47 protein-coding genes and 2 pseudogenes (2 of these 49 only partly in view) are annotated in these 57140 nt (G+C 70.7%); 15 read left to right on the plus strand and 34 right to left on the minus strand.

Features of this window, described 5'->3' with window-relative positions:
* Positions 1-1673 carry the 3' portion of a response regulator gene (locus ASF44_RS01485; protein ID WP_056897397.1) on the plus strand. The gene continues 1387 nt to the left of window position 1, outside the view, so only the last 1673 of its 3060 coding nucleotides appear in the window; its start codon lies beyond the left edge, outside the window; the stop codon is at positions 1671-1673.
* Here ASF44_RS01485 and ASF44_RS01490 read toward each other — a convergent pair.
* The 9 genes from ASF44_RS01490 to scpA all read right to left on the minus strand — a co-directional run bounded on the left by ASF44_RS01490 (position 1670) and on the right by scpA (position 12230).
* The gene (locus ASF44_RS01490; protein ID WP_056897398.1) at positions 1670-2149 is read right to left on the minus strand and encodes a VOC family protein; all 480 of its coding nucleotides are present in this window, start codon (positions 2147-2149) and stop codon (positions 1670-1672) included. The genes ASF44_RS01485 and ASF44_RS01490 overlap by 4 nt on opposite strands.
* The gene (gene bioB / locus ASF44_RS01495) at positions 2146-3201 is read right to left on the minus strand and encodes a biotin synthase BioB (protein WP_056897399.1); all 1056 of its coding nucleotides are present in this window, start codon (positions 3199-3201) and stop codon (positions 2146-2148) included. The genes ASF44_RS01490 and bioB overlap by 4 nt, the downstream gene beginning before the upstream one ends.
* A 299-nt stretch (positions 3202-3500) precedes the next feature.
* Positions 3501-5549: an acetyl/propionyl/methylcrotonyl-CoA carboxylase subunit alpha gene (locus tag ASF44_RS01500; protein WP_056897400.1), complete on the minus strand. Its 2049-nt coding sequence runs from the start codon at positions 5547-5549 to the stop codon at positions 3501-3503.
* Between the two features lie 41 nt (positions 5550-5590).
* A complete protein-coding gene (locus tag ASF44_RS01505) occupies positions 5591-6754 on the minus strand; it encodes a hypothetical protein (RefSeq protein ID WP_056897401.1) in 1164 nt (387 codons plus the stop codon).
* Entirely contained in the window at positions 6724-8256 is a 1533-nt protein-coding gene (locus ASF44_RS01510) for an acyl-CoA carboxylase subunit beta (RefSeq protein WP_056897402.1), read from the minus strand. Before ASF44_RS01510 ends, ASF44_RS01505 begins: the two co-directional genes overlap by 31 nt.
* A gap of 26 nt (positions 8257-8282) precedes the next feature.
* Positions 8283-9296, minus strand: a complete 1014-nt coding sequence (gene meaB, locus ASF44_RS01515) for a methylmalonyl Co-A mutase-associated GTPase MeaB (RefSeq protein ID WP_056897403.1) — start codon at positions 9294-9296, stop codon at positions 8283-8285.
* A 2-nt stretch (positions 9297-9298) separates the two neighbouring features.
* Positions 9299-9715, minus strand: a complete 417-nt coding sequence (locus tag ASF44_RS01520) for a type II toxin-antitoxin system VapC family toxin (protein ID WP_156374315.1) — start codon at positions 9713-9715, stop codon at positions 9299-9301.
* Positions 9712-10047 (minus strand): hypothetical protein, encoded by a 336-nt coding sequence (locus ASF44_RS01525; protein WP_156374316.1) that lies wholly within the window; start codon positions 10045-10047, stop codon positions 9712-9714. Before ASF44_RS01525 ends, ASF44_RS01520 begins: the two co-directional genes overlap by 4 nt.
* Positions 10048-10079: 32 nt before the next feature.
* Complete coding sequence (gene scpA, locus ASF44_RS01530) at positions 10080-12230, minus strand: methylmalonyl-CoA mutase (RefSeq protein WP_056897406.1); 2151 nt, start codon at positions 12228-12230, stop codon at positions 10080-10082.
* 116 nt (positions 12231-12346) lie between these two features.
* Here scpA and ASF44_RS01535 point away from each other — a divergent pair, with 116 nt between their 5' ends.
* On the plus strand, positions 12347-13792 hold the full coding sequence (locus tag ASF44_RS01535) for a short-chain fatty acyl-CoA regulator family protein (RefSeq protein ID WP_200930540.1): 1446 nt from the start codon (positions 12347-12349) through the stop codon (positions 13790-13792).
* A 238-nt stretch (positions 13793-14030) separates the two neighbouring features.
* Complete coding sequence (locus tag ASF44_RS01540) at positions 14031-18224, plus strand: PAS domain-containing hybrid sensor histidine kinase/response regulator (RefSeq protein WP_162243773.1); 4194 nt, start codon at positions 14031-14033, stop codon at positions 18222-18224.
* A 16-nt stretch (positions 18225-18240) separates the two neighbouring features.
* On the opposite strand, the gene ASF44_RS01545 is transcribed toward ASF44_RS01540, so the two are convergent.
* Positions 18241-19386 carry an ROK family protein gene (locus tag ASF44_RS01545; RefSeq protein ID WP_156374317.1) on the minus strand — a complete coding sequence of 382 codons (1146 nt, stop codon included), beginning with the start codon at positions 19384-19386 and terminating at the stop codon, positions 18241-18243.
* A gap of 180 nt (positions 19387-19566) precedes the next feature.
* Here ASF44_RS01545 and ASF44_RS01550 point away from each other — a divergent pair, with 180 nt between their 5' ends.
* Entirely contained in the window at positions 19567-21069 is a 1503-nt protein-coding gene (locus ASF44_RS01550; RefSeq protein ID WP_200930541.1) for a glycine betaine ABC transporter substrate-binding protein, read from the plus strand.
* A gap of 130 nt (positions 21070-21199) precedes the next feature.
* Here ASF44_RS01550 and ASF44_RS01555 read toward each other — a convergent pair whose 3' ends face one another.
* From ASF44_RS01555 to ASF44_RS01570, 5 genes and pseudogenes are all read right to left on the minus strand, one after another.
* A complete protein-coding gene (locus ASF44_RS01555) occupies positions 21200-22636 on the minus strand; it encodes an aldehyde dehydrogenase family protein (RefSeq protein ID WP_056897408.1) in 1437 nt (478 codons plus the stop codon).
* A gap of 16 nt (positions 22637-22652) precedes the next feature.
* Positions 22653-22850, minus strand: a pseudogene (gudD, locus tag ASF44_RS32700) (glucarate dehydratase); the annotation flags it as partial.
* 1 nt (position 22851) lies between these two features.
* Positions 22852-24078, minus strand: a pseudogene (locus ASF44_RS01560) (enolase C-terminal domain-like protein); the annotation flags it as partial.
* 4 nt (positions 24079-24082) lie between these two features.
* On the minus strand, positions 24083-25042 hold the full coding sequence (locus tag ASF44_RS01565) for a tripartite tricarboxylate transporter substrate binding protein (protein ID WP_056897409.1): 960 nt from the start codon (positions 25040-25042) through the stop codon (positions 24083-24085).
* Positions 25043-25248: 206 nt separating this feature from the next.
* Positions 25249-26250 carry a LacI family DNA-binding transcriptional regulator gene (locus ASF44_RS01570; RefSeq protein ID WP_235579095.1) on the minus strand — a complete coding sequence of 334 codons (1002 nt, stop codon included), beginning with the start codon at positions 26248-26250 and terminating at the stop codon, positions 25249-25251.
* Positions 26251-26320: 70 nt separating this feature from the next.
* Here ASF44_RS01570 and ASF44_RS01575 point away from each other — a divergent pair, with 70 nt between their 5' ends.
* The 4 genes from ASF44_RS01575 (at position 26321) to ASF44_RS01590 (ending at position 29723) form a co-directional block, all read left to right on the plus strand.
* Positions 26321-27316 carry an ATP-binding cassette domain-containing protein gene (locus tag ASF44_RS01575; protein ID WP_056897410.1) on the plus strand — a complete coding sequence of 332 codons (996 nt, stop codon included), beginning with the start codon at positions 26321-26323 and terminating at the stop codon, positions 27314-27316.
* Positions 27317-27400: 84 nt separating this feature from the next.
* Entirely contained in the window at positions 27401-28219 is an 819-nt protein-coding gene (locus ASF44_RS01580) for an ABC-2 family transporter protein (protein ID WP_056897411.1), read from the plus strand.
* An 87-nt stretch (positions 28220-28306) separates the two neighbouring features.
* Positions 28307-29110, plus strand: coding sequence for an ABC transporter permease (locus ASF44_RS01585; protein ID WP_056897412.1), 804 nt, complete (start codon positions 28307-28309; stop codon positions 29108-29110).
* Between the two features lie 49 nt (positions 29111-29159).
* Positions 29160-29723, plus strand: a complete 564-nt coding sequence (locus tag ASF44_RS01590) for a cytochrome b (RefSeq protein ID WP_056897413.1) — start codon at positions 29160-29162, stop codon at positions 29721-29723.
* Between the two features lie 3 nt (positions 29724-29726).
* On the opposite strand, the gene ASF44_RS01595 is transcribed toward ASF44_RS01590, so the two are convergent.
* From ASF44_RS01595 to ASF44_RS33210, 7 genes are all read right to left on the minus strand, one after another.
* Positions 29727-31115, minus strand: a complete 1389-nt coding sequence (locus ASF44_RS01595) for an aspartate aminotransferase family protein (protein WP_056897414.1) — start codon at positions 31113-31115, stop codon at positions 29727-29729.
* Positions 31116-31159: 44 nt separating this feature from the next.
* On the minus strand, positions 31160-32524 hold the full coding sequence (locus ASF44_RS01600) for a glutamine synthetase family protein (protein ID WP_056897415.1): 1365 nt from the start codon (positions 32522-32524) through the stop codon (positions 31160-31162).
* Positions 32525-32582: 58 nt separating this feature from the next.
* On the minus strand, positions 32583-33395 hold the full coding sequence (locus ASF44_RS01605) for a gamma-glutamyl-gamma-aminobutyrate hydrolase family protein (protein ID WP_235579096.1): 813 nt from the start codon (positions 33393-33395) through the stop codon (positions 32583-32585).
* Between the two features lie 97 nt (positions 33396-33492).
* A complete protein-coding gene (locus ASF44_RS01610; RefSeq protein WP_056897416.1) occupies positions 33493-34260 on the minus strand; it encodes a class II glutamine amidotransferase in 768 nt (255 codons plus the stop codon).
* 3 nt (positions 34261-34263) lie between these two features.
* On the minus strand, positions 34264-35730 hold the full coding sequence (locus ASF44_RS01615; protein ID WP_056897417.1) for an MFS transporter: 1467 nt from the start codon (positions 35728-35730) through the stop codon (positions 34264-34266).
* Between the two features lie 25 nt (positions 35731-35755).
* Entirely contained in the window at positions 35756-35944 is a 189-nt protein-coding gene (locus tag ASF44_RS01620) for a 4-oxalocrotonate tautomerase (protein ID WP_056897418.1), read from the minus strand.
* 36 nt (positions 35945-35980) lie between these two features.
* Positions 35981-36397, minus strand: a complete 417-nt coding sequence (locus ASF44_RS33210; protein ID WP_369820887.1) for a cysteine-rich CWC family protein — start codon at positions 36395-36397, stop codon at positions 35981-35983.
* Here ASF44_RS33210 and ASF44_RS01630 point away from each other — a divergent pair.
* Positions 36306-36656, plus strand: a complete 351-nt coding sequence (locus ASF44_RS01630; protein ID WP_056897420.1) for a DUF1304 domain-containing protein — start codon at positions 36306-36308, stop codon at positions 36654-36656. The genes ASF44_RS33210 and ASF44_RS01630 overlap by 92 nt on opposite strands.
* Before the next feature lie 13 nt (positions 36657-36669).
* Here the strand turns inward: ASF44_RS01630 and ASF44_RS01635 are convergent, their stop codons facing one another.
* Positions 36670-37788, minus strand: coding sequence for an AI-2E family transporter (locus ASF44_RS01635; protein WP_056897421.1), 1119 nt, complete (start codon positions 37786-37788; stop codon positions 36670-36672).
* Between the two features lie 152 nt (positions 37789-37940).
* On the minus strand, positions 37941-40136 hold the full coding sequence (locus ASF44_RS01640) for a malate synthase G (protein WP_056897422.1): 2196 nt from the start codon (positions 40134-40136) through the stop codon (positions 37941-37943).
* A gap of 221 nt (positions 40137-40357) precedes the next feature.
* On the opposite strand from ASF44_RS01640, the gene ASF44_RS01645 reads away from it, so the two are divergent.
* Together ASF44_RS01645 and ASF44_RS01650 are read left to right on the plus strand one after the other, a co-directional pair.
* Positions 40358-41515 (plus strand): serine hydrolase, encoded by a 1158-nt coding sequence (locus ASF44_RS01645; protein ID WP_235579097.1) that lies wholly within the window; start codon positions 40358-40360, stop codon positions 41513-41515.
* Positions 41516-41526: 11 nt separating this feature from the next.
* Entirely contained in the window at positions 41527-42057 is a 531-nt protein-coding gene (locus ASF44_RS01650) for a DUF3016 domain-containing protein (RefSeq protein ID WP_056897423.1), read from the plus strand.
* On the opposite strand, the gene ASF44_RS01655 is transcribed toward ASF44_RS01650, so the two are convergent.
* The 6 genes from ASF44_RS01655 to ASF44_RS01680 form a co-directional block, all read right to left on the minus strand.
* A complete protein-coding gene (locus ASF44_RS01655) occupies positions 42035-43267 on the minus strand; it encodes a CoA transferase (protein ID WP_056897424.1) in 1233 nt (410 codons plus the stop codon). The two genes, ASF44_RS01650 and ASF44_RS01655, sit on opposite strands and share 23 nt — an antisense overlap.
* 67 nt (positions 43268-43334) lie before the next feature.
* A complete protein-coding gene (locus ASF44_RS01660; RefSeq protein WP_056897425.1) occupies positions 43335-44531 on the minus strand; it encodes an acetyl-CoA C-acetyltransferase in 1197 nt (398 codons plus the stop codon).
* A gap of 4 nt (positions 44532-44535) precedes the next feature.
* Positions 44536-45324 (minus strand): enoyl-CoA hydratase/isomerase family protein, encoded by a 789-nt coding sequence (locus tag ASF44_RS01665; protein WP_235579098.1) that lies wholly within the window; start codon positions 45322-45324, stop codon positions 44536-44538.
* A 7-nt stretch (positions 45325-45331) separates the two neighbouring features.
* Positions 45332-46081, minus strand: a complete 750-nt coding sequence (locus ASF44_RS01670; protein ID WP_056897427.1) for an SDR family NAD(P)-dependent oxidoreductase — start codon at positions 46079-46081, stop codon at positions 45332-45334.
* 2 nt (positions 46082-46083) lie between these two features.
* Positions 46084-48195 (minus strand): acetate--CoA ligase family protein, encoded by a 2112-nt coding sequence (locus ASF44_RS01675; RefSeq protein ID WP_056897428.1) that lies wholly within the window; start codon positions 48193-48195, stop codon positions 46084-46086.
* Positions 48196-48197: 2 nt separating this feature from the next.
* Positions 48198-49178 (minus strand): tripartite tricarboxylate transporter substrate binding protein, encoded by a 981-nt coding sequence (locus ASF44_RS01680; protein WP_056897429.1) that lies wholly within the window; start codon positions 49176-49178, stop codon positions 48198-48200.
* 119 nt (positions 49179-49297) lie between these two features.
* Between ASF44_RS01680 and ASF44_RS01685 the strand changes: the two genes are divergently transcribed.
* Positions 49298-50203 (plus strand): LysR family transcriptional regulator, encoded by a 906-nt coding sequence (locus ASF44_RS01685; protein WP_056897430.1) that lies wholly within the window; start codon positions 49298-49300, stop codon positions 50201-50203.
* A gap of 286 nt (positions 50204-50489) precedes the next feature.
* Here ASF44_RS01685 and ASF44_RS01690 read toward each other — a convergent pair whose 3' ends face one another.
* The 3 genes from ASF44_RS01690 to ASF44_RS01700 form a co-directional block, all read right to left on the minus strand.
* Positions 50490-51362: a MaoC family dehydratase N-terminal domain-containing protein gene (locus ASF44_RS01690; protein WP_056897431.1), complete on the minus strand. Its 873-nt coding sequence runs from the start codon at positions 51360-51362 to the stop codon at positions 50490-50492.
* Positions 51363-51397: 35 nt separating this feature from the next.
* Positions 51398-52210 carry a gamma-glutamyl-gamma-aminobutyrate hydrolase family protein gene (locus ASF44_RS01695; protein ID WP_156374320.1) on the minus strand — a complete coding sequence of 271 codons (813 nt, stop codon included), beginning with the start codon at positions 52208-52210 and terminating at the stop codon, positions 51398-51400.
* A gap of 90 nt (positions 52211-52300) precedes the next feature.
* Positions 52301-54109 (minus strand): S8 family peptidase, encoded by a 1809-nt coding sequence (locus tag ASF44_RS01700; protein ID WP_082524457.1) that lies wholly within the window; start codon positions 54107-54109, stop codon positions 52301-52303.
* Between the two features lie 126 nt (positions 54110-54235).
* On the opposite strand from ASF44_RS01700, the gene ASF44_RS01705 reads away from it, so the two are divergent.
* Complete coding sequence (locus ASF44_RS01705; protein ID WP_056897433.1) at positions 54236-54709, plus strand: peptidylprolyl isomerase; 474 nt, start codon at positions 54236-54238, stop codon at positions 54707-54709.
* An 8-nt stretch (positions 54710-54717) separates the two neighbouring features.
* Here the strand turns inward: ASF44_RS01705 and ASF44_RS01710 are convergent, their stop codons facing one another.
* Positions 54718-55341, minus strand: coding sequence for a phosphatase PAP2 family protein (locus ASF44_RS01710; protein ID WP_056897434.1), 624 nt, complete (start codon positions 55339-55341; stop codon positions 54718-54720).
* Positions 55342-55433: 92 nt separating this feature from the next.
* Between ASF44_RS01710 and ASF44_RS01715 the strand changes: the two genes are divergently transcribed.
* The gene (locus ASF44_RS01715; protein ID WP_056897435.1) at positions 55434-55871 is read left to right on the plus strand and encodes a VOC family protein; all 438 of its coding nucleotides are present in this window, start codon (positions 55434-55436) and stop codon (positions 55869-55871) included.
* Positions 55872-55922: 51 nt separating this feature from the next.
* A protein-coding gene (locus ASF44_RS01720) for a nitrate/nitrite transporter (protein ID WP_056897436.1) crosses the window boundary here: on the plus strand, positions 55923-57140 show its 5' portion. Its footprint extends 24 nt past the window's final position; the window shows 1218 of its 1242 coding nt (coding positions 1-1218); its start codon is at positions 55923-55925; its stop codon lies beyond the right edge, outside the window.

Below are 57140 nucleotides of genomic sequence, written 5' to 3' on the forward strand. Positions count from 1 at the left end.
TGGCGATTTCCAAGCGGCTGGCCGAGCTCATGGGCGGCGAGGTCGGCGTGGACAGCCGCGAGGGCCACGGCAGCACCTTCTGGTTCACCGCACGCCTGCTGCCCGGCCAGCAGGCCGACGCGCCGCGGCTGCCGGCCCCGGACCTGCGCGGGCGCCACGTGCTGGTGGTGGACGACAGCCCGTCCGCGCGCGAGATCCTGGGCACCATGCTCGCGCAGATGCACTGCAGCGTGGCGCTGGCTGCGGGCGGCGCCGAGGCGCTGGCCATGGCGCACGCCGCACAGCAGGCCGGCCGGCCGTTCGAGGTGGCCTTCCTCGACTGGCGCATGCCGGACATGGACGGCATCGCGCTGGCCGGCAAGCTGGCCCTGCTGCCATCGCCGCCCGCCCCCGTGATCGTGACGGCGCACGGCCGCGAGGAGGTGCTGCAGGACGCACAGCGCGCGGGCGTGGAGCTGCTGCTGGTCAAGCCGGTCAATCCCTCGCTGCTGTTCGAGACCGCGATGCGCGCGCTGTCGGTGGCCATGCCGGCCGCCGCACCCGTACCGCGCGCGGCCCTGCAGGCCGACGCACCGCACCTGGCGCGCCTGCGCGGCGCGCTGGTGCTGCTGGTGGACGACAACGACCTCAACCGCCAGATCGGCACCGAGCTGCTGCAAGCCGTGGGCATCCAGGTCGAGGTGGCCGAGGACGGCCAGCAGGCCCTGGACCGGCTTGCCGCCAAGGCCTACGACTTGGTGCTGATGGACATGCAGATGCCGGTCATGGACGGGCTGCAAGCGACACGCGCGATCCGCCAGCAAGCGCGCTGGCAAGCGCTGCCGGTGCTGGCGATGACGGCCAATGCCATGGCCATCGACCGCCAGCGCTGCCTGGACGCCGGCATGAACGGCCACATCGCCAAGCCGATCGACCCGGACGAGCTGTATGCCCAGCTGCTGCAGTGGCTGCCCGGGGGCACGCGCGCCGCGCCACCTGGCCCGGTCGCACCCGCTGCGCCCACCGCGCCCCCCGCCCCCGAGCCGCCGCAGGACGCCGCACCGGCCACCGACGACGCGCTGCTGCGCATCCCCGGCCTGGACGCCGCCGCCGGCCTGCGCCGCGTACTGCAGCAGCGCAGCACCTACGAGGGCCTGTTGCAACGCTTCGCCGATGGCCAGGCCCAGGCCGTCGCCGCGGCGCGCGCCGCACTGGCGGCGGGCGACCGCCCGCAGGCGCAGCGCCTGCTGCACACGCTCAAGGGAACGGCGGCCACCATCGGTGCCGGCCCCCTGGCGCAGGCCGCACAGGCCGCCGAGACCATGCTGGGCCAGCCGCCGCAGGATGCGGCCGCGCAAGATCGCCTGCTGGCCGCCTGCGAGGCGCTCTGCGGCCCGCTGGTGGACGCGCTGCGCCAGGTGCTGGCTGCGACCGCGACGACGCCTGCCACGGCGGCGCAACCCACGGCCCAGGCGGTCGACTGGACCACCGTGCGCCCGGTGGCCGAACGGCTGCAGGCCCTGCTGGAACAGGACGATGCCGATGCCATGGACCTGTTCCAGCGCAACGCCGCCATGCTGCGCCCGGCGCTGGCCGGACACCACGACGGCATCGCCCGCGCGATCGGGGATTTCGACTTCGGCCGCGCCGCGCAGCTGCTGCGCGATGCGCTGCCCGCCGCCGTGCGGACCTAGGCCGGCAACGCCAGCGCGGCCGCCACCTCGGGCGGTGCCTGCACGAGTTCGATCAGCACGCCCTCGCCCGCGATCGGGAAGGCCTCGTTGGCCTTGGGGTGCAAAAAGCAGATGTCGTAGCCGGCCGCGCCCTTGCGGATGCCGCCGGGCGCAAAGCGCACGCCCTGCGCGGTGAGCCACTCCACGGCCTTGGGCAGGTCGTCGATCCACAGGCCCACATGGTTCAGCGGCGTGGTGTGCACGGCCGGCTTCTTCTCGGGGTCCAGCGGCTGCATGAGGTCGACCTCGACCTTGTAGGGCCCGCTGCCGATGGCGCAGATGTCCTCGTCCACGTTCTCGCTCTCGCTGCGGAAGTTGCCCGTGACCGTGAGGCCCAGCATCTCGACCCACAGCTTTTGCAGCCGCTGCTTGTCGGGGCCGCCGATGGCGATCTGCTGGATGCCCAGCACGCGGAAGGGGCGTTGGTTCGTGCTCATGTGTGTTCGTCCTGTTCGATGGAAATGGAGCGGGTGGCGTAGCCCAGCTTGTCCAGCAGCCGGCGGTCGGCATCCGCATCGGGGTTGCCGGTCACGAGCAGCTTGTCGCCGTAGAAGATGGAGTTGGCGCCCGCCAGGAAGCACAGCGCCTGCACCGGCTCGCCCAGCTGCTGGCGGCCGGCCGACAGGCGCACGCGCGCGGTCGGCATTGTGATGCGCGCGACCGCGATCACGCGCACGAAGTCCAGCGGATCGATGGGCGGCGCATCGGCCAGCGGCGTGCCGGGCACGCGCACCAGGCTGTTGATGGGCACCGACTCAGGGTACGGGTCGAGGTTGGCCAACTGCGCGATCAGGCCGGCGCGGTGCACGGGCGTCTCGCCCATCCCCACGATGCCGCCGCAGCACACTTTGACGCCGGCCGCGCGCACATGGGCCAGCGTGTCGAGCCGGTCCTGGTAGCTGCGCGTGTCGACGACGTCGGCGTAGTACTCGGGCGCGGTGTCCAGGTTGTGGTTGTAGTAATCCAATCCCGCGTCGCGCAGGGCCACGGCCTGGTGCTTCTCCAGCATGCCCAGCGTGGCGCAGGACTGCAGGCCCAGGTCCTTCACGGTGCGCACGAGTTCGGCCACCTTCTCGATGTCGCGGTCCTTGGGCGCGCGCCAGGCCGCGCCCATGCAAAAGCGCGTGGCGCCCGCGTCCTTGGCGGCCTGGGCCGCGTGGCGGACCTGGTCGACCGACATGAGCTTTTGCGCCTGCACGCCCGTGTCGAACTCGGCCGATTGCGGGCAGTAGCCGCAGTTCTCGGGGCAGCCGCCGGTCTTGACCGACAGCAGCGTGGCCAATTCGATGTCGCCCGCCGGCCAGTGCGCGCGGTGCACGGTCTGCGCGCGGAACAGCAGCTCGTCGAACGGCAGCTCCAGCAGGGCCTGCACGTCCTCCACGCGCCAGCGCTGCGGCGCCGCGGGTGCCGGCCGGCGCAGCGGCGCGAAATGCAGGGGCTGCGCGTGCGCGACCGGGGCGGGTGGGGTCAACAGGGATTCTTGAGGCATCGCGTCCTTCCTGGGTTCAACGGATCTGCGGCGATTGTGGGAGGCCCCCGCTGCGTCTGGAAAGCTTCCCGCCGCAGAAAGTCGGCCCCTTTTTCGCGTTGCCAACTTCGCCCAAATCCACGCGTGCAATGGCCGACGATGCGCGGCGTTGCACCCACGTTCGCAGAACTTGGGCAAGGCCATTTCGGCACTGCGCCAAGACCGGCCGATCTGCGCCGAACGTGCGGCGAACCGCTCCAAAACCGCGGCCCGGGCTGCCGGACGATGGGCGCACTTGCAATGCGCCCACCGGCCCGGCCTCAGGCGAACTCGACGATGGGCTGGTCCACCGCCAGGCTCTCACCCTTGGCGGCCAGCACCTTGCCGACCACGCCATCGGCAGCGGCGAACAGCACGTTCTCCATCTTCATGGCCTCGATCACGGCCACGCGCTCGCCGGCCTGCACCTTCTGGCCAGGCTGCACGGCCACCTCGACCAGCAGGCCCGGCATCGGCGAGAGCACGAAGCGGCTCATGTCCGGCGGCGCCTTGTAGGGCATCAACGTGAACAGCTCGGCCGCGCGCGGGGACAGTACCAGCGCATCGAGCTGGGTGCCGTTGTGCTGCACGCGGATCGCCAGCGGGTTCTTGGGGATGCCGCGCTCCACCTGGGCGCTGAAGGGCTGGCCGTTGCTGGTGCCCGCCAGCCGGATCGCGCCGAGCCGGCCGTCGCTGGCCAGCGCATAACTGCGCGAGCCCACCTCCACGGTGCTGCTGCCGGTCTGGCCCTGGTAGCTGGTCACGCGCACGGGCGTGGCCTTGTGGTGGCCGTCCGCGCCCAGCGCCACGACCACGAAGTCCTGGCCGACCTTGAGGCCGTGGCCGGCCATCTGGCCGCTGATGCCGCTGGCGCGGCCCAGGTAGCGCCGCTTGGCGAAGGCGGCCAGCGCGAGCAGGAACTCGGGTTCGTCGTGCGGCACGTCCTCGGCATGGAAGCCATGGCCGTAGTGCTCGGCGATGAAGCCCGTGTTGAAGTCGCCGGCGACGAACTTGGGATGCGCCAGCAGCGCCGCCTGGAACGGGATGTTGCTGCTGATGCCGCGGATGATGAAGCCGTTCAGCGCCTCGCGCATCTTGGCGATCGCCTCGTTGCGGTCGCGCCCGTGCACGATGAGCTTGGCGATCATCGAGTCGTAGTACATCGGGATCTCGCCGCCGTCCTGCACGCCGGTGTCCACGCGCACGCCTTGCAGGTGCTCGGTGTCGGCCGAGAACATGGTCTCCTGGGGCGGCGCGAAGCGCACCAGCCGGCCGGTGGACGGCAGGAAGTTGCGGAACGGGTCCTCGGCGTTGATGCGGCACTCGATGGCCCAGCCGTCGCGCTTCACATCGGCCTGCGCCAGCGGCAGCTTCTCGCCGGCCGCCACGCGGATCATGAGTTCCACGAGGTCCAGGCCGGTGATGCACTCGGTCACCGGGTGCTCCACCTGCAGCCGCGTGTTCATCTCCAGGAAGTAGAAGTCCTGGTTCTTGCCGACCACGAACTCCACCGTGCCAGCGCTCTGGTACTTCACAGCCTTGGCCAGTTGCACGGCCTGCTCGCCCATGGCCTTGCGCGTGGCATCCGAGATGAAAGGCGACGGCGCCTCCTCGATGACCTTCTGGTGGCGGCGCTGGATCGAGCATTCGCGCTCGTTCAGGTAGATCACGTTGCCGTGGGCATCGCCCAGCACCTGGATCTCGATGTGGCGCGGCTGCTCGACGAACTTCTCGATGAAGATGCGGTCGTCGCCGAAGCTGTTGCGGGCCTCGTTCTGGCAGGCCGTGAAGCCCTCCAGCGCCTCCTTGTCGTTGAAGGCCACGCGCAGGCCCTTGCCACCACCGCCGGCGCTGGCCTTGATCATGACCGGATAGCCGATGTCCTTGGCGATCTGCACGGCGCGCTCGGCCGATTCGATGGCGTTGTTCCAGCCCGGGATGGTGTTGACCTTCGCCTCGTTGGCCAGCTTCTTGGAGGCGATCTTGTCGCCCATGGCCGCGATGGAGTAGTGCTTGGGGCCGATGAAGGCGATGCCCTCTTCTTCCACGCGCTTGGCGAAGGCCTCGTTCTCCGACAGGAAGCCGTAGCCCGGGTGCACGGCCTCGGCGCCGGTCTGCTTGCAGGCGGCGATGATCTTGTCGGCCAGCAGGTAGCTCTCGCGCGAGGGCGCAGGCCCCAGGCGCACGGCTTCGTCGGCCAGCTCGACGTGGCGCGCATCCTTGTCGGCGTCGGAGTAGACGGCGACGGTCTTGATGCCCATCTTCTTGGCCGTCTTGATGACGCGGCAGGCGATCTCGCCGCGGTTCGCAATCAGGATCTTCTTGAACATGCGGGTTCCTCTTTGGTGTTCGTTGTCTTCAAGCAGGCACGTCAGGGGGTCTGGCCGTCCTGCAGCGCGGTGGGCAGGCGCAGCCAGTCGCTGCAGCGCGGCTGGGCGCAGGCTTCGCTGCCGACCAGCTGCAGCTGCGCCGCGCCCTTGAAGGCGTCATCGGTGGTCACGCGGCCCAGCACGCGCACGGCCAGCACGCGCATGCCGGCGGCCCACTGGGCCACGCCATCGCCATCGAGCACCGCACGCGCATAGCCCCAGTCGGGGCCACGCAGTTGCAGCAGGGCGCGCGTGGGGCTGACCACCTCGTCCAGCTGCGCCATCGTCACCACCACGCGCCCGGCGTGGCGGAACGGGTTCTGGGCGATGTCGCCCAGGCTGGCCCAGGCCTCGGCCTGGTGCGCCTGGAAGAAGCCGCGCAGGCGCTGCTGGGTGGCCTGGCGTTCGGCCTGGTCCTGCGTGCGCTGCTCCTGCTGGCGTTGCTGCGAGGCGGCCTGGTTGCTGTAGCGCGCCAGCGGTGTGCCGGCGGCCAGCGGCACCGAGGCATCGGCCAGCACGCCGCTGGCGTTGCCCCAGCGGTCGGCCTGCAGCTCGGCCGTGGGCACGGCGCGCACGCTCAGGTGCGTGCGCTCCCCGCCGGGCCGGCCGGGCTCACGCAGGCTGTCGCCGCAGCGCTGCTTGAGCTTGTCGGCGGCCGCGAGCAGCAGGGCCTGGGCCACGGTGTCGGACTGCAGCGCGTTCGCCGGGGCGTTGACCACCCACAGCGTGCGGGGCTTGCAGGGGTCGGGGTAATTGGTCAGGTCGGCCGCGGCCTCCACCTGCAGGCGCGGTGCGGGCACGCCCTCCTGCGCGGGCAACGGGCCCAGGTCGAACAGCGCGTTTTCTTCGCCCCACGCGCGCGCGCTGAGCCCCTTGGCGGGTGCCGGCAGGTAGACGCCTGCACTGAACGCGCCCTCCCACACCACGCGGTTCTGCGGCGACAGGCGCAGCGTCCAGACCGCGCGCCCCGCGCCTTCGGCGAGCCCGGCCTTGCAGGCACCGCTGTAGGCGAACTGGTAGTCGCTGCTCGCCAGATAGCGCGGCGCCACCACGGCACAGCCGCTGCCGGGGTCCTTGTGCTGCGCAGCCTGGGCCGACGCCGCCAACCACAGGCCGGCCAGCGCCAGGCTCCATTTCAGAGCGGAATGTTGCCGTGCTTGCGCCACGGGTTCTCCAGCTTCTTGTCCTTGAGCATCGTGAGCGAGCGGCAGATGCGCTTGCGCGTCTCGTGCGGCAGGATCACGTCGTCGATGAAGCCACGCGCGCTGGCCACGAAGGGGTTGGCGAAGCGGGCCTTGTACTCGGCCTCGCGCGCGGCCAGCTTCACGGGGTCGCTCTTGTCTTCGCGGAAGATGATCTCCACCGCGCCCTTGGCGCCCATCACCGCGATCTCGGCGTTGGGCCAGGCGAAGTTCACGTCGCCGCGCAGGTGCTTGGAGCTCATCACATCGTAGGCGCCGCCGTAGGCCTTGCGCGTGATGACGGTGATCTTGGGCACCGTGCACTCGGCATACGCGTAGAGCAGCTTGGCGCCGTGCTTGATGATGCCGCCGTACTCCTGGCTGGTGCCGGGCATGAAGCCGGGCACGTCGACGAAGGTGACGACGGGGATGTTGAAGGCGTCGCAGAAGCGCACGAAGCGCGCAGCCTTGATGGAGCTCTTGATGTCCAGGCAGCCGGCCAGCACCAGCGGCTGGTTGGCCACGATGCCGACCGTCTGGCCTTCCATGCGCGCAAAGCCGACCACGATGTTCTTGGCGTACTCGGGCTGGATCTCGAAGAAGTCGCCGTCGTCCACGGTCTTCGTGATCAGCTCCTTCATGTCGTAGGGCTTGTTCGGGTTCTCGGGAACCAGCGTGTCCAGGCTCAGGTCCTGGCGGTCGGCCGGGTCGTTGCTGGGCCGCACGGGCGGCTTCTCGCGGTTGTTGAGCGGCAGGTAGTTGTACAGGCGGCGCAGCATCATGAGCGCCTCCACGTCGTTCTCGAAGGCCAGGTCGGCCACGCCCGAGCGCGTGGTGTGCGTGATGCCGCCGCCCAGTTCCTCGGCCGTGACCTCTTCGTGCGTGACGGTCTTCACCACCTCGGGGCCGGTCACGAACATGTAGCTCGAGTCCTTGACCATGAAGATGAAGTCGGTCATGGCTGGCGAGTACACGGCGCCGCCGGCGCAGGGGCCCATGATCATGCTGATCTGCGGCACCACGCCCGAGGCCATCACGTTGCGCTGGAACACGTCGGCATACCCGCCGAGCGAGGCCACGCCTTCCTGGATGCGGGCGCCGCCCGAATCGTTGAGGCCGATGACCGGGGCGCCGACCTTCATGGCCTGGTCCATCACCTTGCAGATCTTCTCGGCATGGGCCTCGGACAGCGCGCCGCCGAACACGGTGAAATCCTGGCTGAACACGAACACCAGCCGGCCGCTGATCATCCCGTAGCCCGTGACCACGCCGTCGCCCGGGATCTTGTTGTCGGCCATGCCGAAGTCCACCGAGCGGTGCTCGACGAACATGTCCCACTCTTCGAAGGTGCCATCGTCCAGCAGCAGCTCGATGCGTTCGCGCGCGGTCAGTTTGCCCTTCTTGTGCTGGGCGTCGATGCGCTTTTGCCCACCACCCAGGTGCGCCTGCGCGCGCTTCTTTTCCAGTTGTTCCAGGATGTCCTGCATGTCACTCCTCTAGCGGTTGTGTCTCTTCAAATCGGTACCGATGCGCTGGCCAGCAATTGGCGCGCGGCGGTGGATGCGGCGATGCGGCCTTCGGTGACGGCCTGCACCATGGCGGGCAGTTGCCCGCGCACGGCGGGGTGGGCGCGAAAGGCCTGCTTGAGGCCGGTCTCGATGCGTTCCCACATCCAGGCCAGGGCCTGCTTCTGGCGACGTGTTTCCAGCCGGCCGTTGGCGGTTTGCAGCGTGCGGAAGTGTTCGACCTTCTCCCAGAAGCGGTCGACGCCCTCGTTGCGCAGGGCACTCAGCTGCATGGCGCGCGGGCGCCACAGGCTTTCGTCGTGGAGCGAATGGCCGGCGTTGCCGTGCATGCCCAGCAGCCGCAGCGACGAGGTGATCTGCGCCTGCGCGCGCGTGGCGGCGTCGGGGTCGATGTCGGCCTTGTTGATGACCACGAGGTCGGCGATCTCCATCACGCCCTTCTTGATGGCCTGCAGTTCGTCGCCCGCGTTGGGCAGCTGCAGCAGCACGAACATGTCGGTCATGCCGGCCACGGCCGTCTCGCTCTGGCCCACGCCCACGGTCTCGACGATGACCACGTCGTAGCCCGCGGCCTCGCAGACCAGCATGGCCTCGCGCGTCTTCTCGGCCACGCCGCCCAGCGTGCCCGACGAGGGGCTGGGCCGGATGTAGGCGCGCTCGTGCACGGAGAGATGTTCCATGCGCGTCTTGTCGCCCAGGATGGAGCCGCCCGAGACGGTGGACGAAGGGTCGATGGTCAGCACCGCGACGCGGTGGCCTTTGGCGATCAGGTACAGGCCCAGGGCCTCGATGAAGGTGCTCTTGCCGACGCCCGGCACGCCCGAGATGCCCAGGCGGAAGGCGCGGCCCGTGTGCGGCAACAGCGCGGTCAGCAGATCGTCGGCCTGCGCGCGGTGGTCGGCACGGGTCGATTCCAGCAGCGTGATGGCCTTGGCGATGGCGCGGCGCTGGGCGGTGCCTTCGCCGCGCAGCAGCGGTTCGGCCCAGGGGATGGCAGGCATGTTCACAGGATCTCGAAGGCACGCCCGTCGGGCAGGCGGTAGCGGGAGAAGTCGCGCACGTCCACGGTCAGGATGGCGATCACACCGCTTTCATGCGCCAGCCAGTAGAGGGATGCGTCGGCGAGGTCCATCCGGGTGCGCGGCGTTTCGGTGTAGCGCTGCATCCAGCCCACCATGTCCAGCAACGCAGAGGCATCGAACGGGAACACCTGCGCGCCACCCAGGCCAAGCCACTTCAGCATCTCCAGCCGCTCGACATCACCCAGCATGTGGCTGGCCTCGACCACACACGGCCAGGTCGTGTACAGATTCAAAGGTCGACTCCTGTCCCCCAGCAACGTCCGGTAATGCAGATGGAAGGCATCACCGTCGTCGAACAGGGAGATCAGGGGGCCGGCATCCAGCAGCACAGGCGTCATGAAGCGGGTGGTTCCTGCTTTGCCTTGGCGGCGAGATAGGCCGCGTAGTCCTGCTGTTGGGCTGTGTGTTGCGCACGCAGCTTCGCGCGCAAGGGATCGCCGCCATGGGCAGGCGCTTCCTCCACTCCGACAGCCGCCTTGCGTGCAGCCTGCTCCACCCGGTAGGGCGCGAACTCTTCCTTGACCTGGTGCAGCAATGCCAAGGGATCGCGCCTCCCCAGCGCGCGCTCCACCGCGTCGATGATGAATTGCGACTTGGTGATGCCCTGGCGCTTGGCCGCCAACTCCAGCTCCTTCTCCATCAGGGGGTCCATGCGAACGGAAACGGCCATGATCAACTCCAGGAGAATACGGTATTACCGAATTACACCACGCTGGCGGTTGCTTTGCGGATCTGCTCCAGCACATCCTTGGCGCTGGCCGGGATCGGCGTGCCGGGGCCGTAGATGCCCTTCACGCCCGCCTCGTACAGCATCTCGTAGTCCTGCCGCGGGATCACGCCACCGACGAACACGATGATGTCGTCCGCACCCTGCTTCCTGAGCTCTTCGATGATGGCCGGCACGAGGGTCTTATGGCCGGCCGCCAGCGTGGAGACGCCCACCGCGTGCACGTCGTTCTCGATGGCCTGGCGCGCGCATTCCTCGGGCGTCTGGAACAGCGGCCCCATGTCCACGTCGAAACCCAGGTCGGCGAAGGCCGTGGCCACCACCTTGGCGCCGCGGTCGTGCCCGTCCTGGCCGAGCTTGGAGATCATCACGCGCGGGCGGCGGCCCTGCTCTTCGGCGAAGGTGTCGATCTCCTTCTTGAGCGCATCCCAGCCTTCGGCCGAGTCGTAGGCCGCAGCGTAGACGCCGGTCACCTTCTGCGTGTCGGCGCGGTGGCGGCCGAAGGACTTCTCCAGCGCGTCACTGATCTCGCCCACGGTGGCGCGCGCACGCACGGCGTCGATGGACAGCGCCAGCAGGTTGCCGGTGTTGCTCTCGGCGGCCGCCGTCAGCGCGTCCAGCGCAGCCTGCACCTGGGCGGCATCGCGCGTGGCGCGGATCTTCTCCAGCCGCGCGATCTGGCCGTCGCGCACCTTCATGTTGTCGATGGACAGGCTGTCGATGGCGTCTTCGGTCTTGAGCTTGTACTTGTTGACGCCGACGATCACGTCCTTGCCCGAGTCGATGCGCGCCTGCTTGTCGGCCGCTGCAGCCTCGATCTTGAGCTTGGCCCAGCCCGAATCCACGGCGCGCGTCATGCCGCCCATGGCCTCGACCTCCTCGATGATCTTCCAGGCGGCATCGGCCATGTCCTGCGTCAGCTTCTCCATCATGTAGCTGCCGGCCCAGGGGTCGATCACGCTCGTGATGTGGGTCTCTTCCTGGATGATGAGCTGCGTGTTGCGCGCGATGCGCGAGCTGAACTCGGTGGGCAGCGCGATGGCTTCGTCCAGCGCGTTGGTGTGCAGGCTCTGCGTGCCGCCGAACACCGCGGCCATGGCCTCGATGGTGGTGCGCACCACGTTGTTGTAGGGGTCCTGCTCCGTGAGGCTCCAACCCGAGGTCTGGCAGTGCGTGCGCAGCATCAGGCTCTTGGGGTTCTTGGGCTCGAAGCCGCTCATGATGCGGTGCCACAGCAGGCGTGCCGCGCGCATCTTGGCCACTTCCAGGTAGAAGTTCATGCCGATGGCCCAGAAGAAGCTCAGCCGGCCCGCGAAGTCGTCCACGTTCAGGCCCTTGGCCAGCGCGGTCTTCACGTACTCCTTGCCGTCGGCCAGCGTGAAGGCCAGCTCCAGCGCCTGGTTGGCGCCGGCTTCCTGCATGTGGTAACCCGAGATCGAGATCGAGTTGAACTTCGGCATGTTCTTGGCCGTGTACTCGATGATGTCGCCGATGATCCGCATGCTCGGCTCGGGCGGGAAGATGTAGGTGTTGCGGACCATGAACTCCTTGAGGATGTCGTTCTGGATGGTTCCGCTCAGCTTGTCCTGGCTCACGCCCTGCTCTTCCGCCGCCACCACGTAGCCCGCCAGCACCGGCAGCACGGCGCCGTTCATGGTCATGGACACGCTGACCTTGTCCAGCGGGATCTGGTCGAACAGGATCTTCATGTCCTCCACCGAATCGATCGCCACGCCGGCCTTGCCCACGTCGCCCGTCACGCGCGGGTGGTCGCTGTCGTAGCCGCGGTGCGTGGCCAGGTCGAAGGCCACGCTCACGCCCTGCCCGCCGGCGGCCAGCGCCTTGCGGTAGAAGGCGTTGGATTCCTCGGCGGTGGAGAAGCCCGCGTACTGGCGGATGGTCCAGGGCCGCACCGCGTACATGGTCGCCTGCGGGCCGCGGATGTACGGGGCGAAACCGGGCAAGGTGTCCGTGTATTGCAAGCCTTGCAGGTCGGCCGCGGTGTAGAGCGGCTTGACGGTGATGCCGTCCGGCGTGCGCCAGTTCAGCGCAGCCAGATCGCCGCCCGGCGCGGATTTGGCGGCCGCCTGTGCCCACTTTTGCAGATCGCCCGGATCCAGTGCCATGTTGCTTGTCCTCTTGTATTGCAGCTACACAATGTTCGCAAAATAGCGGTGTGTTCGCAACAGGTGAAAGTGCAAGCATTGCAAACCCCGCCTGCAATGGTGCAAACTTTGCAAACATGGCCAAAGCATTCATGGGTGTGCATCTGAAGACGCTGCGCGAGCAGCGCGGCCTCACGCAGGCCGCGCTGGCGCAGGCGCTCAAGGTGTCGTCGAGCTACCTGAACCAGATCGAGAACAACCAGCGGCCGCTGACCGTCAACGTGCTGCTGCGCCTGCAATCGGCCTTCGGCATCGACCTGCAGCTGTTCTCCGAGGATGCGCAGACGCGCCAGCTGGCCGAGCTGCGCGCCGTGCTGGCCGAAGGACCGGACGCCGGCAGCGTGCCGCAGGCCGAGGCGCAGATGCTGGCGCAGCAGCTGCCGGCCGTCTCCAAGGCCATCCTGGCCCTGCACAAGCGCGTGCGCTCGGCCGAGGAGCGGCTGGGGCTGATCGCCGAGAGCAGCGACGGCGACCGTTCCGCAGCCTCCACGCCGCTGCAGCCCTACGAGGAGGTGCGCGAATTCTTCTACGCGCGCCACCAGCACCAGGCGCTGCTGGACGAGCGCGCCGAGCAGGTCTACGCCCAGCTGCAGGACGGTTTTCCGCCGCCGCGCACGCCCAGCGCCGGCAACCTGTTCGCCGCGCTGGAGCAGCGGCTGCGCCGCCTGCACGGCATCGCGGTGCGCTGCGAGTCGGGCTCGTCGATGGCCGAGCAGCCGCTGCGCAGCTTCGACCCCGCCAGCCGCACGATCACGCTGGCCGCTGGCCTGAGCGCCGCGCAGCAGGCCTTCCAGCTGGGCGTGCAGCTCGCGTTCTTCGAGATGGGGCCGATGATCGACACCTTCATCCAGGCCAACGAGTTCAGCACCGGCGAGGCGCGCAGCCTGGCGCGCATCGGCTTTGCCAACCACTTCGCCGGCGCGCTGGTGCTGCCCAACCGCATCTTCCAGGAGAGCGCGGAGGAATTGCGCTACGACATCGACCTGCTCAGCGAGCGCTTCGGCGTCGGCTTCGAGACGGTGGGCCACCGGCTCTCCACCATGCGCCACCCGCACGCGCAGAGCATCCCGTTCTTCTTCGTGCGCGTGGACCGGGCGGGCAACATGTCCAAGCGCCAGTCCTCGGCCGATTTCCACTTCTCGCGCACGGGCGGCACCTGCCCGCTGTGGAACGTGTACGAGGCCTTCTCGCAGCCCGGCAAGGTGCTGACCCAGCTGGCGCGCATGCCCGACGGCCGCACCTACCTGTGGATCGCGCGCACCGTGGAGCACCGGCGCGGCGGCTACGGCACGCCGCACCGCATCTTCTCGGTGGCGCTGGGCTGCGACGTGCGCCACGCCAACCGGCTGGTCTACGGCGACGGCCTGGCCGCGGACGCGGCCGACCGCGCCGTGCCGATCGGCTCCGGCTGCAAGGTGTGCGACCGCGAGAACTGCGTGCAGCGCGCCTTCCCGGCCATGGGCCGGCCGCTCAGCATCGACCCGAACGCGCGGCGCTTCGCCCCCTACGCGCCGGCGGGCTGACAGCGGCGCATGGCCGCCGGGCGCGCTGCCCGGCGACAGCCTTCGCATGCGTTGCTGGCCGGACCGCGCCAGCTTTGCGCATGCACGGCCGGCCCCACTGCGGGCGCCAGCAGATTTGCTACAAACGGCGTCCCCCGCGAGCCCTGCGGTCACGGTGCACACCAGCCGTTGAGGCAAGATGTTGCCCGCACCCGGCCAGGGCCACGCGCGCCGACCTCGCCGCCAACGGAGCCATTGCATGCCGCCATCGCCCGCGCCGACACCCGCCGACGCCCCACCTCCCTTGCGGCAGATCCACCTGTGGACCGCCGTGGCGGCGCTGGCCTGGCTGGCGGCGACCCTGCTGGCGGGCCACCTGCTGTCCGGCCGCATCGTCGGCGCCCAGGTCGAGAACCTCGCCGACGGCGCCCGGCTGGACGCCTCGTCCACCGGACGGCTCATCGACCGCATGTTCGTGGAGCTCGGCAGCGTCTCCAACATGGCGGCGCACCAGGTCGACGTGATCGATGTCTCGCGCCGCTTCGTTGTCAACACACCCATCGCAACCGCGCAGACGGCGGCCGAACGGGCGGCCACGCTGTCGCAGGATCCGCTGGTGCGCAACGTGGGCAACTACCTGCGCCGGCTGATCCAGGACCTGGGCTACGACCAGATGTTCGTCGTCAACCGCTCGGGCACCGTGATCGCCAGCGGCGACTGGACCGAGCCCGGCGGCCTGCTGGGCGCCAGCTACGGCGACCGCGATTACTTCTACCAGGTGCTGCTCGAAGGCGTGGGGCGCCGTTTCGACCTGGGCAGCGACGGCCGGCATCCCGGCTTCTACGTGGCCAGCCGCGTGGATGCGAACGACGGCACCTTCGGCGCGGTGGTCGTGCGGCTGGACACCGCCACCATGAACGAGATGCTGGCCGGCCAGCGCGTCGCGGCCATCATCGACGGCGACGGCATGGTGCTGGCCTCATCGCGCGCCGACTTCGTCCTGCACCGCGTCGGCCCGCTGGCCGGTGACGCGGCCCCGGCGCCGGCCGCGCCCGACCCCGGCGCCCCCGCCGCCGGGCCCGCGCTGGCGGCCCTGGCGGTGCAGCGGCCGCCGGACCTGCTGCACGCCAACCACTGGCTGGTGCAGGGCACGCCCTACGTGGTCGAACGCGCCGACCTGTCCGAATCCGGCTACCAGTTGCTCACGCTGAGCGCCCTGGATGCGGTGGCGCCCATGCGCCAGCTGCACCGCATGGTCACCGGCATCCTGGCGGCGCTCGGCCTGCTGCTGATCCTGCTGGCGAGCCGCTCGCTGAGCCAGAAGGCACGGCACCGCCATGCCGCCCTGCAGACCGGGGCCGAGCACACCGCGTTCCTGCAGTCGGTGCTCGACGCCGTGCCCATGCCCATGTTCTACAAGGACGCGCAGGCGCGCTTCCTGGGCATCAACACGGCCTTCCGGCAGGCTTTCGGTGCCGACCCGCAGCAGCTCCTGGGCACGGACGCGCTGGCCCTCGGCGCCATGCCGGACGAACGGGCGCGCCAGCTGCTGCAGGAACAGCTGGCGCTGGTGCAAGGGCGCGGCACCTTCCAGCGCGAGGAGGCGTTGCGCTTCGCCGACGGCACCCTGCACCCCACGCTGTATTCGGCCAGCACCATTGCGCGGCCGGACGGCTCGGCCGCCGGCATGGTCGGGGTGGTCGTCGACATGATGGAGCAGAACAGGACCCGCGAGGCCTTGCAGAAGGCCAGCGCCCAGCTCAACGTGGCGCAGGATGCGGGCGGTATCGGCCTGTTCGACCTGGACCTCGTCACGGACGAGCACTACTGGAGCCCGCAGCTCGAACGCCTGTGGGGCCTGGAAGGATCGAACGAGCGCAGCTTCTGGGACTGGAACAAGCGGCTCATCAAGGAGGACCAGGAGCGCCACGCCAAAAGCTACTTCGACGCCTTGAAAGACCCCACCGCCTTCACCCACCGCGACGAGTGCCGCGTGCTGCTGCCCGATGGCAGCGTGCGCAGCCTGCAGAGCCTGAGCCGCATCGAGCGCGACGCCGAGGGCCGCGCCATCCGCATGACCGGCGCGCTGATGGACGTGACCGCCCTGGTGCGCGCGCGCGACGAAGCCGGCGCCGCCAGCCGCGCCAAGAGCGACTTCCTGGCCAACATGAGCCACGAGATCCGCACGCCGATGAACGCCATCATCGGCATGGCGCACCTGGCCCTGCGCACGGAACTCACGCCGCGCCAGCGCGACTACGTCGCCAAGATCCAGCAGGCGGGCCAGCACCTGCTGGGCATCCTCAACGACATCCTGGACTTCTCCAAGATCGAGGCCGGCAAGCTGGACGTGGAGTCCACGCCCTTCGAGCTGGACGGCATGATGGCCACCGTCTCCGGCGTGGTGGCCGAGAAGGCCACCGCCAAGAACCTCGAACTCGTGTTCGACGTCGCCGCCGATGTGCCGCAGCAACTCATCGGCGACCCGCTGCGCATCGGCCAGATCCTCATCAACTACGTCAACAACGCCGTCAAGTTCACCGAGCAGGGCGAGGTCGGCATCGTGGTGCGCGTCGACAGCCTGCACGGCGCGCAGGCCGACGGCTGCGGCGGCCCCACGGCCGTGCTGCGCTTCGAGGTGCGCGACACCGGCATCGGCCTGTCGGACGAACAGATGGGCCGCCTGTTCCGCAGCTTCGAGCAGGCCGACACCTCCACCACCCGGCGCTACGGCGGCACCGGCCTGGGCCTGGCGATCAGCAAGCAGTTGGCCACGCTGATGGGCGGCGAGGTCGGCGTGCGCAGCGAACCGGGCCAGGGCTCGGTGTTCTGGTTCACGGCGCGGCTGGGCCTGGGCGAGCGCCGCGCCGCCGCAGCCCTGCCGCTGGTCGACCTGCGCGGGCAGCGCGCACTCGTGGTGGACGACAACGAACACGCCGCCGCCGTGCTCGGCGAGATGCTCGAACACATGTCGCTGAAGGTGAGCATCGTGCACTCGGGCGCCGACGCCGTGGCCGCGGCGCGCGAGGCCGCAGACACCGGCCAGCCCTTCGACTTCGCCATGCTCGACTGGCGCATGCCCGGCATGGATGGCCTGCAGACCGCTGCGGCGATCCGCGCGCTGCAGCTGCCGCGCCAGCCCGAGTTCATGATCGTGACGGCCTACGGACGCGAGGAAGTCGTCCAGGGCGCCCAGCACGCCGGCATCGCCCACCTGGTGCTCAAGCCCGTCAGCGCATCGGAGCTGCTGGACACCATGATGCGCGCCAGCCACGGCACCGCCATCGCGGCGCCGGGCCCGGCCGTGGTGGGCCGCAGCGGCGCGCTCGACGCGCTGCGTGGGCTGCGCGGCGCGCGCATCCTGCTGGTCGAGGACAACGACCTCAACCAGCAGGTGGCCGGCGAACTGCTGCGCGATGCGGGCTTCGTCGTCGACATCGCCGACAACGGCCAGCTTGCCATCGACATGGTGCAGGCGCAGGCCGCGCGCACGCCGCCCTACGACCTGGTGCTGATGGACATGCAGATGCCGGTCATGGACGGCGTGACCGCGACGCGCCTGCTGCGCGGGGACCCACGCCACGACGGCATGCCGGTGCTGGCCATGACCGCCAATGCCATGCAGGCCGACCGCGACCGCTGCCTGCAGGCCGGCATGCAGGACTTCATCGCCAAGCCCATCGAGCCCGATGCGATGTGGCTGGCGCTGGCGCGCTGGCTGCGGCCACGCGCCGGCCTGGGCAGCGGCGCCAGCGAGGCCGCCCCGGCACAGGCCCACATGTCGGCGCCAGCGCCGCAGTCAGGGCCGCAGTCAGGGCCGCAGTCCGTGCCAGCGCCCGGGCCGGCCGGCCTGCCCGTGGTGGCGGGGCTGGATGTGGCCGCAGGCCTGCGCCGCGTGCTGGGCAAGCAGGCGCTGTACCGCAGCCTGCTGGAGAAGTTCGCGGCCGGCCAGGCCCAGGCACCCGCGGCGATCGGCCAGGCGCTGCACGACGGCGACCCGGCAACGGCCGAGCGCCTGGCCCACACGCTCAAGGGCGTGGCCGGCAACATCGGTGCGCACGACCTGCAGCAGCACGCCGGTGCGCTGGAACAGGCGCTGCGCGAACGGCAGCCCCGCCCCGCCGTCGACGCCCTGCTGGCCGGCATGACCGCCAGCCTGCATGCGCTGCTCAATGCGCTGGGGCCGCACCTCGCGCCCGCGCCTGCACCGGTGGCGCACCTGGAGGCCGCCGCGCCAGCCACGGCCGTGGCCGATGCCGCGCTGCTGCAGCGCCTGGCGCAGTTGCTGGCACAGGACGATGCCGAGGCGGCCGAACTCCTGGCCGAGCACCACGTGGCCCTGGGCGCGGCGCTCGGGCCGCACCATGCAGCGCTGGCCCGGGCCGTGGCCGCCTACGACTTCGAGGCCGCGCTCGCCGCGCTGCGACAGGCCACGGCCCAGGCCAGCGCATGACGGCGCGCGCGCCCCGTCAGGGCGCGGCCGGCTCCCGCGGCCCCTTGTTCACGTAGCTGGCGTTGCCCAGGCCCGTGCCGATGGTCAGCACGGCCCAGCGCTTCACGTCGCGCATGAAGGGCAGCTCCGACAGGCCCTGCACCACGGCATCGTTGTGCATCAGCACCTGCGTCGCGTCGTGGCCGATCACGGGCAGCTTCTCGCGCAGCGCGGTCGGCAGGTGGAAGGTGTCGGCCGCCCAGTTGCCGGGCAGGTTCTGTGCGCCGCGCGCGATGCTGCCGTCCTCGCGGATCAGGCCCGGGCAGGCGATGCCCACGAACGGCGCGAGCCGGATCCCGTGCCGGCTGGCCCAGGCGATCATGTCGGCCAGCATGGCCACCAGCCCGTCGACCAGCGCAGTGCGGCTGGGCTCGTCGTCGGCATGGCGCCACTTGGCGCGGCGCACGACCTTGGCGCGCGACAGGTCGGCCGCCTTGTCGCGCCGGAACTTCACGATGCCGCAGCGCACGTTGGTGCCGCCGATGTCCAGCGCCAGCAGCGCATCGGCATGCTCGGCGAAGTGCGGCGGCGCCAGGTGCACCCAGCCGATCAGGCCGCCATCGTCGGGCTCGTGGCGCAGCCGCGCCAGCTCCACAGGAATCTCGGCCACATGGCACAGCGCGGCGGCCTGCAGGATGGCCAGCTCGCCGACCTCGCTCTCGGGAAAGCCGCCACCGATCACGATGCGCTGCACACCGCTCCAGGCCTTCTGGCGCATGAAGCGTTCGATCACATCGGTCAGCTCGACGGCGAACTCCTCAATGGCGCCGCGCACCAGGTCACCGGCTTCCGACGCCGCCTTGCCGCGCAACGCGCGGTCCAGCACCTTCTTGCTGAGCTGGGCCGAAGGCAGGTCGCCCAGCGGATCGGCGCGCCCCTTGTCGCGGCAGCGCTTGCGCCAGACGTCGAGCAACTGGCGGAATGCCGTCTGGCTCGCGCGGTCGCCGACGAAGCCGTCCTCGTCCGACACCTCCAGGTTGTAGCCCGCGATGTCGAGTGCGGCCAGTGCCGACGTGCCGTGGTGCGCACCGACCACACTGGGCATGTGGCGCTTCTTGCGCTTGGCCGGCGGCTTGGGCTTGTTCTTGGCCGTCTCCTTGGCGCGCGCTGCTTTCTTGCTCATCGTTGCAGGTCCTTGGGTTGGCGCCTTGCGGGTGCGGCGCGCGCCGATCTTGCAATACCGCGCCTGCGCCGTCGGCCGGCAGGCACGCGCCATGCACATGGCCGCGCCGCGCATTCCTGCGTAGGACGGCGGCCCATGACGCGCGCAGGGTCCGTCACTACACTGGGCCCGATGCCCACCATGCGCCACATCCTCACCACCGCCTGGCTCGCGCTGGTGCTGGCCTGCGCGGGCAACGCCGCATCCGCGGCCGACGAAGGCACGTTGCGCGTCGGCTCCAAGCGCTTCACGGAGTCCTACATCCTGGCCGAGATCCTGGCCCAGGCAGCCGCACCGCAACTGCGCAGCGCGCCCACCGTGCGCCAGGGCCTGGGCAACACGGCCATCGTCTACGAGGCCCTGCGCTCGGGGGCCATCGACCTGTACGCCGAGTACACCGGCACCATCTCGGCCGAGATCCTGCGCAGCCCCGCGCCCCTCACGCGCGAGGCCATGCAGGCCGCACTGGCACCGCTGGGCCTGGGCGTGGCGATCCCGCTCGGCTTCAACGACGGCTACGCCTTCGCCATGCGGGCCAGCGAGGCCGAGCGCCTGGGCATCCGCAGCCTGAGCGACCTGGCGCAGCACCCCACGTTGAAGTTCGGCCTGTCCAACGAATTCATCGGCCGTGCCGACGGCTGGCGCGGCGTGGCCAGGCACTACAGCCTGCCGCAGGCGCCCACGGGCCTGGACCATGGCCTGGCCTACGACGCGGTGACGGCCGGGCAGGTGGACGTGATCGACATCTACACCACCGACGCCAAGATCGACCACCTGGGCCTGCGCGTGCTGGAAGACGACCGCGCCTACTTCCCGCGCTACGACGCGGTGGTGCTGTACCGGCTGGACGTGCCGCAGCGCCTGCCCCAGGCCTGGGCCGCGCTGCAACGGCTCGAGGGCCGCATCGACGAGCGCGCCATGATCGCCATGAACGCGCGGGCCGAGTTGCAAGGCCAGCCGTTCGACCGCATCGCGCGCGACTTCCTGGCCGGCGGCGCCGTGGCTGCGGACCACCGGAACGGCTTCGTCGACCGGCTGCTGGGCGCCGACCTGCCACGCCTGGCGCGCCAGCACCTGGCGCTCGTGGCGATCTCGGTCGGCCTGGCCACACTGCTCGGCGTGCCGGTCGCGATCTGGGTGTTTCCGCACGTGCGGCTGCGCGCGCTGGTGCTGGGCGCGGCCGGGCTGCTGCAGACCGTGCCTTCGCTCGCACTGCTGGCCGTGCTGATCTCGGCCATCGGCGCCATCGGCACCCTGCCCGCGCTGATCGCGCTGACGCTGTACGCGCTGCTGCCCATCATGCGCAACGCCGTGACGGGCCTGGCCGACGTGTCGGCCGGCCTGAAGCAGGCCGGCACGGCCCTGGGCATGACGGGAGGCCAGAACCTGCGGCTGGTGCAGCTGCCGCTGGCCCTGCCGACGCTGATCGCCGGCGTGCGCACGGCGACCACGATCGCCATCGGCACTGCCACCATCGCGGCCTTCATCGGCGCAGGCGGCTTCGGCGAGCGCATCGTGACGGGCCTGGCGCTCAACGACAAGGCCTTGCTGCTCGCCGGCGCCGTGCCGGCCGCCGCGCTGGCATTGGCCAGCGAAGCGGTGTTCGAGCTGCTGGAATACGCGCTGCGCCGCAGGCGGCGCTGACCTTCTCGCGTGTGACCGCGCAGGCGCCGCAGTGCGCGCCTGCGGGTCGCGTCCCCAAAACAAAAAGGCCCGGTCCTTGCGGACCGGGCCCTGGCGATGGCGCGCAGGCGCCACGGGCGCCTGCCGTGGCTCAGGCCAGCGTGTAGGCCGTCTTCACCGTCGTGAAGAACTCCTGCGCGTACTTGCCCTGCTCGCGCGGGCCGTAGCTGCTGCCCTTGCGGCCGCCGAACGGCACGTGGTAGTCCACGCCCGCGGTCGGCAGGTTCACCATGACCATGCCGGCCTGGCTGTGGCGCTTGAAGTGCGTGGCGTATTTCAGGCTCGTGGTCGCGATGCCGGCCGACAGGCCGAACTCGGTGTCGTTGGCCGTGGCCAATGCTTCCTCGTAGTCCTTCACGCGGATCACGCTGGCGACCGGGCCGAAGATCTCTTCCTTGTTGATGCGCATGGTCTTGGCGCTCTCGCTGAACAGCGCGGGGCTCATGTAGAAGCCGTCCGTGTCCAGCTTCAGGCGTTCGCCGCCTGCCGCCAGGGTGGCGCCCTCGCCCTTGCCGATCTGGATGTATTCCAGATCCTGGTCGAGCTGGCTCTGGCTGGAGACGGGACCGATGTCGGTGCCCTGCGCCAGCGCGTCGCCCACCTTGATCTTGGCCATGCGGGCTTGCATCGCCTCGATGAACTTGGGGTAGATGCCTTGCGTGACGATGAGGCGGCTGGAGGCCGTGCAGCGCTGGCCCGTGGAGTAGAACGCGCTCTGCACGCTGAGCTCGACGGCCTGGTTCAGGTCGGCGTCGTCCAGCACGATCTGCGGGTTCTTGCCGCCCATCTCCAGCTGCACCTTCTTGCCGCTCTTGACGCATTCCAGCGCGATGTTGCGGCCCACGCCGGTCGAACCCGTGAAGCTGATGGCATGGATGCCGGCATGGCCGACCAGCGCATTGCCGATCACGCTGCCGCGGCCCATGACCAGGTTGAACACGCCCGCCGGGATGCCCGAGCGGCTGATGATCTCGGCCAGCGCCCAGGCGCTGCCGGGCACCAGGTCGGCAGGCTTCAAGACCACGCAGTTGCCGAAGGCCAGGGCCGGGGCGATCTTCCAGGCCGGGATGGCGATCGGGAAGTTCCACGGCGTGATGAGGCCGACCACGCCCACGGGCTCGCGCGTGATCTCCACGCCGATGCCGGGGCGCACGGAGGGCAGCGTCTCGCCCGACAGGCGCAGGCATTCGCCGGCGAAGAACTTGAAGATCTGGCCGGCGCGGGCGGCTTCGCCCATGCCTTCTGCCTTGGTCTTGCCCTCTTCGCGGGCCAGCAGCGTGCCCAGCTCTTCCTTGCGGGCCAGGATCTCGGTGCCGATCTTGTCCAGCGCGTCGCTGCGCGCCTGCACCGAGCCCGTGGCCCAGGCCGGGAACGCGGCGGTGGCGGCCGCCACGGCGGCATCGACCTGCGCCGCATCGCCCTGCGTGTACTGGCCCAGCACGTCGGCCAGGTTGCTCGGGTTCAGGTTGGGGCTGTAGCTCTTGCCCGCGACCCATTCGCCGTTGATCAGGTTGTCATGGTTCTGCATCGATATCTACTCCGGTTCAGCGCACCATGCATGGGCGCTTGTTGTCGAACTTCCAGTTCGGGATGAGGTACTGCATGGCCACGCCGTCGTCGCGCGAGCCCAGGCCGTGCTGCAAATACAGCTGGTGCGCCTTCTCGACCTCGGCCATGTCCAGCTCCACGCCCAGGCCCGGCTTCTTGGGCACCTGCACGTAGCCGCCTTCGATCCTGAACGGNGTACAGCTGGTGCGCCTTCTCGACCTCGGCCATGTCCAGCTCCACGCCCAGGCCCGGCTTCTTGGGCACCTGCACGTAGCCGCCTTCGATCCTGAACGGCTCTTTCGTGAGGCGTTGGCCGTCCTGCCAGATCCAGTGCGTGTCGATGGCCGTGACCTTGCCCGGTGCGGCCGCACCGACGTGCGTGAACATGGCCAGCGAGACGTCGAAGTGGTTGTTGCTGTGCGAGCCCCAGGTCAGGCCGAAGGCCTGGCACAGCTGGGCCACGCGCACSGAGCCGGCCATGGTCCAGAAGTGCGGGTCGGCCAGCGGGATGTCGACCGACTGCAGCGACAGGCTGTGCGCCATCTCGCGCCAGTCGGTGGCGACCATGTTGGTGGCGGTGGGCAACCCGGTGGCGCGGCGGAACTCGGCCATGACTTCGCGGCCGCTGAACACGCCTTCTGCGCCACAGGGGTCTTCGGCATAGGCGACGACGCCGCGCATGCGCTGGCCCAGGCGGATGGCGTCTTTCAGCAGCCAGCCGCCGTTGGGGTCGAGCGTGACGCGGGCTTCGGGGAAGCGCTCGTGCAGGGCGGTGACGGCGTCGACCTCTTCGTCGCCACGCAGCACGCCGCCCTTGAGCTTGAAGTCCTGGAAGCCATAGCGTTCCTGGGCGGCCTCGGCCAGGCGCACGATGGCTTCGGGCGTCATGGCCTTCTCATGGCGCAGGCGGAACCAGGCGTTGTCGGCCTCCGGTTCGCGGCGGTAGGCGAGATCCGTCTTGTCGCGGTCACCGACATAGAACAGATAGCCCAGCATCTGCACGGCATCGCGCTGCTGGCCTTCGCCGAGCAGGGCGGCGACGGGCACTTCCAGGTGCTGGCCCAAGAGGTCGAGCAGGGCGGATTCGGCAGCCGTGACGGCGTGGATGGCCACGCGCAGGTCGAAGGTCTGCAGGCCGCGGCCGCCGCTGTCGCGCTCGGCGAACTGCGTGCGCATGGCGTTCAGGATCGCCTGGTAGTTGCCGATGGGCTGGCCGACGATGAGCGCGCGGGCGTCTTCCAGCGTCTGGCGGATCTTCTCGCCGCCGGGCACCTCGCCCACGCCGGTGTGGCCGGCGTTGTCGGTCAGGATCAGCAGGTTGCGCGTGAAGTACGGGCCGTGGGCGCCCGACAGGTTCATGAGCATGTCGTCGTGGCCCGCCACGGGCACGACACGCAGGTCTTTGACGATGGGGCTGGCCACGGGCTCAGTCCGCCGAAATCTTGCGGGTGTCGATCAGCGTCTTCCAGCGCGTCCATTCCTTGGCCTGGAAGGCCGTGAACTCGGCCGGCGTGCTGGCCACGATCTCCAGGCCCTGCTCCAGCATGCGCTGCTTGACGGCCGGGTCGTTCATGGCGGCGACGGCGGCCTTGGCCAGCTTGTCCTTCACCGCGGCGGGCAGGCCCTTGGGGGCCGCCAGGCCCTGCCACGAGTAGACCTCGGCGCCCTTGACGCCGGCCTCGGCCAGCGTGGGCACGTCGGGCAGCACGGGCGAGCGCTTGTCGCCCGTCACCGCGATGGCGTGCAGCTTGCCGGCCTTGATGTGCGGCAGCACCGCGTTGACGTTCTGGAACGAGAAGTCCACCTGGCCGCCCAGCAGGTCGTTGATGGCCGGCGCACCGCCCTTGTAGGGCACGTGCAGGCCTTCGGTGCCGCTCTGCTGCCAGAACACCTCGGCCGACAAATGGTCGGACGAGCCGTTGCCCGAACTCGCGAAGCTGACCTTGCCGGGGTTGGCCTTGAGCAGCGCGATGACCTCGGCCAGCGTGCGCTCCTTCTGCTTGGGGCTGGCGACCAGCACGTTCGGCGCCTGCACGGGCACGCTGATGTAGTCGAAATCCTTGGTGGCGTCGTAGGGCACGCTCTTGACCAGGTGCGGCGTGACGACGAAGGCGCCCAGCGAGGACACCAGCAGCGTGTAGCCGTCCGGCGCGGCGCGCTTGACGAAGCCCGCGCCGATGGTGCCCGTGGCGCCCGGCTTGTTGTCGACGATGAAGCTCTGGCCCAGGGCGGTGCCCATCTGCAGCGCCATGGCGCGCGCCACCATGTCGGTGGAGCCGCCGGCCGGGAAGGGCACGACGATGGTCACGGGCTTGTCGGGCCAGGTGGTCTGGGCACCGGCCACGAGGGACAGCGTGCAGGCCACGGCGGCGAGCATCTTTTTCATTGGTTTCTCCTGAAGGACGGGGATGGGGGCACGGCCTGCGCAAGCGCAAACGCGCAAAAGTTATCGTTAACAATCTTTGTGTTAACGATAGCCAAACTTCGCGGACACGCATCTAGGTGATTACCCTGAAGACCGACGGGCCGTCGCCGGATCGGTCATCCGGGCGACACCGTGCTATCGGTAACGCTGCCGGCGCAGGGCGCCGATCAGGTGCTGGCGCGCTCGACGATGGAGAAGCCGATGTCGACCACGGCGGCGTCCAGCGCCTGGCCTTCGACCCGCGCCACCACCATCTCGGCCGCCAGCCGGCCGATGCGCGTGCCGTCGATGCGCACCGTGGTCAGCGGCGGCGCGGCATCGGCCGCGAAGCTCTGGTCGCCCATGCCGACGATGGCCAGTTGCCCCGGCACCGCGATGCCGCGTTCGCGCGCCTCGACGGCCGCGCCCAGCGCCAGCATGTCGGAGCTGCAGAACACCGCCGTGACACCGGGCGCGCGCGCCAGCAGCTCGGCCAGCCCGGCGCGGCCGGCGCCCATGGTGCTGGGCGCTTTCGTGAAGGCCGTCAGCGAGGTCTGCAGGCCCAGCGCCTGGGCGCGCCCGGTGAAGGCCGTCACGCGCGTGAGCGCGCGCGGGTCGCCGGCGCTGACCATGGCCACATGGCGGTGGCCGCGCGCGTGCAGGTAGTCGACCACCGCCGCGCCGATGGCCGGATGCGAGAAGCCGACCAGCATGTCGATCGGCGTGGCCGTCAGTTCCCATGTCTCGACGACCGGGATGCCGCTGGCGCGCAGCACGCGCCGCCCTTCTTCGGAACGCACCACGCCCGTGACGACGACGCCATCGGGCCGGCGCTGCACGATGGCGCGCAGCAACTCGTCCTCGCGCGCGGCGTCGTAGCCGCTCTGGCCGATCATGAGCTGGTAGCCGCGCTCGTGCAGCGCCAGGTCGAGCGCCTCCACCATCTCCTGGAACACCGGCCCCACCATGGTCGGCAGCAGCGCAGCCACGAGCCGCGCGCGCGAGCGGCGCAGGCCGCTGGCCATGGCGTTGGGCACGAAGTTCGTGCGCCGCACGGCCTCGCGCACGCGCTCCAGCGTGTCGGGCGAGACCTTCTGCGGCGTGTTGAGCGCGCGCGAGACGGTCATGGCGGAGACGCCGGCGATGCGGGCGACATCCTGGATCGTGAAGGGCTTGGCGCCTGGGTTCACAGCTCTTGGGTGGGCGTGGAAAGGCAGGCATTGTGACCAACTCCGGCACGCTGCGAGAATCCGCGCCCCCATGCCGCAGATCGTCGTCGAACAGCTCGCCAAGACCTACCGCATCGCCGAGCGCGCCCCGGGCCTGGCCGGCGCGCTGCGGGGCCTGTGGCAGCGCCGCCACCGCACGGTCCAGGCGCTGGCCGGCGTGTCGTTCCAGCTCGAACGCGGCGAACTGCTGGGCTTCATCGGCCCCAACGGCGCGGGCAAGTCCACCACGGTCAAGATCCTGGCTGGCATCCTGCGGCCCGACGGTGGCCGCGTGACGGTGGACGGGCGCGACCCGTTCGCCGACCGGCAGCGGCACGTGGGCCGCATCGGCGTGGTGTTCGGCCAGCGCACCCAGCTCTGGTGGGACCTGCCGGTGGGCGAAGGCTTCGACCTCCTGCGCGACATCTACCGCGTGGACCCGCGCCGCTACCGTGCCACGCGCGACGAGCTGGTGGTCAGCCTGCAGCTCGAGCGCGTGCTGGACCAGCCCGTGCGCCAGCTCTCGCTGGGCCAGCGCATGCGCGCCGAGATCGCCGCCGCGCTGCTGCACGAACCCGACCTGCTGTTCCTGGACGAGCCCACCATCGGCCTGGACGCGCCCTCCAAGCTGGCCGTGCGCGACTTCGTGCGCCGCGCCAACCGCGAGCGCGGCACCACGGTGCTGCTGACCACGCACGACATGCACGACATCGAGGCCCTGGCCGAGCGTGTGATCGTGATCGGCCACGGCCGCGTGCTGGCCGACAGCCCCGTGGCCGCGCTGCGCGCCCAGGTGCTGGCCGAGCGCCGGCTGCTGGTGGACTTCGCCGAGGCGCCGCCTGCGGCCTTGGACCAGGCCGGCGTGCGCGAGATCGCGCGCGAAGGCCGCACGCTGGTGCTGGGCTTCGACCCGGCGCAGGTGGCCGCGCCGGCGCTGATCGCGCGCATCGCGGCCGCGCACGCGGTCGAGGACATCCGGCTCGAAGGGCTGGCGATCGAAGAGGTCATCACGCGCTTCTATGCGCTGCACGGCGCGGCGGAAGGCTGACCATGCCCCCACGCTCATCGCTTCGCGTATCGCTGCCCCCCGAGGGGGCGGGTCAGCGCCTTCGGGCGGCCGGGCGGCGCTGACATGCCCGCCTACCGCGCCATCTTCGTCTCGCGCTTCCTGCAGGTGCTGCAGTACCGCACGGCGGCGCTCGCGGGCTTCGGCACGCAGTGCTGGTGGGGTGGCATCAAGGTCATGGTGCTGGCAGCCTTCTTCGGCCAGGCTGGCAGCGCCGCGCCGGCCATGACGCTGGCCCAGGCCATCACCTACACCTGGGTGGCGCAGGGCCTGCTGGCATTGCTGCCCTGGAGCGGCGACCCCGAGGTGGCGCTGGCCGTGCGCACAGGCGCCGTGGCCTACGACCGGCTGCGCCCCGTGGACGCCTACGCGCTGTGGTTCGCACGCAGCGCCGGCTGGATCGCCGCGCGCGTGCTGCCGCGCGTGGCGCTGATGGCGGCCTTCGCGGCCGTGCTGCTGCCGCTGGCAGGCTTCGGCGCCTGGGCCTGGCAGCCGCCGGCGGGCGTCGCCGCCGCTGTGGCCTTCGCGGTGTCGGCGCTGCTGGCGCTGGTGCTGTCCACGGCCCTGGTGATGCTGCTCAACATCGCGGCCGCCGCAGCACTGGATGCGCGTGGCATCAACGCCTTCGCGGTCCCGCTGGTGATCCTGCTGTCGGGCAACCTGCTGCCGCTGGCGTTGCTGCCCGACGGCTGGCAGCGGGCGCTGCTGCTGCAGCCGCTGGCCGGGCTGACCGACATCCCGATGCGGCTGTACATGGCGCAGGCCACGGGCGCGCAGGCGGCGGGCCTGCTCGCACTGCAGGCGTTCTGGGCCGTGGTGCTGGTCGCGCTGGGGCGCGCGCTCATGGCGCGCACCATGCGCAAGCTCGAGATCCAGGGCGGCTGAGCGCATGGGCCCCACGCGCACCGCCTGGCACATGGCTGCCCGCCAAGGGGGCGCCTCGGCGCCCGCGGGCGCCCGGGCGGCGCCGGCATGACGCACATCCGCCTGTTCTTGCGCCTGGTGGCCGCCTCGCTGCGCGGCCAGCTGCGCTACCCGGCCTCGGCCCTGCTGCTGACGCTGTCGCAGTTCCTCGTCACGGGCATCGAGGTGGTGGCGATCTGGGCACTGTTCGACCGCTTCGGCAGCGTGCAGGGCTGGCGCATCGGCGAGGTGGCGCTGTTCTACGCGCTCGTGCACACCATGTTCGCGCTGGCCGATGCGTTGGGCCGCGGCTTCGACATCCTGGGCACGGAGTTCCTGCGCACCGGCAGCTTCGACCGGCTGCTGCTGCGCCCGCGCCCGCTCGCGCTGCAGCTCATGGCACACGAGGTGCGGCTCTCGCGCTTCGGCCGGCTGCTGCAGGCGCTGGCCGTGCTGGCGTTCGCCTCGGTGGCCGCGCCCATCGCCTGGACGCCGGCCACCGTGGCGCTGGCGCTGTTCTGCGTGGCCGGTGGCGTGGCGTTGTTCCTGGGCATCCTGGTGCTGCAGGGCACGCTGGCCTTCTGGACCGTGGAGAGCCTGGAGATCGCCAACGTGTTCACCTACGGTGGCGTGGAGGCCGGCCAGTACCCGATGGCCGTGTACGCGCGCTGGTTCCGCCGCCTGCTGACCTTCGTCGTACCGCTGGCCTGCGTGGCCTACTACCCGGGCCTGGCCATCCTGGGCCGCGCCGATCCGCTGGGCGCGCCCGGCTGGCTGGGCTGGATCTCGCCGCTGGCCGGCTTCGCGTTCCTCGCGCTGTCGTTCGCGGCCTGGCGCGTGGGCGTGCGGCACTACGCGTCCACGGGCAGCTGAAGGCCTACGTCCACCACGGATTTACGGCCACTGCCTACAGTGCTGCCGCATGCAAACAGCCCCCACCTCCGTCTGGCTCGACTCCCCCGACCGCTACGGCCGCATCAGCCGCTGGCTGCACTGGGGCATGGCGCTGCTGTTCGCCTGGCAGTTCGTCGGCATGGGCCTGCGGCTGGCGCTGGGGCGCACGCCGCTGGTGTCGTTCTTCGTGGGCTCGCATTCCAGCGTGGGCCTGCTGCTGATGGTGCTGGTGCTGCTGCGCGGCGCCTGGGGCCTGGCCAACGCGCGCCGGCGCCCGCCGCATGGCACGGGCTGGCTGGGCCGCGCGGCGGCCGCCGGCCACGGGGCGCTGTACCTGCTGATGGCGGTGGTGCCACTGCTGGCGCTGGTGCGCGCGTACGGCTCGGGCCGCGCCTTCACCTGGTTCAACACGCTGCCGCTGTGGGGCGCCAGCGCCCGCAACGAAGCGCTGATGGCGCCGGCCAACGCGGCGCACGGGCTGCTGGCCTGGACGCTGCTGGCGCTCGTGGCCGGGCATGTGGGCATGGTGCTGCTGCACCGCTGGTGGTGGCGCGACGGGGTGGCGCAGCGCATGGTGGGGCGCACACGCTAGCCTTCACACCCAGCCGTTTCGCTGCGCGTCGGCCCAGGTGAGGTCCAGGCAGCGGCGGATCAGGACCAGCATCTCGTCGATCTGCGCGCGCGTCATCACCAGCGGCGGCGCGACGATCATGCGGTCGCCCACTGCCCGCATGACGAGCCCGTTGCCGAAGCAGTGGCCACGGCAGACCATGCCCAGCTCCAGCGCTTCGGGAAAGGGCGTGCCGCTGGCCTTGTCCTGGACCAGCAGCACCGCGCCCATGAGGCCGCAGGTCTGCACCTCGCCCACGAGCGGGTGGTCCTTGAGCGCATCGAAACCCGCGGCCAGGTAGGGGCCGGTGTCATCGCGCACGCGCTCGACCAGGCGCTCCCGCCGGATCAGCCCGATGTTGGCCAGCGCCACCGCGCAGGCCACCGGATGGCCGGAGTAGGTGTAGCCGTGGTTGAACTCGCCGCCGCGCTCGATCAGCACCTTGGCCACGCGCTCGCCCACCATCACGCCGCCCAGCGGGATGTAGCCGGAGCTGACGCCCTTGGCGAATGTCATGAGGTCGGGCCGGGTGCCGAAGCGCTCGCAGCCGAACCAATGGCCGGTGCGGCCGAAACCGCAGATGACCTCGTCGGACACCAGCAAGATGCCGTACTTCTCGCAGATGCGCTGGATCTCGGGCCAGTAGGTGTCCGGGGGCACGATCACGCCGCCGGCGCCCTGCACGGGCTCGCCGATGAAGGCGGCCACCTTGTCGGCACCGACCTCGAGGATCTTGTCCTCCAGCCAGCCGGCGGCCACCAGGCCGAATTCGTCGCGCGACATGCTGCGGCCGAGCTCGTACCAATACGGCTGCTCCTTGTGGACGATGCCGGGGATCGGCAGCCCGCCCTGGGCATGCATGCCGCCCATGCCGCTGAGCGAGGCGCCGGCCATGGTGGAGCCGTGGTAGGCATTCTTGCGGCTGATGATGACCTGGCGCCCGGGCTGGCCCAGCAGGTCCCAGTAGCGGCGCACCATGCGCACCACGGTGTCGTTGCCTTCCGAGCCCGAGCTCGTGAAGAACACATGCTGGAACTGCGGCGGCGTGACCTCGGCCAGCAGTTCGGCCAGCGCGATGGCCGGTGGCGTGGCGGTCTGGAAGAAGGCGTTGTAGAAGGGCAGCTCCTGCAGCTGGCGCGTGGCCGCGTCGACCAGTTCCTGCCGGCCGTAGCCGACGTTCACGCACCACAGGCCCGACATGGCGTCCAGGATCCTGTGGCCCTCGCTGTCGTGCAGGTAGATGCCCGAGGCCGCGGTGATGATGCGCGAGCCCTTGCGGGCCAGGCTCTGGAAATCGGTGAAAGGGTGCAGGAAGTGGGCGGCATCGGCGCGCTGCCATTCCTGGGTGCTGCGTTCGCTGGTGGATGTGTGCATGGGGCTCCGTGCAATGCGGTGGTCAGGGGTGCGGAAACGGCCGGTCAAACGTGCAGCAGCAGGTGCTCACGCTCCCAGGGCGAGATGACCTTCATGAACTCCTCGTACTCGATCTCCTTGACCTCGGTGTAGACGGTCACGAACTCCTTGCCCAGCACGTCGTGCAGGTCGACCTTGGCCTTGAGCAGCTCCAGCGCCTCGCCCAGGCTGCGCGGCAGGCTGTACTCGCCCAGGTAGGCGTCGCCCTTGCACTCGGGCTTGGGCTCGATGCGGTTCTTCATGCCCAGATAGCCGCAGGCCAGCGTGGCCGCGAGCGCCACGTAGGGGTTGGCATCGGCGCCGATCACGCGGTTCTCGATGCGCCGCGCGGCCGGCTCGGCCACGGGCGCGCGGATGCCCACGGTGCGGTTGTCCGTGCCCCACTGGATGTTGATCGGCGCGGCCGTCGAGCGCGCCAGGCGCCGGTACGAATTCACGTAGGGCGCGAACAGCGCCATGGCCGCCGGGATGTAGCGCTGCAGCCCGCCGATGTACCAGCGGAAGGCGTCCGAAGCGCTGCCGTCCGGGTTGCTGAAGATGTTGCGGCCGTCCCGGTCGAGCACGCTCTGGTGCACATGCATGGCGCTGCCCGGCTCGTGGGCCATGGGCTTGGCCATGAAGGTGGCGTACATCTCGTGGCGCAGCGCGGCCTCGCGGATGGTGCGCTTGAAGAAGAACACCTCGTCGGCCAGGCCCAGCGGGTGGTCGTGGAAGAAGTTGATCTCCATCTGGCCGGCGCCGACCTCGTGGATCAGCGTGTCGACGTTGAGCTCCATCTTCTCGCAGTAGGCGTAGATGTCCTCGAACAAGGGATCGAACTCGTTGACCGCGTCGATGGAGTAGGCCTGGCGCGAGGTCTCGGCACGGCCGCTGCGGCCACGCGGCGGACGCAGCGGCTGGTTGGGGTCGACATTGCGCTCGACCAGGTAGAACTCCAGCTCGGGCGCGACCACCGGATTCCAGCCTTCGGCCGTGAACAGGTTGCACACGCGGCGCAGCACCGAGCGCGGCGCGTAGGGGATGAGGTTGCCGTTGCGGTCGAAGCAGTCGTGGATGACCTGCGCGGTCGGGTCGCTCGCCCAGGGCACGATGCGCACGGTGGCCGGGTCCGGGCGCAGGTGCATGTCGCGGTCGGTCGGCGTGATGACGTCGTAGTAGGGGCCCTGCTCGGGAAACTCGCCCGTCACGCCGATGGCGACGATGGCCTCGGGCAGCCGCATGCCGCGGTCCTCGGTGAACTTCTCGCGCGGCAGGATCTTGCCGCGCGCCACGCCCGTGAGGTCGGGCACCAGGCACTCGATCTCGGTGACGCGGCGCTCGTTGAGCCACTGCTCCAGATCGCTGAACGTGAAATTGTCTCGGACGACCATGCTTGCCTTTCCTCTTGCCTGTGTTGCGGTACCGGGGGACGGAGAGAGGCCATGGCCGCTAGGTCTCGGGCACGCGCTCGCCCTCCTGGTCGCGCCCGTGCGCCGCGCGCCAGCGGCGGCATGCCGCGCCGAACGCCGCCAGCAGCTGGCGCGAGGCGGGGTTGTCCGCCGCCTGCCATTCCGGGTGCCACTGCACGCACAGGTTGAAGCCCGTGGACCGGGGATCGGAGAAGGCCTCGATGAGGCCGTCGGGCGCCAGCGCCTCCACGCGCAGCCCCGGCGCCAGGCGCTGGATGCCCTGGCCATGCAGGCTGTTGACCTGCAGCGCGTCGGCGCCGAGCACGGCCTGCAGCACCCCGCCGGGCAGCAGCCGCACGGGGTGCGCCGGGCCGTACTGCGTGTGGACGGCGTCGGCGTCGCGCGCACGGTGGTCGGCCAGGCCGGGCTGCTCCTGCACGGCCTGGTGCAGGCTGCCGCCCAGCGCGACATTGACCTCCTGGAAACCGCGGCAGATGGCGAACAGCGGCATGCCCCGCTGCAGCACGGCGCGCACCAGCGGCAGCGTCCAGGCGTCGCGCAGCTCGTCCAGCGGCAGGCTGCTGTCGTGCACGTCCTCGCCGAAGTGCCGGGGATGGACGTTGGAGGCGGAACCGGTGAGCAGCACGCCGTCGGCCAGGTCGAGCAAGGCGTCCAGCTCGTCCGGTTGCGCCGCCGGCACCACGAGTGGCAGGCAGCCCGCGAGCCGGACCGCCTCGATGTACTTGTTGCCCGCGACATGGAAGGGGTGCTCGCCCAGCCGCTTGCTGCAGGCAGGCACCAGGACCACCGGCGGGCTGCCCGGGCGGGGCGGGATCGGCGTGTGGGTGCTCACGGGCTTGCTCAGGGGGTCTGTTGCGCCATGCCCGTTGCGTGTGCAAGGGGTATGCCAATGTACCTGCCGGGCCATCGTCCCCGGCCCGCGTAAGCCCTTAAAACGGGGTCAGTGCGCCGTCGACGAAGACCTTGAGTTCGCCCGGCGCGAAGGCCGTCCAGGCCTCGTTGGTCGTGAGCGGCGTGGTCACGACGACGGCCACGCGGTCGTCCGGCGTGGTCAGGCTGGAGAAGTCGACCGACAGGTCCTCGTCGGCCAGCTGGGCCTGCGTGAACGGATGGCGCCGCTCCACGTAGTGCAGCAGCGTGGAGGCATGGGCCCACAGCGCCTGCCCGTTGGACAGCAGGAAGTTGAAGGTGCCGTGCCGCGCGATGCGCGGCGCCAGCTCGCGCAGCGTGATGCTGAGCTCCTCCACCGTGGGCACGCCGGCATGCGACTTGGCCAGTTCCTGCATGATCCAGCAGAACGCGCGCTCGCTGTCGGTGCTGCCCACCGGGCGGAACGCCGCATGCAGGCGCGGGTGGAAGTCCTTCAGGTCGCCGTTGTGCGCGAACACCCAGTAGCGGCCCCAGAGCTCGCGCACGAAGGGGTGGCAGTTCTCCAGCGCCACCACGCCCTGCGTGGCCTTGCGGATGTGCGAGATGACGTTGCGGCTCTTGATCGGGTAGCGGCGGATCAGCTCGGCCACGGGCGATTCGCAGGCGCTCTGGTGGTCCACGAAATGCCGCAGCCCATGGCCCTCGAAGAAGGCGATGCCCCAGCCGTCGCTGTGGTGGTCGGTGCGGCCGCCGCGTTCGGCGAAGCCCGTGAAGCTGAACACCACGTCGGTCGGCGTGTTGCAGTTCATGCCGAGCAACTGGCACATGGGTCAGGCTCCTGCCGCGCGCGGGTTGGCGCGCAGCTGCCGCGCAGCCGCGATCGCCAGCACGCACAGCGCGGCCAGCATCAGGAAGGTCTCGTTGAACGCGGCCAGGCGCTCCGGGCTCACGCCGGCCTGCGGCATCAGGCTCTGGCCGTGCGCGGCGAGCCGCCACTCGAGCACGATGCCGCACAGGCTCACGCCCGTGGCGCCGCCCAGCATGCGCAGGAAGTTGATCGCGCTGGCGCCTTGCGGGATCAACGATTTGTCGAGCGAACGCATGGCGCCCAAATTCAGCGAAGGCAGGATGAAGCCCAGGCCGATGCGGCCCAGGATGGCCCAGGCCACGAGCCAGGCGATCGGGCTGGCCGCCGGCACCGTCATCATGAGCGCGAACGAGGCCGCCAGCAGCGCCAGGCCCGTGCTGACCAGCAGCGACGCGGGCTTGCGGTCCGCGAGCCGGCCGACCAGGGCCATGGTGCCGGCCAGCACCAGGCTGGCGGGCACCAGGATCGTGCCCACGTGCGCGGCCGACAGGTGCAGCGCCGACTGCATGTAGACCGGCAGCAGGTAGGTGGAGCCGAACAGGGCCGTGCCGTAGATGCCCGAGACCACGCAGCCCATGGCGTAGGCGCGCGACTGGAACAGCCGCATGTCCATCAACGGCAGGCCGCCGCCGCGTGTCTGGCGCTCCTGCCACCAGATGAAGGTGCCGAAGGCGGCCACCGCGGCGGCCAGCAGCAGCATGGCGAACGCGCCCGGCCGCGCGTGCAGTTCCACCATGCCGTTGAGCAGGCACAGCGTGCCCACGGTGCCCAGGGCCAGCCCGGACCAGTCGAGCCGCCCGCCGTCGCGCGTGGCCGCCGCGCCGCCCGGCGCCGTCATCGGCACATAGGTGCGCGCCAGCCACAGCGAGGCGATGCAGAACGGCACGACCATGAAGAAGATCGAGCGCCAGCCGAAGGCCTCGACCAGCAGGCCGCCGATGCTGGGGCCGATGGCCGGCGCCAGCACCACGCCCATGCCGAAGATGCCGGTCGCGCGGCCCTGCTCGTGCGGCTGGAAGGCGCGCAGGATGATGATGGCCGGGATGGGTTGCACCACGCCCGCGGCCAGGCCCTCGGCCACGCGCGCGGCGAGCACCAGGCCGTAGTCCGACGCGAAACCGCCCGCGATGCCGCCGGCCATGAGCAGCCACATGGCGCCCGAATAGGTGCGGCGGTAGCCGTAGCGCGCCAGCAGCCAGGGCGTGGTCAGCATGGAGCTGGTCATGGCGACCATGAAGCCCGAGCTGACCCAGGCGGCACGCGACGGCCCCAGCGCGAACTGGTGGCTCATGTCCGGCACCGCCACGTTGACGATGGTGGAGGACATGATGGATGCGATGGTGCCCACCATCACCGACAGCAGCAGCAGCCAGCGGTAACGCGGCCCATAGCGGGCCCGCAGGTCGGGCAGGGAAGACGTCGCGCTCAAGGGAACAGGGCCGTTGCCGGCCCGCTTACTTTTTCTCGGACCAGAGCTGGCCGCCAGTGGCCCAGTTCTCGCGCTTGATGTCGGTGATGATGATGTCCACGGACTCGGGCGAGCCGCCGAGGATCTCGACGGACACGCGGGTGAGCTCGGCCACGAGCTTCTTCTTCTGCTCGACCGTGCGGCCTTCCATCATTTCAACGTGGTAGGTGGGCATGGGTTCTTCTCCTGAAAGGGCTGAAAGCCGCGCATGTTAGCCCTGGGCACAACGCGCGCAGACGCAGGCCAGGCCGCGCGCGGCCAGCGGGACGCGCGCCAGCACCTCGGGCGCGATGCGCGCCTGCATGCACCAGCAATCGGCGGCACGCGCTCCATCGGCGCCGGCTGCCATCGCGCACGCGCTGGGTTGGCCACACAAGGGGCAGCGGCCAGCATCGGGCACGGGCGGCGGCTTGGAAGGTGCGGCATGCATCGATTCAGTGTAGGCCAAGCCCGCGTTCGCCAGGGCTCGGGCGGGAGGTGGCGCAGGCGCCTGCACAATCGATCGATCACCGATCCCCCAGAACAAGGAGAACCTCATGCTGGCCAACATCCTGATCGTCCTCGTCGCGCTGCTGCACCTGTACTTCCTGGTCCTGGAGATGGTGCTCTGGGACAAGCCGCAGGGCATGAAGGCGTTCAACCTCACGCCCGAGAAGGCCGAGATGACCAAGGCCATGGCGGCCAACCAGGGCCTGTACAACGGCTTCCTGGCGGCCGGGCTGCTCTGGGGCCTGAACCTGGGCGTGGAAGGCCTGCACATCAAGGTCTTCTTCCTCGCCTGCGTGGCGGTGGCCGGCGTGTTCGGCGCGCTGACGGTCAGCCGCAAGATCTTCTTCATCCAGGCGCTGCCGGCCCTGCTGGCGCTGGCCGCGCTCTGGCTGCGGTAGAGGGCGAGCTGGGCTACACGACCTCGTCGCCGGCCGGCGGCTGCTGGGGCGCCGCGGTCGCCTCGGCCAGTGCATTGGCCTGGGCCTGCTCGGTGGCGAAGATGTCCCACACGGCGATGAACATGGCCGCGATCAGCGGCCCGATCACGAAGCCGTTGAGCCCGAACAGCGCCATGCCCCCCAGCGTGCTGATCAGCACCACGTAGTCGGGCATCTTGGTGTCCTTGCCGACCAGCAGCGGGCGCAGCACGTTGTCGACCAGGCCGATCACCAGCACGCCGTAGACGATCAGGCCGATGCCCTGCAGCGTCGCGCCGGTGGCCAGCAGGTAGGCGGCCACCGGGCCCCAGACCAGGCCCGCGCCCACGGCCGGCAGCAAGGACAGGAAGGCCATCAGCACCGCCCACAGCACCGGTGCGTGGATGCCCAGGAACCAGAACGCCACGCCGCCCAGCGCGCCCTGCACCACGGCCACGGCGATGTTGCCCTTCACGGTGGCGCGGATCACGGTGGTGAACTTGCCCGAGAGGTTGCGCAGGTAGCTCGCGTTGAGCGGGATCGCATCGCGCATGCGGCGCGACAGCTGCGCGCCGTCCCGCAGCAGGAAGAACAGCAGGTACAGCATGATGAAGAAGGCCACCACGAAGTCGAAGGTGTTCTGGCCGATGTTGAGCGCGCTGGCCGCGATCTTCTGGCCGCCTTCGTTCAGGGCCGCGGTGACGCGCTGCTGCAGCACCGACAGGTTGTCGAGCCCGAAGCGTCCCAGCAGCTGCGTGAGCCAGTCGGGCAGCGCGGCATAGATCTGGTTCGCATAGCTGGCCAGGCTGAAATCGCCCTGGCGCATGCGCTCGTACAGCGCGGTGCCCTCCTGCACCAGGGAGGCCGTGATCAGCGACAGCGGCAGGAACACCAGCACCAGGATGAGCAGCACCGTGAGCAGCGCCGCCACCGTGGGCCGCTGCCCGGTCTTGCGCAGCAGGCGCCGGTACAGCGGTGCGAACACGATGGCCAGCACCGCGCCCCAGAAGACTGCGCCGTAGAACGGCAGCAGGATCCAGCCAAAGGCGACCGAGACGGCCACCAGCAGCAGGATGAAGGCTTTTTGTTCGAGTGCCGGGGACTGTGAGGACATGGGACGAAGAGGCTGTCAGAGGTGCCGCGCATCGTATCGGCAAATCGCGCCTGGCCCTGGCCCGTCCGCCACCAACGCAGGTCGGACGGGACGCCGTCCGCCATGCAAGACGGCGCCCGCAGGCGCCGTCTTCATTCACCAGCGGGAAGCGCTCAGCTCGCCTTCACCTTCAACCGCCACGCATGCAGCAGCGGCTCGGTGTAGCCGCTCGGCTGCTCCTTGCCCTTGAACACCAGATCCAGCGCCGCCTGGAACGCAGCGCCCTCGGGGTTGGCCACCAGGCTCTTGTAGAGCGGGTCGCCGGCGTTCTGCTTGTCGACCACGGCGGCCATGCGCGTGAAGGTCTCGCGCACCTGGGCTTCGGTCACCACGCCGTGGTGCAGCCAGTTGGCCATGTGCTGGCTGCTGATGCGCAGCGTGGCGCGGTCTTCCATGAGGCCCACGTTGTGGATGTCGGGCACCTTGGAGCAGCCCACGCCCTGGTCGACCCAGCGCACCACGTAGCCCAGGATGCCCTGGGCGTTGTTGTCGAGTTCCTGCTGCTTGTCGGCGGCAGACCAGCCGGTGTCCGTCGCCACGGGCACCGTCAGCAGGCCGTTCAGGATGGCGTCGCGCTCGCCCGCCACGTCGGTCTTCTCGAGTTCCTTCTGCACGTCTGCCACGCTGACCTGGTGGTAGTGCAGCGCGTGCAGCGTCGCGGCCGTGGGGCTGGGCACCCAGGCGGTGTTGGCGCCGGCCTTGGGGTGGCCGATCTTCTGCACCAGCATGTCGGCCATCAGGTCGGGCATGGCCCACATGCCCTTGCCGATCTGGGCCTTGCCGCGCAGGCCGGCAGCCAGGCCGACCAGCACGTTGTTCTTCTCGTAGGCCGTGATCCAGGGCGTGGTCTTCATCGCGCCCTTGCGCAGCATCGGGCCGGCCAGCATGGCGGTGTGCATCTCGTCGCCCGTGCGGTCCAGGAAGCCGGTGTTGATGAAGGCCACGCGGCTGGCCGCCGCGGCGATGCAGGCCGCCAGGTTCACGCTGGTGCGGCGCTCCTCGTCCATGATGCCGAGCTTGACGGTGCTGTCGGCCAGGCCCAGCAGCTGTTCGACGCGGCCGAACAGTTCGCTGGCGAAGGCCACCTCGGCCGGGCCGTGCATCTTGGGCTTGACGATGTAGACCGAGCCGGTGCGCGAGTTGCGCACGGTCTGTCCGGCGCGGGGCTTGAGGTCGTGCAGCGCGATGGTGGTGGTGACCACGGCATCCAGGATGCCTTCCGGAATCTCCTTGGTGGAGCCGTCGGCCGCCGTGTAGAGCACGGCCGGGTTGGTCATCAGGTGGCCGACATTGCGCACGAACATCAGCGAGCGGCCGTGCAGCGTGACCGGCTTGCCATTGGCGCCGGTGTACTGGCGGTCCGGGTTCAGGCCGCGCGTGAAGGTCTTGCCGCCCTTGGCGACCTCCTCGGTCAGCGTGCCCTGCAGGATGCCGAGCCAGTTGCTGTACGCGACCACCTTGTCGTCGGCATCGACCACGGCGACCGAGTCTTCCAGGTCGAGGATGGTGGACAACGCGGACTCCAGCACCACATCGCTGACGCCGGCCGCGTCGGTCTTGCCGATGGCCGTGCTGCGGTCGATGCGGATGTCGATGTGGATGCCGTTGTGCTGCAGCAGCACCGAGGTCGGCGCCGCGGCGTCGCCCTGGTAGCCGATGAACTGCGCCGCGTCCTCCAGGCCGGTCTGGCCGGCACCGGTCTGCACCACCAGCTTGCCGCCGTCCACGCGGTAACCGGTCGCATCCCTGTGCGAACCGCTGGCCAGCGGCGCAGCTTCGTCGAGGAACTTGCGCGCGAACGCGATGACCTTGGCGCCGCGGATGGGGTTGTAGCCGCCGGCCTTCTCGGCGCCGTCGTCCTCGGAGATCGCATCGGTGCCGTACAGCGCGTCGTACAGCGAGCCCCAGCGCGCGTTGGCCGCGTTCAGCGCGTAGCGCGCGTTCAGGATCGGCACCACCAGCTGCGGGCCGGCCTGGGTGGCCAGCTCGGCATCGACATTGGCCGTGGTGGCCTGGGCGCCAGCGGGCACCGGCACCAGGTAGCCGATCTTCTCCAGAAATGCGCGGTAGCCCGGCATGTCGGCAATGGGGCCCGGGTGGGCCTGGTGCCAGGTGTCCAGCTCGGTCTGCAGGCGGTCGCGCTCGGCCAGCAGCGCGATGTTCTTGGGCGCCAGGTCGCCGACGATGGCGTCGAAGCCCTTCCAGAACGCGTCCGCCGCGATGCCGGTGCCGGGCAGCACCTTGTCTTCGATGAAGCGGGCCAGGTTGGTCGCGACCTGGAGGCGGTGGTAGGTGGTGCGTGCGGTCATGGCGGGCCTTTCGGAGTCCAAAAGCAGGTGGGGATCGTCTGGGGATGCAGAAATCGGGCCGCAGGCTGCGGCGCCCCCTGACTTTAGAGGACACTGGCCCTTCGATTGCGCACCGCAGCAGCGGGTCATCTGTGACCTGAATGACGGTAATCGACGGAAAATCCACCGCAGAACAGTCTCTGCGCGGCGCAATACCCCGTTTCGACCGCAGGAAACCCGCCATGGCCCTTCTGAATGCGCATGCGCTGAACCGCATGAACCAGGTGCTCCAGCAGCACGTCGACGCCGGCCTGCTGCCGGGTGCCGTGGTGCTGGTAGGCGCGGGCGGCCAGGTGGCGCACCGGGCGGCGCTGGGCCGGCTCGACCCGGCGGGCAGCCAGGCCATGCCGGACGATGCGATCTTCCGCATCTACTCGATGACCAAGCCCATCGTCTCGCTGGCCGCGCTGATGCTGGCCGAAGAGGGCCGGCTGTCGCTGACCGACCCGGTCACGCGCTGGCTGCCCGTCTTCGCCGAGACGCCCGTGGGCATGGAGCGCGGCGGCGCGCTGGTGCTCGAGCGCGCGCAGCGCCCGCCCACGGTGCACGACCTGCTGCGCCACACGGCGGGCTTCACCTACGAGTTCCTGGGCAACAGCGCCGTGCAGCGCCAGTACCAGGCGGCCGACCTGGCCAACCGCGACCGCACCAACGCCAGCTTCTGCGACGCGCTGGCGCGCCTGCCCTACAGCGCCCAGCCCGGCAGCTGCTGGCAGTACAGCCGCGCCACCGATGTGCTGGGCGCGCTGCTGGAGGTGGTGACCGGCGAGCCGCTGGGCGCGCTGCTGCAGCGCCTGATCCTGGGGCCGCTGGGCATGGTGGACACCGCGTTCAGCGTGCCGCCCGCGCAGCAGCACCGCATCGCCGAGCCGTTCGCACGATGCCCCGAGACCGGCCAGCCCGTGGCGATGCTGGACGCACGCAGCGCGCCCGCGTTCGAATCCGGCGGCGGCGGCCTGCTGTCCACGGCCGCCGACTACCTGCGCTTCGTGCAGCTGTTGCGCAACCAGGGCCGCGTGGAGGGCAGCGGAGGCCAGCGCCTGGTCTCGCGCAAGACCATGGAGTGGATGGCGGCCGACCACCTGGGCACCATCCCCGTGGCCGGCGAACTGCTCGCGCCGGGCCATGGCTTCGGCCTGGGCGTGGCCGTGCGCACGGCCGCCGGCCTAGTGGCCCAGCCCGGCTCGCCAGGCATGTACTTCTGGAGCGGCATCGGCGGCACCTTCTTCTTCGTCGACCCGGCCGAGGATGTGTTCGCGGTGCTGCTGGCGCAGACGCCCAACCAGCGCATCTTCTTCCGCAACCTGTTCCGGCACCTGGTCTACGCGGCCATCGAATGAAAGGACCCGCCATGACCCCACTGCCATCGCGCTGGGCGCTGCTCATCGCCGCCGCCCTGCTCACCGCCTGCGCGACGCCCCGCCCCACGGGCGCGCCACCCGGCGCCGTCAGCGTCAGCTGGAGCGATCCGGCCCAGTTCGCCGAGGCGCGCGACAACCACCGCGACACGCCGGCCGCGCGCGAGGCCTGGCTCAGCGCGCTCGCACGCCACCTGGCCGAGCGGGCCGCGGCCGTGCTGCCCGCGGACGAGAAGCTCGACGTGCGCATCACCGACGTCAAGCGCGCCGGCGGCTTCGAGCCCTGGCGCGGCCCGCAGGCCGACAACCTGCGCGTGGTGCGCGACATCTACCCGCCGCGCATCACGCTGGAATTCAAGCAGTTGGCGGCCGATGGCCGCGTGCTGAAGGAGGGCCGGCGCGAGCTGCGCGATGCGGGCTTCCTGATGCGCCCCGCCATGTACCCCAGCGACCCGCTGAACCACGAGAAGCAGTTGCTGGACGACTGGGTGCGCAAGGAATTCAGTCGCTCGGCCCTGCAATGACGGCTGCGTCGTGCAGCCGGCCGATGGCGCCGGAGTCCAGGCCCAGCACCTCGGCCAGCACGGCGTCGGTGTCGCTGCCGATGTAGGGCGCGGGCCGCGTGGGCGCCCGGTCCATGGCCGGCGCACGCACGGCGCTGCCGGCCACCAGGTGCTCGCCCATGCCGGGCGTGGTGGCGCGTTCGAAGACGGGGTTCTCGGTGCTCACACGCTGGTCGCTGGCCAGCAGCTCGCCCACGGTCTTGTAGCGGCCCCAGCAGACCTTGTGGGCCTGCAACTCACGCTCGACCTCCGGGGTGCCGCGCGCGGCGAACCAGGGCTCCACCAGTTCGGCGATCGCATCGCGGCCCTCGTAACGCTGGGCCTCGTCGTCGAAGTCCAGGCCCAGGCGCTGCTGCGTGGCGGCCACGGCCTCGGCGATGCCGCAGGCCTTGACCAGGGATCGCCACTGCCCGGCCGAGATCGCCGCGACCATGATGCGCTCGCCGTCCGCCGTCGCGAAGTCGCGGCCGAAGGCGCCGTAGATGTGGTTGCCGATGGAGGGCCGCTCGGTCTGCAGCAGCTCGGCCTCGGCCAGCACGCCCAGGTTGGACAGCGTGGTGAACGCCACGTCCGACAGCGCCATCTTGAGCTCTGCGCCCACGCCTTCGCGCTGGCGCCGGTTCACGGCCGCCACGATGGCGAAGGCGGCCTGGTAGGCACAGGCCACGTCCCAGGCCGGCATCACGTGGTTGACGGGCCGCTCGGCCGAACCGCCGCCCGTGGAATACGGGTAGCCCGTGGCGCAGTTGACGGTGTAGTCCACCGCCGTGCTGCCGTCGGCATTGCCCTGGATGGTGCAGCTGATCACGTCGGCGCGGCGCGCGGCCAGCACGGCGTGCGCGAGCCAGGGCGTGCCGATGTTGGTCAGCAGCACGCCCGCGTCGGCGCCCGGCGCGGTGGCCAGCGCCTGCACGAGTTCGCGGCCCTCGGGCTTGCGGATGTCGATGGCGACCGAGCGCTTGCCCTTGTTCAAGCCGGCCCAGTAGATGCTGCGGCCGCGGCCTTCGGGATGCGGCATGCGCGGCAGCCGCGCGTAGTCGATACCGCCGCCGGGGATGTCCACGCGGATCACGTCGGCGCCGAACTGCGCGAGCGTCAGGCCGGCCAGCGGCGCGGCGATGAAGGCGGAGCTTTCGACCACGCGCAGGCGGTTCAGGAAAGGGTAGGTCATGCTGGTCTCGGATCGAAGAAGGGGGAGGTACGGCCCCGATTCTGGGACCGGCGCGCCGATCCACCTGTCATGCGCGTTCGAACACCGCCGCCATGCCCTGGCCGCCGCCGATGCACATGGTCTCCAGCCCGTAGCGCACGCCGCGGCGCTGCATCTCGTGCAGCAGCGAGGCCATGATGCGCACGCCCGTCGCGCCCACCGGGTGGCCCAGCGAGATGCCCGAGCCGTTCACGTTCAGCCGCTCCGGGTCGTTCCAGCCCCAGCCTTTGGTGACGGCCAGCGCCTGGCAGGCGAAGGCCTCGTTGAGCTCGACCAGGCCGATGTCGTCCCAGCACAGGCCGTTGCGCGCGAACAGCTTCTCGACCGCCGGCACCGGGCCGATGCCCATGTGCGAAGGCTCGCAGCCCGCGGCCGTCCAGCTGTGCAGCCAGCCGATGGGCGTGAGGCCCAGCTTCTCGACCTGGCTTTCGGCCACGATCAGGCAGCCGGCGGCGGCGTCGTTCTGCTGGCAGGCGTTGCCGGCGGTGACCACGCCGTCCTTCATCAGGGGCTTGAGCCTGGCCAGCTGCTCGATGGTCAGGTCCCCGCGGATGCCTTCGTCCATGGCCACCTGCAGCGCCTCTCCCTTCTTCTGCGGCACGGCCACGGGCACGAGTTCGTCGGCGAACCTGCCGGCTTCCCAGGCCGCGGCAGCGCGCTGGTGGCTGCGCAGCGCGAAGGCGTCGGATTCTTCGCGCGTGACGCCGTAGTCGCGCGCCAGGTTCTCGGCCGTCTCGATCATGCCGCTGATGCGGCCGAAGCGCGCCTCGGGCTGCGAGCGCTCGCGCCCGCGCTCCAGCCGGTCGTGGAAGCGCACGGTGCCCGCGCGCTTGCCCCAGCGCATGTCGGTGGTGTAGTACTCCACGTTGCTCATGCTCTCCACGCCGCCGGCCAGCACCACGTCGGCGGCGCCGGTCTGCACCATCATCGCGGCCGTGGCGATGGCCTGCAGGCCCGAGCCGCAGCGCCGGTCCAGCTGCATGCCGGCCACCGAGATCGGAAAGCCGGCCTGCAGCGCCACCCAGCGGCCCGTGCAGGGCACCTCGCCGTTGGCGTAGGAGTGGGCGAACACCACGTCGTCGATGCGGGCCGGGTCCAGGCCCGTGCGCTGCACGATGGCGCGCGCCACGGTGGCGCCCAGTTCCTCGACCGGCACGCTGCGCAGGCTGCCGCCGAACGCGCCGATGGGCGTGCGCAGCGGGGAAACGATGGCGGCTCGTTGCATGGGATCAATCCTTGTCGTGCAGTGCGTTCGGAAAACGCGGGGTTTCTTTGGCCAGGAAGGCGCGCACGCCTTCGCGGGATTCGGTGGAGGTGAAGGCGCGCTCGGACAGCGGCAGCGCCGCGGCGATGGCGGCGTCCTCGGTGCTGTCGAAGGCCAGGTCGATGGCCTGCTTGCACAGGGCCAGGGCCAGCGGCGGGCGTTGTGCCAGCGTGGCGGCCAACTGCAGCGCCTGGTTCAGCGCCTCACCGGCCGGCGTGACGCGGTTGACGAGGCCCCAGGCCAACGCGGTCACGGCGTCGATGGGTTCGCCCAGGAACATCAGCTCCTTGGCCCGGCCCTCGCCCACGCGGCGCGCCACGCGCACCGGGCCACCGCTGCCGGGGAACACGCCGAGCTTGATCTCGGGCAGTGCGAAGCGCGCGGCGGCATCGGCCACGAGCAGGTCGCAGCAGACCGCGATCTCCAGCCCGCCGCCGAAGGCCAGGCCGTTGACGGCTGCCACCGTGGGCTTGGGAAAATCGTCCAGCTGCGCGAACACGCGGTGTTGCAGCTCCAGCTTCTCGGGCCCGATGCGGCCAGGCTGCATGAGCGGCTGGAACTCGGCGATGTCCGAGCCCGCGCAGAAGGCCCGCGTGCCGGCGCCCGTGACGACCACTGCGCGCACCGCCGCATCGGCGGCCAGCGCATCCAGGTGCCGCCCCAGCGCCTCGGTCAGCCCGCGGAACACGACGTTCAGCGGCGGGTTGTCCAGCGTCAGCACGGCCACGCCATCGCTGCGGACGTCGCAGCGCACCGGGCTCTCAGCCATAGCGCCCGCCCGTCACGTGCAGCACCTCGCCGCTGATGAAGCTGGCCGCGTCCGACGCCAGGAAGGCCACCGCGTTGGCGATGTCGCGCGGCTGGCCCACGCGCTTGACGGGCTGCATCTGCACGGCGCGCTCCTTGATGGTCTCGTAGGTCGGCAGCGCCTGCACCATCTCGGTCTCCATGAAACCCGGCGCCACACAGTTGACGGTGATGCCATAGCGGCCCTGCTCGATGGCCAGCGCCTTGGCCATGCCGATCAGCCCGGCCTTGGCCGCCGAGTAGTTGGCCTGCGTGGGGTTGCCGAAGTGCGCGCGCGAGCTGATGTTGACGACGCGGCCCCAGCCCTGTTCGATCATGCGCGGCATTACCGCGCGGCTGGCCAGGAAGGCGCCCTTGAGCATGACCTCCATGACCAGGTCCCAGTCGTCCTCGGTCATCTTGACGAGGTACCTGTCGCGCGGAAAGCCGGCGTTGTTGACCAGGATGTGCACGCCGCCGAAGGTCGCCGCGGCCTCGTCGACGAGCGCCTGCACCTGGTCGGCCTTGGTGATGTCGGCGACGACGCAGTGCGCCTGCAGCCCGTCGGCCTTCAGCGCCGCGGTGGTGGCCTCGGCCTGCTCGCGCAGGATGTCGGTGACGACGACGCGCGCGCCCTCTTCGGCCAGCTTGCGCGCGGTGGCCGCGCCCAGGCCGCGTGCCGAGCCGGTGACGATGGCCACCTTGTCCTCGAGTCCCAGATCCATGTTCACTCCTTCGTGCCTTGCGGCCGCAGTTCGATGACGGCGTCCACCGCGTAGGCCCCCTGGCCCTGCGACAACGCGAACACCGGGTTCAGGTCGATGGACTGCAGGCGCGGCCCGGCCTGGTGCGCGAACTGCGACAGCCGCGCCAGCATGGCGGCCAGCGCCTGGACATCCACAGGCGGCTTGCCGCGCGCACCCAGCAGCAGCGGCGCGCCCTGGATGGAGCGCACCATCTGCTCGGCCACGTCTTCGCCGAAGGGGCAGCGGCGCAGCACCACGTCGTGCAGCACCTCGATGAAGATGCCGCCCAGGCCGAACACCGCCACCGGGCCGAACACCGGGTCGCGCTGGATGCCCAGGATGCACTCCACGCCGCCCGACAGTTGCCTGGCCACCAGCACGCCTTCGATGCGTGCGTCGGGCGCGGCGGCCTTGGCACGGGCCAACAGCAGGTCGAAGCCGCTGCGCACGGCGGCGGCATCGCCCACATCCAGCAGCACGCCGCCGATCTCGGACTTGTGCAGGATGTCGGCCGACAGGATCTTGAGCACGACCGGGTAGCCCAGCGCCTCGGCCGCTGCCACGGCGCTGGCGGCGTCGACACAGGCGCGCTCGGGCGCCACGGCGATGCCGGCGGCGGCCAGCAGCTGCTTGGCCTGGGCTTCGTTGGGTGTGGCATCCGGCAAGGCCAGCAGCGGCACATCGGGCGGCGGCAGCGCCGGCCCGCGCGCGAAGGCCTGGCCAAAGCGTGCCATCGCCGCGATGGCAGCCACGGCCCGCGCCGGGTCTTCGAACACCGCGAAGCCATCGTCCTCGTACTGGCGCACGGTCTCGGGCGTGGCCAGGATGCACAGCACAAACAGTCTGTCCGGATGCCGCGCCCGCACCGCCTTGAGCTGCGCGCGCAGGCCCTCGGCGATGGAGCCCGCCCCCACCGTGTAGGTGAAGAAGGCCAGGATGGCGCCGTAGCCGCCCTCGGCCACCACGGCCTCGGCGAAGAGGCCGGCGATGCCCAGGTCGTTCATGAACTGCGCCGTGCAGTCCACCGGGTTGCGCGGCGCGCAGAACGGGATCAGTTCCTTGAGGCGGCGCTGCGCGGCGGCCGGCATCTCGGGCATGGCCAGGCCATGGACCTCGGCCGCGTCGGAGACGATCACGCCGGCACCGCCGCTGACGGTGATCACACCCAATGTGCCCGCGACCGGAAAGATGCGCCGCGTGGCAGTGCGCGCCACGTCGAGCAGGTGGTCGGTGCTCTGCGCGCGCACCACGCCGAGTTCGGCCAGCACCGCGTCGGTCACGGCGTCGTTGCCGGCCACCGAGGCGGTGTGCGATTGCGCCGCGGCGCTGCCCACCGCGCTCGTGCCCACCTTCATCATGACCACGGGCTTGCGCGCGCGGCGTGCGTTCTCCAGCGCGGCCAGCAGCGCGCCGCCGTCGCGGATGCCTTCGGAGTACACGGCGATGACCTCGGTGTCGCCATCGTCCACGAAGGCCTGCACCATGTCGGCCAGGTGCAGGTCGCTCTCGTTGCCGGTCATCACGCAGGACGAGATGCCGATGCCCGAGGCCCGCGCCACGCCCAGGATGTGGCTGCCGTAGGCGCCCGACTGGCTCGCGATGCCGACACCGCCGGCTTTCGGAAAGCCCATCTCCACCACCGAGGTGAAGCTGCCGTAGAAGCCGCTGCGCGGGTTCACCACGCCCAGCGTGTTGGGCCCGAGGATACGCACACCGTGCTGGCGTGCGGCCGCCAGCATCTGCTGCTGCAGCACCAGCCCTTCCTCGCTGGCCTCGGCGAAGCCGGCCGAGAACACGATGGCCGCACGCGTGCCGCGTTCGCCCAGCGCGGCGATGGTCTGCGGCACGAGCTTGGCGGCCACCGCCACGATGGCGACATCGGGCACCTCGGGCAGCGCCGCCACACTGGCGAACGCGGGCAGGCCCTGGATGGTCAGCCGGCTCGGGTTGACCGGCAGGATGCGGCCCTGGTAACCCTGACCCCGCATGTAGGCGATGGGCCGGCCGCCGATGCGCAGTGGGTCGTCGGAGGCGCCGACGATGGCCACGCTCGCGGGGCGCAGCAGGCGCGACAGGTCGGAATGCAGGTCCATGCTCACTCCACCTTGGCGCCGGACACCTGGACCACCTTGGCCCAGCGCGCGATGTCGGCGGCGATCTTCTGGCCGAAGGCCTCGGGCGTGGACCAGGCGGGCTCGAAGCCCTGCGCCAGCAGGCGTTCCTTGAGTTCGGGCGCGTCGAGCTCGCGCTTGAGTTCCTGGTTGAGCTTGGCGATCACGTCCTTGGGCGTGCCGGCCGGGGCCATCAGGCCGTTCCAGACCACCACGTCGAAGCCCGGCACGCCGGACTCGGCCACCGTGGGCAGGTCGGGCATGGCGGGCGAGCGCTTGAGGCCGGTCTGCGCGATGGCCTTGAGCTTGCCGCCCTTGACCTGCGGCATGGCCGAGAACATCAGGTCCATCACCACTTGGGTGTTGCCGGCCATCACGTCGGCCATGGCCGGGGCGCTGCCGCCGAACGGGATGTGCGTCATCTTGATGCCGGTCTGCGCGCTCAGGTACTCGGTCGCCAGGTGGGTGGACGAGCCGTTGCCGGCCGAGCTGAAGTTCAGCGCGCCGGGCTTGGCCTTGGCCAGCGCGACGAGTTCGGCGATGGAGCTGACGCCCAGCGACGGGTTGACCATCACCAGCGTGGGCCCGGCGGTGAGTTCGGCCACGGGCGCCAGGTCGCTGCGGATGTCGTAGCGCATGCCCTTGTAGAGCGATGGCGCGATGCTGTGGCCCATGGTCACCAGCAGCAGCGTGTAGCCGTCGGCCGGCGCGCGCGCCACCTGCTCGGCGCCCAGGTTGCCCGAGGCGCCGGGCTTGTTCTCGACGATGAAGGGGTGGCCGAGCCGGTCGCCCAGCCGCTGCGCGAGCAGGCGCGCCACGATGTCGTTGGTGCCGCCGGGGGCGTACGGCACGACGATCTTCACGGTGCGGGTGGGCCAGGCCTGGGCGGCGGCGTGGCCGGCGAAGCTGCCGAACAGTGCGGCGCAGGCCAGCGCCGTGGCGGCGCGGCGGGTCATGGTTGCCATGCTTGTCTCCTGAATCACGCAGCGCGGAAAGGCCCGGCCACTGGCTGCGAATCCTAGGCAGCACCCTATACTCCGTCCAATACTTTTGATGGTCTCAGCGATATAGAAAAGGTATCTCCATGGAGCTGCGGCAACTGCGCCAGTTCGTGACCGTGGCCGAGACCCGCAGCCTGCGGCGCGCGGCCGAGCGCCTGCACATGGCGCAGCCGCCGCTGTCGGTGGCGATGCGCAAGCTGGAGGAAGACATGGGCGTGGCGCTGTTCGAGCGCAGTGCGCGCGGCGTGCAGCTGACGAGCGCCGGCGAGGGCGCGCTGGCGGCGGCGCGCAAGTGCCTGGCGGCCGCCGCCGAGGTGGGCGCGGCGGCGCGTGCGGTGGCCGGCGGCGAGACCGGCGAGCTGCGCATCGGCTTCACGGGCTCGACCACCTTCGGCCTGCTGCCGCGCATGGTGCGTGCCTTCCACCAGCGTTATCCGCAGGTGCGGCTGCACCTGCACGAGCTGACCAACCAGCAGTCGCTCACGCAGGTGCAGGCCGGCCAGGTGGACCTGGCCTTCGTGCGCGTGCCGACCAGCCACCTGCCGGGCCTGCATTTCGAGGTCATGGAGCGCGACCGTTTCTGCGTGGCGCTGCCGCCCGGCCATGCGCTGGCCGACAAGGCCCAGCTGACGCTGCGCGACCTGGCGGGGCAGGACTTCATCGGCTACACGCCCTCGCCCGTGGGCGGGTTGCACGCGGCCTCCAGCCGGCTGCTGCAGCAGGCCGGCGTGGCGGTGCAGCTGGTGCAGGAGGCGGTGCAGGTCTCCACCGTCCTGGGCCTGGTGCTGAGCGGCCTGGGCCTGGCGCTGGTGCCATCGACCAACGCGCACTACTACGCCACCAGCGTGGTCTACCGGCCGCTGCGCGGGCTGCCGCGCGACAGCGGCATCGGCATCGCGCTGGTGCACCGGCCCGACAGCGGCAACCCGGCCACGGTGCACTTCGCAGCCAGCGCGGCGCAGCTGGCGGCGGACGACACGACCGGCTGAACCGCGTTCAGGTCAGGCGCGGCCGGCTGGGCGCCGTCGCGTCGTGCCCCAGGCGGAACACCGACACCGGGCGCACGAGTGCGTCGGCCTGGTGCTGCAGGCTGCTGGCGGCGGCCATCTGCTCGACCAGCGCGGCGTCTGCTGCGTGGCCTGGGGCCCAGGGGCATGGACGAGGCAGGCGAGGTGGGCATGGGTTCCAAAGTGGCGCCGACCCATCGATTGCATCGGCGTCCCGCCCCGGCCAACACGTTCCCAACCCGTTCCAGGCACCCGCCGATGCCGCCCGTCAGCCCACTTCGGCCGTCGCCTGCATGGCCAGCGCGCCTTCGTGGTCGCGTGCCCACAGCGCCAGCTTGCCGCCGCCCTCGTCGCGCCCGCAGACGCTGAAGCGGTGGATGTCGAAGATCGGCCGCACGGCCTTGAACGCGAAGCTGCGCACGGCCTGGCCGGGCCGTTCGCGGCGCACCAGGTCCAGCAGCAGCGTGGCGATCAGCGGGCCGTGCACGATCAGGCCGGGGTAGCCCTCGACCTCGGTCACGTAGCTGCGGTCGTAGTGGATGCGGTGGCCGTTGAAGGTCAGCGCCGAGTAGCGGAACAGCAGCACCGGGTCGGGCACGATGGCGCGTTCGAACTGCGCATCGCCGGGCGCGGCCTGTGGTGCGGGCGCCTGCGCGCCGGGCTGGGGCGCGTCGCGGTAGACGATGTCGTGCTGCTCGGTCAGCGCCACGCCCTCGGCGTCGCCATAGCTGTGCTCGACCGTGACGAACACCAGGGAGCCGCTGCGGCCGCTCTTGGTGCTGACGTCCAGGATGCGCGAATGGCGCTCCACGCTGTCGCCAAGCCGCAGCGGGCGGTGGAACTGCAGCCGGCCGCCGGCCCACATGCGGCGCGGCAGCGGCACCGGCGGCAGGAAGCCGCCACGGCGCGGGTGGCCGTCCTCGCCGATCTCGCGCGCCGGCGCCAGCGGCAGGAAGTACAGCCAATGCCACAGCGGCGGCAGCGCGTCGCCCGAGGTGGGCGCCGGGTCTTCGCGGTCCAGCGTGGCGGACATCGCGGCCACGGGCTGCAGCGCGAGCAGGTCGCGGCGGGATTCGCTGCGGCCGACCCAGGCGCGCAGGTGGTCGAGGTCGGCCGGGGCCGAAGGCGTGGTGGTGCTCATGCCGCGATGGTGCGCGATTTGCGCGCCAGCGGCCATCAGCTTTTGGCGAAGGGGCTGTTCGCCGCCCGCGCCGCGGCCACGGCGTCCAGGAAGTCCTTGAGCATGGCGGCGTCGTCGATGGTGTCCGAGCCGGGCTGGTGGAACTCGGGGTGCCACTGCACGGCCGCCACGTAGCTGCTGGCGGGGTCCTTGCGGCGGATGGCCTCGATGATGCCGTCGCTGACGCTGAAGGCCTCGGCCTCGAAGGTGTCGGCCAGCCGCTTGATGGCCTGGTGGTGGATGCTGTTGACGCGCGCGCGCTCCACGCCCGGGTACAGCCGCGAAAGCCGCGAGCCCTGCAGGATGTTGACGCTGTGGTAGTTCAGGTCGTAGGTGACGGCGTCGCGGTGCACGAAGGCGTCCGGCACCTGGGTGTTGATGTCCTGGTACAGCGTGCCGCCGAAGGCCACGTTGAGCAGCTGCAGGCCGCGGCAGACGCCGAAGATGGGCTTGCCCACGGCCTCGAAGGCGGCCACCAGCGCCTTGTCGTACTCGTCGCGGATGCGGTCGCCGGCCCAGTTCTCGTGCAGCGGCTCCTCGCCGTAGCTGCCGGGCCAGACATCGGCGCCGCCGTGCATGACCAGGCCGTCCAGCCACTGGGCGTAGTGCTCGTAGGTCACGTCGCCGCGCTGGGTGCTGCCGGTCGGGCAGGGCACCATGACCACCATGGCGCCGGTGGACATCAGCCAATGGGCGATGGACTGCTCCACGTACTGCAGCGTCTTGCCCGTGAACAGCGAGCGCGCCGGATCGGCGTGGGAGAAGCAGGCGGACAGGCCGATCTTCAAGCGGCTGTGGACGGTGCTCATGGGCATGGCGCGCAAAAGAAGCCCATTCTGCACACGCCCCCGTGCGCCGTCACCGCCACGCCCCAAGCCCCGGCACGGGGCACGGATTCGCTAGACGGCCGCGGCGCGCCGGCGCCAGGCCAGCAGCGCCAGCGCCCACAGGCCGGCACCCCACCACCAGCCGCTGGCGCCGCCACCGCCGCCGCCGGACGGCGAAGTCGCCGTGACCGCCACATCGGCCACGTCGCGCCGGCCGGCGCTGTCGGTCACGGTCAGCCGAAAGACGTAGCTGCCGCCTGCGGGCAAGGTGGCGCCGGTGCTGGCATCGCTGGCGCGGGCAATCGACGCCGTGGCCGGCCCGGACAGCTGGGTCCACTGCCAGGCCACGATGCGCGCGCCTGCGCTGGGCGTGCTGGCATTGCCGTTGAGGGTCACGGTGCTGCCAGCAGAGGTCATGGCCAGCGGCGCGGCCACGGCGGTCGGCGCCTGCGCGGGGCCGGCCGCCAGCACGGCCTGCGCGGCGTCCAGCAGGCCGGCACCGCAGGTGCTGGTGTCGCAGTTGCAGGCCACCGCCCCGTTGGTGCTGCACAGCGGTGCGCCGGCCACCACCACATGGGCACGCGCCGAGTCCTGCATGCGCAGCACCAGTTGCGCGGGCGTGAGCGCCGGGTTCACGGCCAGCATCAGCGCCGCCACGCCGGCCGCCTGCGGCGACGAGAAGCTGGTGCCCAGCTTCTGGCCGTAGGTGTCCACACCCGGCGTGGTGGTGCCGCTGTTGTCCAGCGAATAGATGGCGCGTGTGCGGGTGCCGCCGGGCGCCACCAGGCCGACGCGCGCACCGTAGTTGGAGTAGGCGGTCTTGCGCCCGTCCTCCTGCACCGCGCCCACGGCCAGCACGCCGTTGCAGTCGGCCGGCCGGGCCACGGTGCCGGACTCGTTGCCCGCGGCCACCACCAGCAGCGCGCCGGCCTCGGTGATCTCGTCGATCACGTCCTGGTAGCTCGGGCTGCACGCGGCATCCCCGCCGAAGCTCAGGTTCAGGATGCGTGCGGGCGTGGTGTTGGCCGGCGCACCGGCGACCGCCAGGCCGGCGGCCCAGCGCATGCCGTCCAGCAGGTCGGACAGCAACGCGCCGCACTTGCCGGAGATGCGCACCGGCAGCACCTTGGCCCGCCAGTCGATGCCGGCCACGCCCAGGCCGTTGTTGGTGGCCGCGGCGATCTGGCCGGCGATGAAGGTGCCGTGCCAGGAGCTGTCCTCGACGTCGCAGGTGGAGAACAGCGACGAGCGCTTGTCGGCCGCGCTGACCCAGTCGCCCGGGTCGCTCGGGTCGGCGTCGCGGCCGTCGCCGTCGTTGGCGAACTCCACCTCGCTCACGAAATCGTAGCCGGGCAGCAGGCGGCCGGTCAGGTCGGGGTGGTTCAGGCGCACGCCCACGTCCAGCACCGCCACCACCACCTGCGTGCTGCCGGTGGTCACGTCCCAGGCGGCCGGCATGTTCATGGCCGCGGCGAAGGTCGTGGGCGCCTGCAGGTGCCATTGCGTGGAAAACGACGGATCGTTCGGCACGGCCAGCCGGCGCACGCGCACATCGGGTTCGACGTCCAGCACGTCGGGGTTCAGGCGCAGGCGGCGCACCGTGGCCTCCAATTCGGCACCGGACTGCGCCGCCGGCAGGCGCAGCAGCTGGTGCTGCCGGCCGATGGCGCGCTCGTCCTCGAAGCCCACGCCGGCCGTGGCGGCGACCGCGCGCAGCCGCTCACGCGCCGCCAGCGGCGCTTCGCGTGTGGACGACGTGGACGCCGTGGCATCGGCAGGGGGCTTGAGCCGCACCAGCAGGTTGCGAACGGGCTCCTGGGACACCTGGGCGGGTGCCGCCAGCGGAACAGCCAGCAAGGCTGCGGCAAGGAATTTGAGCATGCGCGGCGTTGTAGCACGGCTGCGTGATGCTGCGCGTCGGACATTGGTGACGCCGTGTGACGCCGCGCCGGCTTGGACGACAATCGGCGCCCTCGCGCGCCTGCGCGCACCGACACACGCACCGACATGAAGATCAGCAAAGACACCGCCGTCACCCTGCACTACAGCGTGGCAGAAGCCAATGGCAAGCCGCTGGCCAACCGCGAGACCACCGACTACCTGCACGGCGGCTATGGCAACACGCTGCCCAAGATCGAGGAAGCGCTGGAAGGCCAGGAGGCCGGCTTTCGCGTGACGCTGGAGCTGCAGCCCGAGGACGCCTTCGGCCGGCGCGAGGCGGCGCTGGAGCGCAGCATCTCCAAGAAGGACTTCCCGCCCGGCGTGAAGGTCGGCGGCCAGCTGCGCGGCATGACCGAGGACGGCCGCGAGCAGGTCTTCACCGTCATGAAGATCAAGGGCGACCAGGTGCTGCTGGACGCCAACCACCCCTGGGCCGACAAGGCGCTCAAGTTCACGCTACAGGTGGGCGGCGTGCGCGCGGCGACAGCCGAGGAAATCCAGCACGGCCACGTGCACGGCGGCCACGGCCACCACCACTGAGAAGCGGATCAGTCGGCCGCGTGCAGCATGTGGCGGGTGTAGACCTCGCTGCGGCTGGACGCCATCAGCGCCATCTTCTGCACCAGCCCGTGGGTCTCGGCGGGCTGGCCCATCTGCGGCAGCAGCCCCAGCACGCCGGCCAGGGCCATCGGCACCCAGCGCTGGCGCAGGCGCAGCGTGCGCCCGGCCATCCAGGCGATGGGCAACACCGCCGCCGCCGCGCCCAGCCCGAAGCCGGCGACGACCTCCGACACCGAATGCGCGTGCAGCACCACGCGCGAAATGCTGACCAGCAGCCCCACGAGCAGGCCGGCGGCGATGGCCAGCGCCTGCCTGCGCCAGGGGTGGCCTGCGGCCAGCAGCCACGCGCCCATCGTGAACACCGCGGTCGAGACCGTGGCATGGCCGCTGATGCCCGTGAAGTCCAGCGCGGCGCTGCCGATGCCCCAGCCCATGAATGCGAGCTTGCTGGCCAGCACCAGCAGCACGGCTGTGCCGAACGACAGCGCCCAGGCCAGCGCCAGCGGCCCGTGCCGCGTCTTCAGCAGCCAGAGGGCGAGCACCAGACCCGCGGGCAGCAGCAGCGCCGAGTTGCCCAGGTGGGTGACGGTGGTCCAGAAATGCAGGGGCACGGCGCGATTGTGATGCGGCTCGTTACCCCTGCGGCGCAGGCACAGCCCCAAAATCCGTACGCCCTTTGCCCCACCGACCCAGGAGACCGACCGTGCAGATCCATCCCTATCTTTCGTTCGAAGGCCGCTGCCAGGAGGCGCTGGACTTCTACCGCGACAGGCTCGGCGCCAGCCTCGGCATGGTGATGCGCTTCAAGGACGCGCCGCCCACGGACCAGCCCGCGCCCGAGGGCTGCGACGGCCCGCCGCCGGACGGCGAGAAGATCATGCATTCGGAGCTGCGCATCGGCGACTCCACGCTGATGGCCACCGACGGCATGGCCAGCGGCAAGCCGAACTTCGCCGGCATCTCGCTCTCGCTGCGGGTGCGTGACGAAGCCGAGGCCGCCGAGCGCTTTGCCGCGCTGGCCGATGGCGGCCAGGTGCAGATGCCGCTCGCCAAGACCTTCTTCAGCCCGGCCTTCGGCATGGTGGCCGACCGCTTCGGCGTGCATTGGCTGGTGGTGGCCGAGGCTGCGGCGCCGGCCTGAGCGTCGCAAGCGACAGCGGGCGCCCACCCGCTCGGGTAGGCTCGCCCGTCCATGTCCACGAGCCTCCCGCTTTCACCGCGCGCCGCCTGGCCCATGCTGCTGGCGCTGACGGCGGCGTTCGGCATGAGCCAGGCCTTCCGCACGCTGGCGGCCATCCTCGCGCCGCCGCTGCAGGCCGAGTTCCAGCTCGCGCCGCAGCAACTCGGCCTGTTCGCGGCCAGCTTCCACTTCGCCTTCGGCGCGCTGCAGCTGTTCGTCGGCATCGGCATGGACCTGCACGGCCTGCGCCGCACGGTGTTGACGGCGTTCCCGCTGGCCATCGTGGGCGCGGCGGTCTCGGCGACGGCCGGCGGCCAGGGGCAGCTGATCGCCGGCCAGGTGCTGATCGGCGTGGGCTGCGCGCCGGCCTTCCTGGCCTGCACCTTGTTCATCGCGCAGAACTTCCCGGCCGAGCGCTTCGCCATGCTGTCGGGCCTGGTGTTGATGCTGGGCGGCGTGGGCATGCTGTTCACCGGCACGCCGCTGGCCTGGCTGATCGAGGCGCGCGGCTGGCGCATCGGCATGTGGCTGCTGGCGGCCGGTTCGGTCGTGGCCTGGCTGCTGGTGTGGTGGAAGGTGCCGCACCAGGCGCCTGCCGCCGCGGCAAATGGGGAGGCGGGCGCACCGCGCGAGTCGCCGGCCCAGGCGCTGCGCGGCTTCGGCGCGCTGCTGCTGATGCCGCACACCTGGGGCATCGTCTGCATGTCGGCCGTCAACTACGCATCGTTCCTCACGCTGCGCGGCCTGTGGCTGGGGCCGATGCTGGTCGAGCGCCATGGCCTGTCGCTGCTTTTCAGCGGCCACGTGGCGCTGCTGGTGTCGGTGGTCTCGCTGGTCAGCCCGCCGCTGTTCGGCCGCTTCGACCCGGGCGACGTGGCCGCGCGGCGCCGGCGCATCGGCCGCTGCACGCTGCTGATGGCGGCACTGTTCACGTTGATGGCGCTGCTGCGCGGCCTGGCGGCCGACGTGGTGCTGGCCGTGGCCGTGGCCTGCCTGTCGGGCTACATGGTGCTGCAGTACGCCGACGTGCGCGCCGCCTACCCGCCGGCCATGATCGGCCGCGCGCTGTCGGTGTTCACCATGGCCATGTTCCTGGGCGTGGCGCTGATGCAGTGGGGCACGGGCTGGGTCGCATCGCGTGCGCCCGACTGGGGGCTGGAAAGCTTCACGGCCGTGCTGCTGGCGATCGCACTGGCGCTGCTGCTCGGCGCGGTGGCTTACCGCAGGCTG

The organism is Pseudorhodoferax sp. Leaf274 (assembly GCF_001422445.1).
Classification (GTDB): Bacteria; Pseudomonadota; Gammaproteobacteria; order Burkholderiales; family Burkholderiaceae_C; genus Pseudorhodoferax.

What these genes read in the sequence shown, in the direction of transcription:
- ASF44_RS01490 (WP_056897398.1), bottom strand. Translation starts at nt 2,149, where the DNA reads ATGAGCACGAACCAACGCCCCTTCCGCGTGCTGGGCATCCAGCAGATC.
- bioB (WP_056897399.1), bottom strand. Translation starts at nt 3,201, where the DNA reads ATGCCTCAAGAATCCCTGTTGACCCCACCCGCCCCGGTCGCGCACGCG.
- ASF44_RS01500 (WP_056897400.1), bottom strand. Translation starts at nt 5,549, where the DNA reads ATGTTCAAGAAGATCCTGATTGCGAACCGCGGCGAGATCGCCTGCCGC.
- ASF44_RS01510 (WP_056897402.1), bottom strand. Translation starts at nt 8,256, where the DNA reads ATGCAGGACATCCTGGAACAACTGGAAAAGAAGCGCGCGCAGGCGCAC.
- meaB (WP_056897403.1), bottom strand. Translation starts at nt 9,296, where the DNA reads ATGCCTGCCATCCCCTGGGCCGAACCGCTGCTGCGCGGCGAAGGCACC.
- ASF44_RS01520 (WP_156374315.1), bottom strand. Translation starts at nt 9,715, where the DNA reads ATGACGCCTGTGCTGCTGGATGCCGGCCCCCTGATCTCCCTGTTCGAC.
- ASF44_RS01525 (WP_156374316.1), bottom strand. Translation starts at nt 10,047, where the DNA reads ATGGCCGTTTCCGTTCGCATGGACCCCCTGATGGAGAAGGAGCTGGAG.
- scpA (WP_056897406.1), bottom strand. Translation starts at nt 12,230, where the DNA reads ATGGCACTGGATCCGGGCGATCTGCAAAAGTGGGCACAGGCGGCCGCC.
- ASF44_RS01535 (WP_200930540.1), top strand. Translation starts at nt 12,347, where the DNA reads ATGGCCAAAGCATTCATGGGTGTGCATCTGAAGACGCTGCGCGAGCAG.
- ASF44_RS01540 (WP_162243773.1), top strand. Translation starts at nt 14,031, where the DNA reads ATGCCGCCATCGCCCGCGCCGACACCCGCCGACGCCCCACCTCCCTTG.
- ASF44_RS01545 (WP_156374317.1), bottom strand. Translation starts at nt 19,386, where the DNA reads ATGAGCAAGAAAGCAGCGCGCGCCAAGGAGACGGCCAAGAACAAGCCC.
- ASF44_RS01550 (WP_200930541.1), top strand. Translation starts at nt 19,567, where the DNA reads ATGCGCCACATCCTCACCACCGCCTGGCTCGCGCTGGTGCTGGCCTGC.
- ASF44_RS01555 (WP_056897408.1), bottom strand. Translation starts at nt 22,636, where the DNA reads ATGCAGAACCATGACAACCTGATCAACGGCGAATGGGTCGCGGGCAAG.
- ASF44_RS01565 (WP_056897409.1), bottom strand. Translation starts at nt 25,042, where the DNA reads ATGAAAAAGATGCTCGCCGCCGTGGCCTGCACGCTGTCCCTCGTGGCC.
- ASF44_RS01575 (WP_056897410.1), top strand. Translation starts at nt 26,321, where the DNA reads ATGCCGCAGATCGTCGTCGAACAGCTCGCCAAGACCTACCGCATCGCC.
- ASF44_RS01580 (WP_056897411.1), top strand. Translation starts at nt 27,401, where the DNA reads ATGCCCGCCTACCGCGCCATCTTCGTCTCGCGCTTCCTGCAGGTGCTG.
- ASF44_RS01585 (WP_056897412.1), top strand. Translation starts at nt 28,307, where the DNA reads ATGACGCACATCCGCCTGTTCTTGCGCCTGGTGGCCGCCTCGCTGCGC.
- ASF44_RS01590 (WP_056897413.1), top strand. Translation starts at nt 29,160, where the DNA reads ATGCAAACAGCCCCCACCTCCGTCTGGCTCGACTCCCCCGACCGCTAC.
- ASF44_RS01595 (WP_056897414.1), bottom strand. Translation starts at nt 31,115, where the DNA reads ATGCACACATCCACCAGCGAACGCAGCACCCAGGAATGGCAGCGCGCC.
- ASF44_RS01600 (WP_056897415.1), bottom strand. Translation starts at nt 32,524, where the DNA reads ATGGTCGTCCGAGACAATTTCACGTTCAGCGATCTGGAGCAGTGGCTC.
- ASF44_RS01610 (WP_056897416.1), bottom strand. Translation starts at nt 34,260, where the DNA reads ATGTGCCAGTTGCTCGGCATGAACTGCAACACGCCGACCGACGTGGTG.
- ASF44_RS01620 (WP_056897418.1), bottom strand. Translation starts at nt 35,944, where the DNA reads ATGCCCACCTACCACGTTGAAATGATGGAAGGCCGCACGGTCGAGCAG.
- ASF44_RS01630 (WP_056897420.1), top strand. Translation starts at nt 36,306, where the DNA reads ATGCTGGCCAACATCCTGATCGTCCTCGTCGCGCTGCTGCACCTGTAC.
- ASF44_RS33210 (WP_369820887.1), bottom strand. Translation starts at nt 36,397, where the DNA reads ATGCCCTGCGGCTTGTCCCAGAGCACCATCTCCAGGACCAGGAAGTAC.
- ASF44_RS01635 (WP_056897421.1), bottom strand. Translation starts at nt 37,788, where the DNA reads ATGTCCTCACAGTCCCCGGCACTCGAACAAAAAGCCTTCATCCTGCTG.
- ASF44_RS01640 (WP_056897422.1), bottom strand. Translation starts at nt 40,136, where the DNA reads ATGACCGCACGCACCACCTACCACCGCCTCCAGGTCGCGACCAACCTG.
- ASF44_RS01645 (WP_235579097.1), top strand. Translation starts at nt 40,358, where the DNA reads ATGGCCCTTCTGAATGCGCATGCGCTGAACCGCATGAACCAGGTGCTC.
- ASF44_RS01650 (WP_056897423.1), top strand. Translation starts at nt 41,527, where the DNA reads ATGACCCCACTGCCATCGCGCTGGGCGCTGCTCATCGCCGCCGCCCTG.
- ASF44_RS01655 (WP_056897424.1), bottom strand. Translation starts at nt 43,267, where the DNA reads ATGACCTACCCTTTCCTGAACCGCCTGCGCGTGGTCGAAAGCTCCGCC.
- ASF44_RS01660 (WP_056897425.1), bottom strand. Translation starts at nt 44,531, where the DNA reads ATGCAACGAGCCGCCATCGTTTCCCCGCTGCGCACGCCCATCGGCGCG.
- ASF44_RS01670 (WP_056897427.1), bottom strand. Translation starts at nt 46,081, where the DNA reads ATGGATCTGGGACTCGAGGACAAGGTGGCCATCGTCACCGGCTCGGCA.
- ASF44_RS01675 (WP_056897428.1), bottom strand. Translation starts at nt 48,195, where the DNA reads ATGGACCTGCATTCCGACCTGTCGCGCCTGCTGCGCCCCGCGAGCGTG.
- ASF44_RS01680 (WP_056897429.1), bottom strand. Translation starts at nt 49,178, where the DNA reads ATGGCAACCATGACCCGCCGCGCCGCCACGGCGCTGGCCTGCGCCGCA.
- ASF44_RS01685 (WP_056897430.1), top strand. Translation starts at nt 49,298, where the DNA reads ATGGAGCTGCGGCAACTGCGCCAGTTCGTGACCGTGGCCGAGACCCGC.
- ASF44_RS01690 (WP_056897431.1), bottom strand. Translation starts at nt 51,362, where the DNA reads ATGAGCACCACCACGCCTTCGGCCCCGGCCGACCTCGACCACCTGCGC.
- ASF44_RS01695 (WP_156374320.1), bottom strand. Translation starts at nt 52,210, where the DNA reads ATGAGCACCGTCCACAGCCGCTTGAAGATCGGCCTGTCCGCCTGCTTC.
- ASF44_RS01700 (WP_082524457.1), bottom strand. Translation starts at nt 54,109, where the DNA reads ATGCTCAAATTCCTTGCCGCAGCCTTGCTGGCTGTTCCGCTGGCGGCA.
- ASF44_RS01705 (WP_056897433.1), top strand. Translation starts at nt 54,236, where the DNA reads ATGAAGATCAGCAAAGACACCGCCGTCACCCTGCACTACAGCGTGGCA.